Source organism: Arthrobacter sp. UYEF21, assembly GCF_040546085.1.
GTDB lineage: Bacteria > Actinomycetota > Actinomycetes > Actinomycetales > Micrococcaceae > Arthrobacter.
Genome location: NZ_JBEPNF010000012.1, coordinates 1 through 56,057 on the forward strand (window position 1 = coordinate 1; position 56,057 = coordinate 56,057).

Consider the following 56,057-nt stretch of genomic DNA (forward strand, 5'->3'; position numbering starts at 1 on the left):
TTTTTGGCCCCCAGCCCAGGCCCTCTAAAAACACCTTCCGGCGCGCGTCGTGGGTACGCGGGGGGGGTGTGGCCCCTGCTCCGCAATATATCTTGGGGGGTTCCTTCGGGGGGGGGGGGGGGCGGGCCGCCGCCCCCCCCACGCCGTACTAACCTGGCGGGACGCTAGGGTAGCATCCAGCCGAGGATGGATGTGGACTGGAGGTAGGAGAGGGTGCAAAGCACCAGGAACAGCGCCACGCTCCACCCGACTACTTTACGCAGGATCACCGATTCCTTGCCTTCAAGGTTGACCGCAGACGCGGCGATGGCCAGGTTCTGCGGGCTGATCAGCTTACCGACGACGCCCCCGGACGTGTTTCCGGCCACGAGAAGGTTTGGATCGATTCCTGCTTTCAGGCCGGCGGTCTGCTGCAGCTTGGCGAACAGCGCGTTAGCGGAGGTGTCGGAACCGGTGACGGCGGTGCCGATCCAGCCCAGGACGGGTGAGAGGAACGCGAAGAAGGTGCCCGTGCCGGCTAGCCAGGTGCCGATGGAGACCGTCTGCCCGGAAAAGTTCATCACGTAGGCCAGGGCGAGGACGGTAAGGATGGTCAGTCCTGCCCACCGCATCCGGTAGATGGTGCGGCCGATCTCCTTCACCGCGTTACCTACTGTGAGCGGGTAGCTGCCGCTGTCGTTGTACTTCGAATACACGCAGGCGACGATCAGGCCCGTGATCAGCAGCAGGGTGCCGGGGGTGGAGAGCCACTGGAAGGAGTAGACGGTGGAGGAGACAGGCTTGCCTTCGGCGTTGACCAGGGCGTCGCGCAGGATTGGCCAGGGGATCTTGACGTCAGTCGAGGCAAGGAACGCAGGGACATCCACGCCCAGTTTCCACAGCTTGGCAATACCGAACACGACGATCACCAGGAAGTACGGGAACAGGGCGAGCCAGGTGCGGGTCCGGGTCAGACGGTCCGATGCGGTATCGGTGATGGTGACCGTGGTTGCCCCGTGTGAGCCGCCGCCTGCGGTGGCGGCTGCCGCCTTCGCAGCCGACTCGGAGGCGACGCCGAGACGTTCCCGTGCAGCGACGCTGCCCTTGGGCGTCCAGACGTGGAAGAACAGCACTGCTGCGCCGAGGCCGACGAGGGAGGCGACGATGTCGGTGAGCTCGTAGGAGAAGTAGTTCGAGCAGAGGTGCTGTGCGATGGCGAAGGAGAAGCCGATAACGAGCGCGGCGGGCCAGCAGTCTTTCAGGCCTTTGCGGCCGTCGAGGATGAAGAGCAGGATCAGCGGCACGATGGTGGCCAGTAGCGGCGCCTGGCGGCCGACAACAGAAGCAATGTCAGTGGCGTGCAGTCCGGTGAGCCCTGCCGCGGTCGTGATCGGGATGGCCATGGCGCCGAAGGCGACCGGGGCGGTGTTGGCTACCAGCGCGGCCCCCGCGGCGCGCAGCGGCGGCAGGCCGAGTGCGAGCAGCATGGTGGCGGTGATCGCGACGGGTGCGCCGAACCCAGCCAAGGCCTCAAGCAGGCCACCGAAGCAGAAGGCGACGAGGACCGCCTGCAGGCGGATGTCGCCTTTGCCGATCACGTCAAAGACGCGGCGGAGATCTTCGAACCGGCCGCTGAGGACCGTGACCTGATACAGCCACACGGCCATGATGACAATCCACAGCACCGGGAAGGCACCGAAAACCCCGCCCTGGGTTGCGGACAGGAGTGCAAGGCCGGCAGGCATCTGGAAGGCGAGGATTCCGACCAAGAGGGCTACCAGGAGTGCGAAGGCGCCGGCGACATGCGCTCTGGTCTTGACCACGGCGAGGAGGATAAAGAAGGTCAGCAGCGGCAGCAGGGCGACGATGGCCGACCAGGCGACGCTGTTGAGCACCGGGTCGGTGCTGGGGGTGAAGTGTTCCACGGAGTTCCTCCACGGTGAGGGGTGACAGGGAAGTTGTGGTGGGACCTCTGTGGTCGGACCACCAGAGTGTAGCGCAATTTTTCCGGACGTGTGAGCCCCTTCACTTTCGTCCAATGGGTTGTCAGTGGCGGGCGTCACGTGATTTACTATGGTCAGACCACAAACCCCTGAGCCCCGAAAGGCTGCCATGCGAATCGCTTTGTTCGCTACGTGCATCGTGGATGCGATGTACCCCGCCACAGCGCGGGCTACCGTGAAGATCTTGGAGCGGTTGGGACACGAAGTCGCGTTCCCGTCCGGTCAGGCCTGCTGCGGGCAGATGCATGTCAACAGCGGCTACCTCAAGGAAGCCCTTCCCGTTATCGCCAACCACGTCGCCGCTTTTGATACGGAGGACTACGACGTCGCTGTCGCGCCGTCCGGGTCTTGCGTGGCGTCGGTGAAGCACCAGCACCCGATGGTCGCCCGCGCCTGCGGGGACGCGGATCTGGAGGCCCGCGCGACCGCCGTCGGCGCCAAAATCTATGAACTTTCCGAACTGCTCGTGGACGTTCTCAGGGTTACCGACGCCGGCGCCCAGCTCGGCTCCTACTTCCCGCACCGGGTGACCTACCACCCCAGTTGCCACGGCATGCGCCTGCTCAGGCTCGGTGACCGGCAGTCCCGGCTGCTGCGCAGCGTCCAGGGAATTGACATGGCGGAACTGCCGGAAGCGGACCAGTGCTGCGGTTTCGGCGGGACATTCTCGATGAAGAACGCCGATGTCTCGTCCGCCATGCTTGAGGACAAGACAGCCAACATCACGGCAACCGGTGCGAGCCTGTGCGCTGGCGGAGACGCCTCCTGCCTCATGCACATCGGCGGCGGCCTCTCCCGCCAGGGCAGCGACGTCACCACCCTGCACCTGGCGGAAATCCTCGCAAGCACTATGGAAGAACCCGCGTCTGTCACCGGCGAAGTTCTCGTTTCCACCGGAAAGCCAACACGATGAGCACCTTCCTTGGCATGCCATCACTTCCCGTCTATGGCACGGGCAACCTGCACGCCTCCGAGCCATTCCCGAAGGCCGCGCACCGGGAGCTCGGCAACGCCCAACTCCGGGCCAACCTCGGCCATGCCACGCACACCATCCGCGACAAGCGGATCCAGGTGGTCTCGGAACTGCCGGACTGGGAGCAGCTGCGCGACGCCGGGGCCGCCATCAAAGAATCCGTGATGGCCCGGCTGCCCGAACTCCTCGAACAGTTCGAAGCGAATTTCACAGCCCGCGGCGGGGTTATCCACTGGGCCCGCGATGCGGACGAGGCAAACGCCATCGTCGCGGACCTGATCCGGGAAACCGGGGAAACCGAAGCGGTCAAGATCAAGTCCATGGCCACTCAGGAAATCGGGCTCAACGAATACCTCGAAGAGCAGGGCATCGCGGCGTTCGAGACCGACCTGGCCGAGCTGATCGTCCAGCTGGACCACGACAAGCCCAGCCACATCCTCGTCCCCGCCATCCACAAGAACCGCACCCAGGTCAGGGACATCTTCCTGCGCGAAATGGAAGGCGTGGACCCGGACCTGACCAACGAACCGGCACGCCTCGCCGGCGCCGCCCGGGCCCACCTGCGCCGGAAATTCCTCACCGCCAAGGTCGCCGTCTCCGGCGCCAACTTCGCCATCGCCGACTCCGGTACCCTCGCCGTCGTCGAATCCGAAGGTAACGGCCGCATGTGCCTGACCCTGCCCGAGACACTGATCACCGTAATGGGCGTCGAGAAGCTCCTGCCCACCTGGCAGGACCTCGAAGTGTTCATGCAGTTGCTGCCCCGATCCTCCACCGGGGAAAGGATGAACCCTTACACCTCGCTCTGGACCGGCGTCACCGAAGGCGACGGACCCCAGAACGTTCACCTGGTGCTGCTGGACAACGGGCGCAGTGCCGCCCTGGCCGATGAAATGGGACGCTCCGCCCTTCACTGCATCCGGTGCAGCGCCTGCATGAACGTCTGCCCCGTTTATGAGCGCACCGGCGGCCACGCCTACGGCTCCACCTATCCCGGGCCGATCGGGGCGATCCTGTCCCCGCTGATGACAGGCATCCAGGCTGCGGAGAACAACTCTTTGCCCTACGCCTCCTCACTGTGCGGGGCCTGCTACGACGCGTGCCCAGTCAAGATCAACATCCCGGACATCCTGGTGCACCTGCGCAGCGTCGACGTGGACAGCAAACGCGGAAAGAAAAAGCTCCCCAGCCAAATGGACGTCGGCATGAACGCCGCCTCCTGGGCGCTGTCCTCTGGCAAACGCCTCGGCCTGCTCGAAAAAGGACTGCCGCTGGGCCGCCTGGCCGCCGGCCCCGACAAGAAAATCACCAAACTGCCCGGCATCGCCGCCGGCTGGACCCAAAGCCGCGACATCCCGGCGCCGCCCACGCAGTCCTTCCGCGACTGGTGGAAAAAGGACCACCGGGCCCCGGACACCGACGCAGCACCCGCAGCCCACAACCAGGAAGACCAGCCATGAGCGCCCGCGAAGAGATCCTTGAGCGGATCCGCACCGCCCTGAAAGACAACCCCCAGGCCCCGGTGATTCCCCGCGAATACAGGGCCGCATCCCAGCTGGACGAAGCTGAACTGATCGAGCTGCTGGTGGACCGCCTGATCGACTACAAAGCACAGGTCTCCATCGTGGACGCTCAAAACGTGCCGGCACGGATCGCGGAACTCCTCGCAGGGGCCGGCAGTTACGTCGTACCCGCAGGGCTGGACGCCGGCTGGCTCATCGGATTTGAACTCGAACATGACAGCCGGCGCCGCCTGGATTCAGCCACTGGCCCGCTGAGCGTTGCCGAGCTCGACGGTATCGACGCCGTCGTGACAGGCAGCGCCGTCGCGGTCGCAGAGACGGGGACCATCATCTTGGACGCCAGCCCCAACCAGGGCCGCCGTGCGATTACCCTCGTCCCGGACCATCACATCTGCGTCGTGAAAGCCGCCGACATCGCCGGAATCCTGCCCGAGGCGCTGCGCCGGATCGACGGCACCAGCCCGCTGACCATGATCAGCGGTCCCAGTGCCACCAGCGACATAGAACTCGAACGCGTTGAGGGAGTCCACGGCCCCCGCAAACTCGACGTCATCATCGCCCGCTGATCCGTGGTGGATTCCACGGACTCCGGGTCCAGGCCGGTCCAGGGTTTTGTGCCGGAATAGTAGACGGTGACGGACTCCCCGGCAAGTTCCCGCATGAGACCGGCGGCCAGTTGGAACTTGCCGCCGTTCTTGCTGCAGACGAACAGGACACCAGGGATCTTGCTGTTTCCGTTCATGCGCAGGTGCCCTCTTTCTGTTCAGATACCGGCAGTGAGTCAACCCGTTTCGTGATGCGTTCGTGGATCTGGGCGGAACCCGATACAGGGGACCACGACGTCGGCGTCCAGAGTTCGTCCGTCGGCGGCTTTAGCGCTCACTTGACTGTCCAGCGTCTTGAGCGAGGAGATGCCGAAGCCGGTGTGCAATTCGACGGTCCCGGCCTCCACGAGGCGGCGGAGCCGGGATCCGAGCTGGCCGCGGGCAGGCAGGCCGTCGAGGTCGCCGCCCCCAAAGACCTTGTCGGCGGAAGGCCCGCGCACGGCCCAGCGAATGGTGGTTCCGGGCGGTTGATCAGGGTGTTCGCTGCCGAATGCCCGGCTCCGACCACCAGGACGCGGCGGCCCGCGAAGGACGCCCGGTCACGTCCTCTGACGTCCGGCAGGGGCGATGAGATCCGGCCGGCGGCGGCGTCCTCACCGATGGCGGGCAGGCCTGACGTGCCCAGCGGGTTTGCGCGTGGACCAGGTGCCGGACGCGTCCACGACGGCGGCAGCTGTGTGGTCGCGGACCTCACCGCCGTTGTGCTCAACGCGGACGGTGAACGGCGTGTTCTCGCGGTTGCGCGTATGGGTCTTGTCCATGCCGGCGCGGGTCACCGCCAGGACCCGGGCACCGGAATGCAGCCGGGTCCTGATCGCCGGAAGTGCGGCCAGGGGTGCCAGGTAGTTGTCAATGAGTTCCCCGCCGTAGGGCAGTGCCGTCAGGCGCGGCGTCTCCCAGCCGGCAGCCTCCAGCAAACGCGCGGCGGCGGCGTCGTGGTTTAACCGCCACGGTGAGAACAGCCTGATGTGGCGCCACTGCTCAATGGCGGATCCTGCCGTCGGGCCTGCCTCAAAGATCAGCGGCTCGAGGCCGCGTTCGAGCAGGTGCGCCGCGGCGGCCAGTCCGACGGGCCCGGCGCCGACGACTGCGACGGGAAGGTTCCTCGCTGAATCCATGCTGTCCTCTGTTTCATCCATTGGTGCGGCGGTTCGCGTTGGCTTACCTGGCGGCATGAATCAGGGAATCGATCAGACCCTCGATACGGGTCCTGATCTCGTTGCGGATGGGGCGCACTGCGTCCACGCCATGGCCGGCCGGGTCCTCCAGGACCCAGTCCTCGTAGCGTTTGCCGGGGAAATACGGGCACTCGTCGCCGCAGCCCATGGTGATGACGACGTCGGACTCTTTGACTGCCTCGGTGGTGAGGACTTTGGGGATCGCGGCGGACATGTCGATTCCGAGCTCTGCCATGGCCTCGACGGCGGCTGGGTTGACCTTGTCGGCGGGCTGGGAACCGGCGGAGCGGACCTCGATTTCGCCCTGCCCCAGCGTGGTGAGGAAGGCGGCGGCCATCTGGGAGCGTCCAGCGTTGTGGACGCAGACGAACAGGACGGAAGGCTTCTTGGCGGTATCGGTGCTCACGGGTTTTTCCTGGAATCAGTCGGGTGCAGGATCGGTCTTAGCGCGGAATCACGCTGCGCGCATACGGGGGGCAAGGTCACCGATGCGGGCGGCAATGTCGGTAAAGGCGCCCTCAAAGGCTTCCTCCGTATTCAGCCGCAGCGGATCCGGGACGGACCAGTGGATGCCTTTGAGTCCGGGAAGTTCCTCGTGGGCGTTATCGCAGACGGTGACCACAAAGTCCTCAGCGTGCGCCGCCGGGTCCAGCAGGAGCGGGCGGAGTTCAGCGAGGTTGACGCCGTGGCGGCGGGCGACGTCGATCGCCCCCTGGGCGATGCGCTCCGCAGGATGGGTCCCCGCCGATGTCGAGGGGATGCCGCTGGCCTGCATCCAGAGGGCGGCCGCCAGTTGCGACCGCGCACTGTTGCGGGTGCAGACGAACAGCACGCGGCGCGCCGCGTGCTCACGCCCGGGGGCCAGCCCTTCCAGCGCACCGCCGGCGAGCCGGACATAGCTGCGCCGCTTATCGGCCTCGGACCGGTGGCGGATCGCCAACCCCGCCCCTTCCAGCGTCCGCAGATGGTGGGACAGCAGATTCGAGGACATCCCCAGCTCCGCCTGGAGCTCCGTGGGGGAAAGGTCTCCCACGGTCAGCAGGTCCACAATGCGGAGGCGCGCTGGATCCGCCAGGGCTGCATGTTTTGCGACCCGCGCCTGAAAGCGGTCAACTGGCTCAGTTTTCATTGGTTCAATTTTGACTGAGTTAATTTCTTGGGTCAAGCTGGTGCCATGACTTCCCACCACCCGCCGTTGTGGCGCCGCGCCCTCGCCGAACTGCTCGGCACCGGCTTGCTCGTGTCCATCGTCGTCGGCTCCGGAATCGCGGCGGAGCGGCTCTCCCCCGGCGACGTCGGCCTGCAGCTGCTGCAGAACAGCACCGCAACGGTCCTGGGCCTGACCGTGCTGATCCTCGTATTCGGCCCCGTCAGCGGCGCGCACCTCAACCCCGCGGTCTCCCTTGTGGACTGGGTCCTGGGCCGGCACAGCGGGACCGGGCTGACCCTTCCGCAACTGGGCACCTACGTGGTGGCGCAGACCGTGGGTGCGATCAGCGGCAGCCTGCTCGCGAACGCCATGTTTGACGTGGGAACCTCCATCTCGACCAAAGACCGGGCATCCTCGGGGCACCTGCTGGGCGAGGTGGTGGCTACCGCAGGGCTCGTCCTGCTGATATTCGCCCTGGCCGCCACCAAACGGGGCGCCCTCGCCGCACCGGCAGCCGGTGCCTACATCGGAGCCGCATATTGGTTCACTTCGTCGTCGTCGTTCGCAAACCCGGCCGTGACCGTGGGCCGCGCCTTCAGCGACACGGCGGCGGGCATCGCACCCGCTTCGGTTCCCGGGTTCGTCGCAGCGCAGCTGATCGGTGCGGCTGTGGCCCTGGGCCTGCTCCTGGTGCTGTTCCCCTCCGCAGCGCGCACTGCGGACGACGCCGTTCTTCCGCATTCCCTGGAAAGGACCGGCGCCTAAGCTCGTCCCCGGCGTCCGGGACGGCGGCGCCGGAATCCTCACCACTCTGTAACCTCTCATGGCGTCCGGGTGAGGCGGGTAGACTCGTCGGAGGTGAGCCGGGAAGTCTGGTCGGCACGTTATTTGTCGACTCATTGTTTAGGACACCTTTTATGAACAAGAACCCATCCGTTCCGCCGCGCAAATCAGTCCTGGGACGGGGAAGCTATGGCGAAACGCTCCGCATCGGCGAGATCCTGCGGAAGGAAACCGTTGGCGGCATATTGCTGGTGGCCGCGGCCGTCATGGCCCTGATCTGGGCAAATTCCCCGCTTTCCCCCAGCTACTTCGCGTTGCGCGACCTTCGCATCGGCTACGAACCGTGGCACCTGGAACTCAGCCTGGGAGCCTGGGCTGCCGACGGACTGCTGGCGATCTTCTTCTTCCTCGTGGGGCTGGAACTTAAACGTGAGTTCGTAGCCGGAGATCTTCGGCAATTCAGCAAATCCGTGGTGCCCATCGCCGCGGCAGCCGGGGGCGTGGCAGTCCCGGCAGCCATTTATGCGCTCATCAATCTTGCCAGCCCAGAGACCCTGCGGGGCTGGGCCATCCCGACGGCAACCGATATCGCTTTTGCCGTGGCCGTGCTGGCGATCATCGGCTCGCACCTGCCCAGCGCGCTCCGGATCTTCCTGCTGACATTGGCTGTGGTGGATGACCTCCTGGCCATCGGCATCATCGCAGTGTTCTATTCCGGCGACCTGCACGCCGAATTCCTGCTCCTGGCCCTGATTCCGCTCGCTGCGTACACTTTCCTGGCCCAGAAGTACCGCCGCTTCTTCGGCACGAAGGTGGCGGCTGCCTGGGTGATCCTCCTTCCCCTGGGGGTGATCACCTGGGCCCTGGTGCACGCCTCCGGTATCCATGCCACGGTGGCCGGAGTGCTGCTGGGGTTCGCCATCCCGGTGATCAGGTCCAAGGCAAGCGGCGGACCCTCGGCTGGTCCCGGGCTCTCAGAGATTTTCGAACACCGGTTCCGGCCCATTTCCGCCGGCATTGCAGTCCCGGTGTTTGCTTTCTTCTCCGCCGGCGTGGCGGTAGGCGGCTGGGACGGTCTCATCTCGGCCGTGACGGACCCTGTGGCCATCGGTGTGGTTGTGGCGCTGGTGCTCGGTAAACCGGCCGGAATCCTCGGCACCACCTGGCTCCTCACCAAGGCCACCAGAGCATCCCTGGACCGGACATTGAAGTGGCTTGATGTGTTCGGGGTGTCGCTGTTGGCCGGCATCGGCTTCACCGTTTCGCTCCTCGTGGCGGAGCTGAGCTTCGGCCAGGGCAGCGCCCACGAAGACCATGCCAAGGTGGGGATCCTCACCGCGTCGATGCTCGCCGCACTCCTAGCCGCAGCGGTGCTGGGCACCCGCAACCGCCAGTACCGGGCCTTGGAAGCGGAAGAGGCTATCGACACTGACCGGGACGGCATCCCTGACGTTTACCAGCAGACTGGGCGCTAACCCGTCAGAGCCGATCGGTCTTCACCACCGTGAACAGCACCGCCGAGTCCTCCTCCGCCTCGAGGCTGTGCAGCCCGTCGGGAACGATCAGGAGGTCCCCCGTTCTCCCCTGCCACGATTCGCCGCCAGCTTTGAGCCAGACCGAGCCCTTGAGGACATAGAGAGTGGCCTCGCCGGGGTTCTGGTGTTCGCTGAGCTGCGTTCCGGCGCGGAAGGCCATCACGGTCTGCCGCAGTTTCTTTTCGTGTCCGCCGAAGGCTGTGTCCGCGGCCCGCCCGCTGGGCGCCGCCACCGCGGCCGCGATCTGTTGACGGGCCAAGGCATCGATCGATATCTTCTGCATGAGCCAACCGTACCCACGAATCGTCTGCTTAAGCAGAGCCCCGCAGGTCCCGTTTCCAGTAATGGCCGCGAGCGCCGGCGTCGTACGCTGAACCTATGGACTCCGTGGTCCGGGACCTCACGCTCCGCACCGGCATCACCGTGCCGTGCCTCGTCCAGGGCGGCGCCGGATCTCCGCCGGTATTACTGCTGCATGCGTGGGGCGAATCCCGCGGGAGTTTTGACCGCCTTATACCGCAACTGAACGGCTTCACCGTCTACGTCCCCGACCTCCGCGGGCAGGGCGACGCCGCGAAACCCGTGGACGGTTACTCCCTAGCAGAGCAGGCCGACGACGCCGTTGCGATCCTCGACGCTCTCAGCCTGCCGCGCGCTTTGGTGCTTGGCTCCTCCAGCGGCGGTTACGTCGCCCAACAGGTGGCCATCACCTGCCCCGAGCGTGTGGCAGCCCTCGCGCTGGTGGGCAGTCCCTTGAGCCTTCACGGGCGGACCCCCGTTGCCGACGACGTGGACCGCCTGACGGACCCAATCGACGAAGACTGGGTGCGGGATTCCTTGTCCTGGTTCCCCAGCTGCGCTCGGTTCCGGACTGGTTCATCGAGGACAGGGTGCGCGACGGACTGAGGATGCCTGCCCACGCGTGGAAGGGCATCCTCAATGGCCTGAGCGCCGCCACGCCGCCCACGGAAGCCGGGACCATCCAGGCGCCGACGCTCATCTTGTGGGGCGCCGCGGACAACCTGCTGCCCCGCGCGGACCAGGAAACTCTGGCAGCCCGGATACCGGGGGCGGTGTTGAAGGTTTACCCCGATGTGGGGCACATGATTCTGTGGGAATACCCGGACCGGGTGGCGGCGGACGCGGCGGCTTTCTTTGGCAGGCCCGCACCCGCCCCGGCAAGGGCTTAGCGCAGCCCCTGGCCCCTACTGCCCGGGAGCCCGGTACGAAGGCGTCATCTTGGCAGCTTCGTCAATATCTTCCACCGTCATGAGCGGCTTCAGACGCACATCCACGTTGCCCGTCGAATTGATCATCAGTGACAGAGCCGCGGCACCTGGCACGTCCGGCACGTCGAAAACGCCAATGACGTCGGTGTCCCCGAAGGCGTAGTAGAAACACTCGAGCGAACCTCCCACGGATTTGAGGGCATCCACCAGCGCGTCACGCCGCTTGGTGCCGCCTTCGCGCATGAGTCCCGTGATTCCTTCGCCCACGTAATTGGCTTCAAAAAGATACTTGGTCATGGTCTTTTTCCTGTCCCGTGATGCCCAGGACGCGGGCATCCCAGCGTGTGCCTGGTACCCCGTGAGGGAGGGTCCTGGAACCGGTCCCCGAATGGGCCCGTGGGCACAGCGTAGGCCCCATCACCGGCGCTGACAACAGCCGCCCGAAAGTCCCGGCACCTGCCGGGCCGGGTGCCTGGCGCACCCCGCCCGGCAGCGGCTTAGCTGAGGTATCCGTTCGGGTTGAGGACGTACTTGGTGGCCGCCCCGGCGTCGAACTCGGCGTAACCCTTGGGCGCATCCTCCAGTGTGATCGCCTTCGCATTCACGTTCTTGGCGATGCTTACCCTGTCATGCAGGATGGCCATCATCAGTTGCCGGTTGTACTTCATCACCGGACACTGACCGGTGGTGAAACTCAGCGACTTGGCCCACCCGGTGCCCAGGCTCAGGCTCAGCGAACCCTTCTGGGCAGCCTCGTCCACGCCGCCCGGATCGCCCGTAACGTACAACCCGGGAATGCCCAGGGCACCGCCCGCCGCGGTGATTTCCATCAGCGAGTTCAGCACCGTAGCCGGGGCCTCCTTGGCGTCGTGGCCGTGGCCGCGCGCTTCAAATCCCACCGCGTCCACGCCGCAGTCCACCTCCGGCACGCCCAGGATCTGCTCGATCTGTTCCGCGGGTCCACCCTTGCTCAGGTCAATCGTTTCGCAGCCGAAACTACGCGCCTGCTTCAGCCGGTCCTCGTTCATGTCCCCCACAATCACGACGGCGGCACCCAGCAAATGGGCGCTGGTGGCCGCTGCGAGGCCAACAGGTCCGGCACCGGCCACGTACACGGTGGAGCCGACGCCCACCCCGGCCGTCACCGCCCCGTGGAAGCCGGTGGGGAAAATGTCCGAGAGCATGGTCAGGTCCATGATCTTCTCCAGGGCCTGGTCCTTGTCCGGGAACTTCAGCAGGTTCCAGTCCGCGTACGGTACCAGCACGTAGTTTGCCTGGCCGCCCACCCAGCCGCCCATGTCCACGTAGCCGTAGGCGCTGCCGGGCCGGTCCGGATTCACGTTCAGGCAAATGCCGGTCTTGCGTTCCTTGCAGTTCCGGCAGCGGCCGCAGGCGATGTTGAAGGGGACCGAACAAATATCGCCCACTTTGATGAACTCGACGCCGGGTCCCACCTCCACCACCTCGCCGGTGATCTCGTGCCCCAGCACCAGGTTCGGGGGCGCCGTGGTGCGGCCGCGGACCATGTGCTGGTCCGAACCGCAGATGTTGGTGGCCACGGTTTTCAGGATGACCCCGTGCGGCACAGAGCGCCCCACATTGGCGGGGTTCACCCCCGGACCGTCCTTCAGTTCGAAGCTTGGATAGTCGATGTCGATCAGTTCGACCTTGCCCGGTTCCTTGTAGGCAACGGCTTTGTTCCCTGTCATCAGTGCTCTCCTCTTCTCAGCACGGCACAACCCGGTAGGGCCGCCGCGAATCGTGAAGTATTGCGATGGACCCCAAGGTCAGGGACTTGTGCCACGGGCTGAACCATTGCGTGGCTTCCTGGCGTCTGGGGTCTGGCCAGTCTAGGCATGCCAATCGCGAGAGGTCCATAGCCCGCACTCCCTTTCCGCCGCAATTATCAAGACGATGGTTTTCCGCGGCAGGGTCCGGCTGCTACATTCCCATCCCGTTTATCGCCGCCGGTGTGACTGCCATGCCGAGCGCGATAACGGCCAGTGCTACCGAGACGGAGCGGTTGGCCAGCCGTTTCCACGGCAGCATCTTTTCCGCTGCTATGAAGGCCCAGTGAGCCATCGAGCCGAGGCTCATGACGCCCAGCGCAAACAGCGCCGCCATGAGGGCCCCGCAGCATGCCACGCACCAGGCACCGTGCTCAGCGATCATGCGAAGCGCACCGCCGTACCCGGGCCGCATGCGGTGCAGGATGAAGTCCGTGATGGTGAAGAGTCCGAGCGCCCCCGGATCCGTCCAGACGCCCATGTCCATCCCGTTGAGCTGCGTGGACGTGAAGATCCAGCAGGCCGCTGCGAGAGCGAGCAGGACCGCTATCAGACCGGCCTCCCGCGGCTCCACCCGGGAGGCCTGAACCCCGGTCTGCGCGGTCCCTCTCCCGAACAGCTTCCGATGTTCCATTAGGCCCGCCGAGCTGGCCCCGGCCTTCGGGGCGCCCTCGGCCATTTCACTGGCGAATGTGAAGTCCGACGTTTCGCCGTTGACGCCGTCGAACTCGATGCCGAACTGTCCAGCCCCGGGCCCTCACCGATCCGGAACTCGGGGGCAAAACCATACATCGCGTTCTTCACCGTGGTCACGCCGCCGTCTGGCCCTGGCAGGAGCTCAAACGTGAACTGCGCATGGCCGGCCACCGAGCCGGAAGGCCTGTCGCCGTCAGTAAACGTGACACTCGCGCGCTCCAGTCCCAGCCATTCGCCGTACAGCCCGGCAAGGTCGCCGAACGGGCCACCGGCCTGCCCGCGAAGGATCGTTGCCGCGTCGTCGACGACGGCCCCCACCTTCCAGCCGACCGCGGTCAGATGCGTAGGGAACCAGTTAAGGAACGCGAAATCGACGCCGGACAGGTCCGTGTCATCGAGGCTTGCCTTCGCGACGTGGAAGACATTCAGGCCGCGGCACTCGCCGTCTATTCCTGTGCCGTCGGGGTGTCAATATGCCCGGATTCCCGAGGGCTGGCCGCCCCGCCCAGCACCACGTTCACCGGTTCCTCCCCGGCCTGGAGCAGCCCGATCTGCTTCCGGACCAGCCGCGCCATCCGCGGCAGCATGGCCGTGCTCGCGCCGCCCACGTGGGGAGTGATCAGGACGCCCGGCACGGTCCACAGGGGATGGTCCTGCGGCAGCGGCTCCGGGTCGGTCACGTCAAGGGCCGCCCGGAGCCTGCCGGTTGACGTCTCACGCAGCAAGGCATCCGTATCGGCCACAGGCCCGCGCGCCACGTTCACCAGCAGCGCGCCGTCGGGCATTGCCGCCAGAAATCTGCCGTCCACAAGGTGCCGGGTCTGCTCGCCGAGGGGCACACTGACTACCACGACGTCGTGCAGCGGCAACTGCTCGTAAAGGGAGTCAATCCCGTAAATCCTGCCGCGCTCATCCTCTCGCCCGCGGCTGGCCAGCCGGGTCACCTCGGTCTCAAACGGCAGCAGCCGGGCCTCAATCGCCTTTCCCACTCCCCCGTACCCCACCAGAAGAACCCTCCGGTCGGCCAAACTGGGCCGCATCCCGTTGTCCCAGGTGCCCGTCGCCGCATTCCGGGCAAAGTGCGCGATACCCCGCTGGCTGGCGATCATCATGCCCAACGCGAGTTCCGCCGTGGACGTTTCATGGACTCCCGCCGCGTTGGCAAAACGGCACCCCGCGGGCAGAACTGCCGCGACGCCGTCGTACCCGATCGACTGGCTCTGCACCAACCCCACGTCAACGCCGGCGAGCGCCGTAAGCCCGTCCGGCTTGCCCATGTAGGGCGGCACCAGAAGATCGAACCGGTCCGCCGGAGCCGCGCCCGTCAGGTCCCAGAGGAAGAGTTCGACGCCGGCGGGCGGCTCCACCGCGTCCGCCAGTGCCTGGCTGGGCAGGCTTACCCGTAGTTTCCGTGCTGCGGCCATATCAGACATGCAGGTTCCCTCTCTCGACTCTCCTGACAGTTAATCAGGCGCGCCGGACCGTGCGTAATTGCGGCACCCACCCTGCCGTTTCTCACAGAGGGTAGCCCCGTTCGCTGACTCTCCCACGGCGCCAGGGATGTACTTAAATTGGCGCCCGTGCGAGCAGAAACCCAACCGCCAAAGGGCCCCTGCTTCGGTGCGGCGCCCCGACTATGTGGACGTCGAAATGGGACAGGCACGCGAAGTGATGGACCGGGTAACAACGGCCATGAACGGGAAGGGCAGAGAGATGATGGCGGGGTGCTACGCCTATGAGTCCGCGGAAAGTATGAGACCGGCAACGTGGCCATCGATGAAGTGGCTGGCGGGCAACGGCTAGCACTGCCCGCCAGCCGCCGGCCTGGCAGTGCTAGCCGTGCGTAACCGCAGCGCCCAGAAGTCCGAAAAGGGTTCCGGCCGCCACCGCAACGGCCGCGCGCTTCCCCGTGGGATACAGCCAGCGCACGCCGAACAACGCCACCGCAAGGATGAAACCGTTGACCACGCTCAAGGTGATTGCCAGCCATTCGGATCCGGTGGCCACCCCGAAGCCGCCGCCGCTGCAACCGCTGATCCCGCACCAGGCAAAACTCGCCACGAGCCACTGCGGGAGGCCCAGCACTATCGCCAAGGGTACCGTCCAGAGGAGGTTCCGCACGTCCGGGGTAACCCCGCGCAGTTGTACTCCGGTGTGACGCTTCCGTGCGCCGAGCACTACCGACCGAAAGGCCGCGGCGTTCACCACCGACAGGAGGAGGAACCCCAGAAAGTAGAGGGCCACCGTCGGGCTCAACCCGCCAAGGCTGAACTCACCCGGCGACGGTGGCCTCGCTGAACTAAACGTGCCCAGGACGAAATACGCAGCCGAAACGGGCAGAGTCAGCACCACCAGGGCCAGCCTCAGCCCGTCCCTGAAGCCCGCGTCCGGACCCACCTCCAGCGCCCCGGTCAGGAGCACTGCCAGGACAACGGCAGCGGTGACAGACAGATAAACAACGACGGCGGTCCTCGCCCACCGCGGCAAGGACCTCATGGTGCGCCGCTGTTCTCGAAGCTGACCGGTAGCAGGATGGCAGGGCCCTCACCTTGGACGGCACCGGCGATGGTTGAGCCGTCATGGAGAACGGCCTGCGCAGTCTCAGCCATGGGCATTGCCTCCTAAGACTTCAGTCCTGTGGCATAGGCGGCCTGCCCCACGTGCTGGAGGCAGTCGGCGATGGTGCTGACCAGCCGCACGCCGAGGGTGACGGGCGGGTCCCACCGCTTGTCAACCACCCGGTCCAAATCCTCGTCGCTGAGGGTGCTGATGAACCCCACGGTCTGCCGGTGGACGGCCTCGTAATACGCAAGCAACAGCTCCGCCGGCACCCGCACCGAGCCGACTTGTTCGGTCGAATTGCCATAGCCGGTATCGCGGCCGCGCAGCGGCAGGTCAAAACGGGCCACAAAGTCCTGCGAAATCCAGACCTGCTCCAGGCCAGCGGCAGAAGATACCTGGGCGTCCTCCACCCTGCCCAGATGCCAGATCAGCCACGCAACCGAATTTCCGGTGCCAGCTGGCCGGCGGACGAGGGCCCCGTCGTCGAGCCCTTCAAGCGTGGCCTCCACTCTGTCCCGGATCCGGCCGAAGGCGTCCAGCAGCAGTCCGTTGGAATTCATGAAGTCCCCCTTTTGTGCCAAGTTCCATTGAGCCCATGCTTGCACGCGCGCCCGCCCTGCGGATAGCGGCTGTTCGCCCTGGCCGCGGAACTGGGCTATGACGATTCGGCCGGACGCCTGATGACGGCGATCTCGGCCGTGGCCAGCGAACGGTCGGGCAAGATCCTGCCCGTCAACGTCACCGGCGCCATCGGTGCCTTGTCCGGGACGATGGGTATTCCCTGGAAGGTGGCGCGCGGCCTGGGCGTCATGGCCCGCGCTGCTGGTTTGGTGGGCCACCTGCTGGAAAAGTCCGATCGCAGGCACCATCTGGAGCGAAACCGAGGCAGAGGCCGTCAAACCCTAGAAACTACGCGGAAGCGCCCAGGTCCGGGTAGGGGCCTGGGCACCTCCGCTCCTGTTTTGGTGCTGCGTGAACCGGGCAAACCGCTAGGCGCGCTGGGAGAGGTTGAGGATGTTCCCTTCGCTGTCCAGGAACCAGGCGGACTTGCCCCAATCATTGGTGGAAACGCCGTTCTCCGTCTTCAACCCGGGCATGTCGTAGTCTTCGAAGGTCACGCCGCGGCCCCGCAGATCCTCCATCTCGGCTTCGAGGTTGTCCGTTTCCCAGCCCATCTGGGTGTTCTTAGCCGAGCCGGCATTATCTGTCTGGTAGAGCAGGAAGCTGGTTCCGTTGCCGCACCGGTACATCAGGCTACCTTCTTCCATGGCATCGGATGATTCGAGTCCCAGCTTGTCGCGGTAGAAATCCTTCGCCCTGTTGATGTCCTTCGCGGGCAGGACAGCCATGATCGTTGAATCCTTGAGCATGATGATTTCCTTTGTGCCTTGTTTCTTTTTGAAGGCGGTGCTCTCCCCCGGGTTCAGTCCCGGAACGTCCATGTCCGGGGCCGCGTGGCCGTCCGTTGCGCCAAGTGCCGGGGCGGCCACCTGGGACTCTGCAACGCCCCGCCAGCCATCTTCGGCGCGAGGGTCCCCGAAGCTTATGTGGCCATTATGGAGCTGAACAGGGGAGTACGGATATAGGGGATTTCAACGGCAGTGCCCCCGGTGCAGGACACGGTGGAGGCCAGCGGCCGCAGCGGACGATTCGACGACCCTGTGGGGCGTGGCTGGACCGTCAGCAGCGACGCACCGGCAACCGAATGTGACGTCGTGGACATAGCCGGGACGTTCACAAAGTGGCTCGATGTTCCAAGCGCTCCACTGGGCACATGTGGAATTCTGGGGACTCACGCCTGCCCCGTACCCCATCCCGCACGACGGGCCCGTCGGAAAAATGCTCGAGGCCGCCGGCCGCTCCTCCGTCCGCGCCTCCCACCTGCACTTCATGGCCACTGCACCCGGCCTCCGGACCATCGTGACGCACCCCGACCCCCGACGGCCGCGACCTCGGCCACACCGCTCGGGCCCGTACCCGCTTCGACATCGTCCTTGCCCCCGCCGAGATCGGAACAGGCACACTAATCCGAGGTTGCCCGTCACTTTTGGTCCCCAAACCCGTGGCGAAACCTGATAGGGCAAATGTGGGGTGGCATGGCGGGATAATGGAGTCATGACCAATCCGGATGCGGACCCCTGGGAGGAGTTCGACAGTCTCACGCCCGCAGCCCCCGACCGGGTGCAGGGCTACCCTGGCGGCGAACCCGTTGGCTTTGGCTTCCGCACGGGCGTGCGCAGCGCGAAAGTGGCTCTTGGGTTCGCTTTGTACGCGCTGGGCCTCGGAACCACACTGGTTGTCACCGGCGCGGTGGTCTTCATCGCCCAGGGCCAATGGCTGTTACTGGGCCTGATGCTCCTGATTGAAGCCGCCTTTGTTTACGCCTTCGTCCGGCTGGCACGGCTGGCACGGAATCGGCGTTCTGCGGGTTAGGCGCGTGGCCTGCCGGTCACCACGGGTTGGCGCCCGACGTCGGCCGTTGCCTTGGGGCACGAGCCTTGCCATACTTCGTGGATGTCTGTTCCCCTCGCCGCGTTCGCCGAGAACGCCATCCGTCAGCCTCACCGCGCCCAGTTCGAGGCGTTCCTCGATGACCATCGAAACATGCTCAATGGCTGCCTGAACGGGCTGACTGAGGAGCAGGCGCGCCGGTCCCTGGTGGCATCGCGGACCACGCTGCTCGGCCTGGTGAAACACGCGATCCTGGTTGAGAAGGTCTGGTTCGACGAAGCCATCACCTGCCGGTCCCGTGCCGAGATCGGCATAGCGGCCACGCCCGACGAGTCGTTCATCCTCACAGACGCGGACACGATCGCCAGTGTCCAGCGGGCCCACCAGGAAGCCTGCGAGGCAGCGCGCCGGGCAACGTCGTCGTTGGCCCTCGACGACGAGCTTCTTGGGAACCGCCGCGGCCCGCTGACCCTGCACTGGGTTTACCTGCATGTGCTGCGCGAGCTCGCCCAGCACTGCGGGCATGCGGACATTCTGCGCGAGCAGATCCTCGACAACTAGACCGGAAAATCGGTCTCCCCGAGGCGCAGGGCTATTTCGCCGTCGCGGCAGCAGACAGGGCGGCCAGGCCGCGCTCGAAGTCGGTTCCGCTGCCGGCCGTGGGTTGCCGCTCCACGAGTAGCGCGCGCCTACGCCGTCATCGTTGCGCACGCTATCTGGGCTGTTCGCGCCACAGCAGCGTCACCGCGAAGGCCACGGCGCTGAGCGCCAGCATCGTGACGGTCATCAGCCCCCAGCTCGCCTGGTCCACGCCGCCGGCGGCGAACACGCCGATCAGGACGGTGGCCGTGATGGCGCCCAGATAACGGCACGTCTGGAAGATTCCGGCAGCAACGCCGCGTTCCTGCGGCCGGGTGGAGACGAACATGCCCTGGTTCGAGGCGATGCTCACCGCCCCGAACGGAACACCCATGAGGGCAGTCAGAACCAGGACCAGCGGTATGGCCAGTGAGTGGGTGAGGAGCCACATGAGGGCGGCCACCGCAGCAAGAAGTACGACGCCGGCAATCAGCACCCGCCGGACGCCGAATCTTCCCATCGCCCGGACTGCCCCCGGGGTAGCCAGGACGGATGTGGCGGCCAGCGGCAGCATCAGCAGCCCTACCAGGCCGGGCTCGTAGCCGCCCGACTCCTGCAGCAGTTGGGGCAGGCCGAAGAACGCAAAATAGTAGACGCTGTTGAACACCGCGAAGCCCACGTACACCAGCATCAGTGGCCGGTTCCTGCCGAGGAGCCTCAGGTCCAGGAACGGCGGGCTGAAATGAAGTTCACGCCAGGCAAACATAGCCGCCGTTACGGTTCCGGCGCCCAGCAGCAGCCACCGGTACCCCGGCGCCACGTCGAGCAGCGCCATCATCACGAGCAGCAGGCAGCTGACGAAGCCCAGGATTCCCGGGATATCCGAATCCCGCACCAGCGCAGCGAAGCTTCCACGTTCCCTCGCCTCGTCCGCGGGGGCCGCCCGCTGTACGATCAGCAGCGCCGCCAACGCCAACGGAACGTTGATGAGGAACAGCGCCTGCCAGCCGACGAAGCCCACCAGCAGGCCACCAATGACCGGCCCGACGGCGGCCGCGGACGTGTTGGCCATCTGGATGTGCCCCAAGGGACGGGACGATCCGAGGGCGGCCGGTTGGGCGTTGCCGGGTTGATGGACCAGGACGCCGACCATCACCACCGCACTGGGGTAAGCCGCGGCGGTGCCCAACGCCATCACGGCCCGGGCCACACACAGCAAAGCGAAGTTCGGCGAAAAGGGAGCCAGGGCACAGGTTACGGCCACGAGTGCCATGCCGAGCATAAACATCCGGCGCGGTCCGAACCTGTCCGCTAGCTTGCCCATCAGCGGCTGGCCGGCAGCAGAGCTGAGGTAGAAAGAAGTAATCACCCACGTGACCGTTGCGACGTCGAGCCCGAAATCCGCGCGCAGCACCACCAGTGCCACGGCGATCATGGACGAATTCAACGGGTTCAGCGCCGTGCCCAGGCTAAGGCCTGCGACAGCCAGCCGCATCCGGGGTTGGTTGCTCACGGAAACAGTCTGCTCTATCGGCCGCTGGAAGCGCGATTTGATGACCGGCCCCGGCCGGTCTCAGCCGGGAAGGAGGTCAGGCCCGGACTGCCAGCGCTTCGTCCAGGATCCGCAGATGCGCGGGCGTGTTGGCCACGGCATTCCCTCATATTCCGGGTTCCTGGTGATGTAGCTCTTGATGAACGGGCAGACCGGTACGATCCGCAGGCCCGCAGCAAGCGTCTCATCCAGCGCCACTTTGGCCAGCCTGCCTGCCAACCCTGCCCCGCGTATTCCACGTTGATCACCGTGTGATAGAAGATCCGCTCCACCGAGCCATGGCCGTGGTACGCCTTGTACCAGGCCTTCCCTATCACTTTTCCGGCATCCAGAACCTCGAACCGGTGGCGGTCCGGATTGTGGCTGAAAGTGATGGTCGCTCAAGGGGATTCACCTTCGTTGCAGGCTTTCCCAACCCTGGCGCTCCTGCGCAAACCTGTTGTGACACCCGACACAACGTGCCTATAGTGGCCTACGGTGCACCATGCGGCTTGCGGAACCGGCAGGCCTTCGAGCCAGTTCCGCTGCAAAGGAGATCCGCATGGAAGACCGGACGCTTGGACCATTAACCGTTTCCGCCCTGGGCCTGGGCTGCATGGGCATGAGCGAGTTCTACGGGACGGGCGACGAGCAGGAATCGATCGCCACCATCCACGCATTCCTCGACGCCGGCGGAAGTCTTCTGGACACCGCGGACATGTACGGGCCCTTCACGAATGAAAAGCTGGTGGGCGGTGCGATCTCAGGGCGGCGCGCCGACGTCGTACTGGCCACGAAGTTCGGCAACGAACGCCGTGAGGACGGCTCCTGGGTGGGCATCAACGGCCATCCGGATTACGTCCGCGCCGCCTGCGATGCCAGCCTCCAGCGCCTGGGCTTGGACCACATCGACCTCTACTACCAGCACCGCGTGGATAAAACCATCCCCATCGAGGACACCGTGGGGGCCATGGCCGGGCTGGTCGAGGCAGGGAAGGTCCGCCACCTCGGCCTGTCCGAGGCGTCGGCGGAGACCATCCGACGTGCCCACGCCGTGCATCCGATTACCGCGCTGCAGACCGAGTACTCGCTGTGGGAACGCGAACCCGAGACCAAAGTCTTTCCGGTGCTCGAGGAACTGGGGATCGGTTTTGTGCCCTACAGCCCGCTGGGCCGCGGCTTCCTGACCGGCCAGATCCGCTCTGCTGATGACTTCGCAGCCGACGACTTCCGCCGGCACTCGCCCCGGTTCCAAGGCGAAAACCTCGCCCGCAACCTGAAGCTCGTGGACCGGGTGAAGGAACTGGCCGGCCAGAAGCAATGCACCCCCGCCCAGCTCGCCCTCGGCTGGCTACTGGCCCAGGGCCCGCACATCGTCCCGATTCCCGGCACCAAAAAGCGCGAACGGCTCGCCGAGAACCTGGGTGCGGTGGGCGTCGAACTCACCGCGGAGGACCTCCGGCAGCTGGATGAACTGGCGCCTGCCGGGGCTACCGCAGGGGCCCGCTACCCCAACATGTCCACCATTGATACCTGAGAACCGCCTGCTTCCACAAGCCCGTTCCGCGAACCCGCCCCACAAAGGAGACATCATGGCCCCGAACGACGACGAAGCCCAGATTTTGGACCAGTGGACCCATAAGCTGACCCAGGCCCTGCAGATCCTGGACCTAAAGCTGGACCAGGAGCTGATCCTTGAGCTGGCCCGGAAATCCGCAGATTCTGTGACGCACGCAGCTGCCCCGATCACCGCCTTCTTGGTGGGCTACGCCGCCGCGCTCGAGGCCGGCACGGGAAGCGCGGGTTCCAAGGCAGCCTCGACGGCCTCCATCACCAAAGCCGCCGACGTCGCGTTCAGGCTCTGTGCGGACGCCCGCCAGCAGGCGAGCCCCCACCCGGAGCCGGGCGCGGAAGGCTGGACGCACAGCGCCCAATAGCCAGCCGGCGGCCAGCAGTCAGCCGGCGGCCACCTCCGCCGGCGCGTGTGCCTTGGCCGGCTCGAGCCGGACGATCACTGCCTTGGACACGGGTGTCTGGCTGCCTTCAGCCACGCTGTCCAACGGAACAAGAACGTTAGCCTCGGGATAATACGCGGCCGCACAGCCCGCCGCGGTGGGGTAAGAAACCACCCGGTAGTTGTGCAGCACACGTTCCACGTTGTCCTGGTACACACCGTGAATGTCCACGTGCTGCCCGTCGCTGAGGCCAAGGCCGGCCAGGTCCTCGGGGCTTACAAACACCACTTCGCGGCCCTTCTTGATACCGCGGTAGCGGTCGTCATTGCCGTAGATGGTGGTGTTGAACTGGTCGTGGGAACGCATGCTTTGCAGGATCAGCGTGCCCGCCGGCCGGTCGACGTGTTCAAGCTGGTTGACCGTGAGCATCGCTTTACCCATGGGGGTGTCGAACGTGCGCGAGTCCCGGGGGCCGTTCGGCAGCACGAAGCCGCCCTCCTGCCGAATTTTCCCGTTGTAGTCCTCACAGCCGGGGACCACCCGGGAGATGTGGTCGCGGATGAGGTCGTAGTTTTTCTCAAACCCGGCCCAGTCAGCATTGACCCGGTCACCCACCACCTTCTGGGCAAGCCTGCTGAGGATGGCCACCTCGGATAGCAGCCCGGGTGCCACCGGGGGGACGGCGCCGTGTGAGCCGTGGACTGCGCACACGGTGTCCTCCACCGAAACAAACTGCGGCCCGGACTCCTGCAGGTCAATCTCGGTGCGGCCCATGGTGGGCAGAATCAGTGCTTCAGCACCTGTCACGGTGTGCGAGCGGTTGAGCTTGGTGGAAATCTGGACTGACATTTCCGTGTTTTCCATCGCCGAGATGGCGGCCTGGGTATCCGAAATGGCTCCCACGAAGTTGCCGCCCATCCCGACGAAAACCTTGATCCCGCCGTCGCGCATTTGCCTGATGGTTTCCACGGAGTCCACACCGTGTTCCCGGGGCGGATCGAAGCTGAACTCCTTGCCCAGTGCGTCCAGGAACGACGGCGGCATCTGCTCCCAGATGCCCATGGTCCGGTCACCCTGGACGTTGCTGTGCCCGCGGATGGGTGAGGCTCCGGCGCCCGGCTTGCCAATGTTGCCGCGGAGCAGCAGGAGGTTGATGATCTCCTTGATGGTGGCCACGCCCTTCTTGTGCTGGGTGATGCCCATGGCCCAGGTGATGATCACCTTCTCGGCCTTCAGGTAGCGGTCCGCCAGTTCATCGATTTCCTCAGTCCGCAGCCCGGTAGCCTCAAGGACGGCTGCCTCGTCCAGTTCGGCGAGGTGGGCCTTCAACTCCTCCAGCCCGTGGCAGTGCTCCGCCAGGAAGGCATGGTCCAGCACCGTGCCGGGATTTTTGGCTTCGGCGTCGAGCACGCGCTTGCAGACGGCTTGGAGGAGTGCCATGTCGCCGCCAAGCCGGATCTGCAGGAACTGGTCCGCAATCTGGGTTCCGTGGCCGATGATGCCCTTGACCTTCTGCGGATTCTTGTAGCGGCGCAGGCCGGCCTCCGGCAGCGGGTTAACGGCCACAATCTGCCCCCCGGCCTCCTTGGTCTCTTCCAGGGCAGTCAGCATCCGCGGGTGGTTCGTGCCCGGGTTCTGACCCATAATGATGATCAGGTCCGCCTTGGCATAGTCATCGGCGGAGACTGTGGCCTTGCCGATACCGATGGTCTGGCCCATAGCCCAGCCCGACGATTCGTGGCACATGTTGGAGCAGTCCGGCAGGTTATTGGTGCCGTACGCCCGGACGAACAGTTGGTACAGGAAAGCGGCCTCGTTGGAGGTCCGGCCGCTGGTGTAGAAGGTGGCCTGGTCCGGGCTGGGCAGAGATATCAGTTTGTCCCCGAGGATGGTGAACGCACGGTCCCAGCTGACCGGCCGGTAGTGGTCCTCACCCGCTGCCTTGTAAACCGGTGTGGTGAGGCGCCCCTGCATCCCCAGCCAGTACTCGGAGCGTTCCCGGAGTTCGCTGACAGGGTGTTCGGCCCAGAATTCGGGGCCGACCAGCACGGGCGTGGCCTCCCAGGTGACCGCCTTGGCACCGTTTTCGCAGAATTCAAAGGTCTTGCGATGGCCGGGATCCGGCCAGGCGCAGCTCATGCAGTCAAAGCCGTCCTTCTGGTTCAGCGCCAGCAGCGTCTTCGCGGCCCGGCCCACCCCCATGTGTGTCAGGGCGGGCTCCATCGAGTGGAAGACGCCGGGGACGCCGGCGGCCCACGTCTTCGGGTGGCCACTGACTTCGATGTCAGCCTCGTTGACCTCTTCGACCTTCGGATTTTTGCGCGCCACGCTGCACTCTCCTTCTTCAGACTCAAACCGCAAACACGAAAATATTCAGAATGGTACGGGTCTCTTCCACACTTGTTCAGGGCGTCCCGGAAGTCAAGGAAAAGCGGCCCGTCAGCGAGCACGGAGGGGTGTGCTCTCTCGGACCGCGGACGACGGCGGATGCCACCTCGCGTAGGCTGGTCACCACGGCTGAAGCAAGCGGCCGCAGGACCCACCATCCGGAGCCGCCTTCATGCCCGAGCACCCTGCGCTGAGCGCACTTGCCTCCTCTTTGTTCTCCCTCCCGCAACTCCGCGACGGCCAACTCGCCGGCATGGCCGCCCTGGTCGACAGCCGTGACGTCCTGGCCGTGATGCCCACCGGCCACGGTAAGTCCGCCATCTACCAGGTAGCCGCCACGCATCTCTACCGCGAGGCGGGACACCCCGCCGTCGTGGTTTCACCCTTGATCGCCCTCCAGGAGGACCAAATCGGCGGGCTCATCGAGGCACTCGGTGCGGACGCCGCCGTCGCCATCAATTCCTCCCACACCGACGCGGAACTGGACGAAGCCTGGCGGAAGGTGGAGTCAGGCCGGGCCACGTTCGTTTTCCTGGCGCCCGAGCAGCTGGCCAAAAAGGAAACTGTGGAGCGGATCGCCGCTATACGCCCGGCACTGTTTGTGGTGGATGAGGCACACTGTGTGTCGTCCTGGGGACACGATTTCCGCCCCGATTACCTAAACTTGGGCACAGTCAGGAAGCACCTGGGCAACCCGCCCGTGGCCGCGCTGACGGCCACGGCCTCCCCTCCGGTCAGAGAGGAGATTGCGGAACGGCTGGGGATGAAGGATCCGCTGATCCTGGTTCGCGGCTTCGACCGGCCCAACATCATGCTGGACGTGGTCAGGCACCACGTGGAGAAGGATAAACGCCGTGCGGTAGTGGAACAGATCGCCGCATTGGTCCACGGAAACGGTTCTAATGCCGGCACGCGGCAGCAGGGCCTGCTTTACGCGGCCACGCGCAAGGACACCGAGAAATACGCCGCCAAGCTGGCCGGAGAGGGACTTCGCGCCGAGGCCTACCACGCAGGCCGCTCCACACCGGACCGCGAGCGGATCCTCGAACTGTTCATGGCGGACCAACTGGACGTGGTGGTGGCCACCACGGCCTTCGGGATGGGGATCGACAAGCCCAACGTCCGGACCCCGAGGCCCTGCTGGCCGTGCTTAAGGCCCTCCGCTCGGCGGACGAGCCCGTCTTCGCGTCGTCACTTGCCGAGCTCACCGGCTTCAAGTCTCGTCGCATGATGGGTCTCCTGAACCAGCTGCAGGAGGCCGGTGCCGTGGCCTCCGGCAAGCGGGGCGTCCGGCTCACCTCCAAACCCAGGCCGGCCGCACTGGTGCAACGCGCCGTCGAACTGGCAGAAGCGCGGCAGCGCGTGGACGAATCCCGGCTCCACATGATGCGCGGCTTCGCCGAAACGGACGGCTGCCGGCGCCAGTTCCTGCTTGGTTACTTCGGCGAGGACCTCCCGGAGCCGTGCGGCAACTGCGATTCCTGCATCGAGCGCACGCAGCATGGCGCTGCCCAGCCGCAGGCCCGGAATCACGACGGCGGCGCTGCCGGCGACGTTCCGTTCCCGCTCCAGTCGCCGGTGACCCACAAGAAGTGGGGTGCCGGGTTGGTGATGCATTACGAGGATGACGTGATCACCGTCCTGTTTGAGCGGGAAGGCTACAAAACGCTCTCGCGGGAGGCTGTCATGAAGCGAAAACTGTTGAAGCCCGCTTAGGTAGGCTGGAGGAAGACTCCGACGAAAGTGCGCCGACGTGCAAGTTTCTTCCCTTGCCTGGATCCTGACCATCGCGGGAATTGCTGGCCTTCTGGCCTTCGATTTCTTTTTCCATGTGCGGAAGGCGCACACGCCCTCGCTGAAGGAATCGGCCATCTGGTCCTCCATCTACGTAGGCATCGCCCTACTCTTCGGCCTCGGTGTGCTGATATTTGGCGGCACCACCATGGGCACCGAATACTTCGCGGGCTATGTCACGGAGAAGGCCCTGTCCGTGGACAACCTCTTCGTGTTCCTTATCATCATGGCCAGCTTCAAGGTGCCCCGGGCTGACCAGCAAAAGGTGCTCCTGTTCGGCATCGTCTTCTCGCTGATCGCCCGCACCGCCTTCATCTTCCTCGGCGCAGCCCTGATCAACAGCTTCGCGTGGGTGTTCTACATCTTCGGGCTCATCCTGCTGATCACGGCCGGAAACCTGCTCAAACCCGATGGCCACGACGACGACGACGCCGAAGGCTTGGTGGTCCGGCTCGCCAAGAAATTCCTCCCGGCGTCGGAACACTATGACGGCGACAAAATGTTCACCATGGAAAACGGCAAGCGCGTCCTCACGCCGATGCTCCTGGTGATGGTGGCCATCGGCGGCACCGATATCCTCTTTGCCCTCGACTCCATCCCGGCCATCTTCGGCCTGACCCAGAACGTGTTCATCGTCTTCACCGCCACGGCGTTCTCGCTCATGGGCCTGCGCCAACTGTTCTTCCTGATCGACGGCCTACTGGACCGCCTGATCTTCCTGTCCTACGGGCTCGCGGCCATCCTGGGTTTCATCGGCGTGAAACTCATCCTGCACGCCCTGCACGAAAACACCCTGCCGTTCATCAACGACGGCGAACACGTCAATGTGGTGGAAGTCAGTACGGGTGTTTCCCTGACCGTGATCCTGGGCGTCCTGGTAGTCACCATCCTGGCGTCCCTCTTCAGCCCCAAAGGCAAAGCCAAGAACGCGGTGTCCGGCGCCAAGCGGCACGCCACCGAGTACCTGGACCTCACCTACGAAACAGACATGGCGGAGCGGGACAAAATCTTCGCCAAGATGGTCCGCGAGGAGAACCAGATCCGGAGCCTGCCGGAGAAGTACAAGCGGCTGGTCCGCAACGAAACCGAGTTCATGGATCTGCTCCGCAACGCCCACGCCGAGCACGACAAAGCCCAGGTGCGGGCCGCGGAAAGCTAAAGCAACGCGGGGTTCACTTCAGGCGCTCCCGGAGGCCCCGGATGGGCCTAGGGTGACCCCCGATGGGCCTAGGGTGACCCCGCGTTGTCAGTCCCTGTTGATAGATTCAACGCATGGCCAGGGGAACCTCCTCCGGCCAGGGAAATCAATGGGGAGGCCCCGTGTTTCTGCTCGATCCTGCCATTGCCAGTCCAGCAGGCGGGCCCAAGGACCTGGTGTTTTCCGCCAGCGATCTTGTGGCCGCCAGCGAGTGCGAATACCGCACGCTCCGTGTCCTGGACGAGAAACTGGGCCGCTCCCCCAAAGCCCAATTTCCCGACGACGAGATGCAGCGCCGCGCGGGCACGCTCGGCGACAAGCATGAGGAAAAGGTCCTGGCCGGCCTGATCACCAAATACGGCATCTGGGATGCGGGCCGGGGCACCGGGGTGTACTCGATCGAGCGCGGCAACACCGTCCGTGCGGATCTTGAGTCCAAACAGGCCGAAACGGAGCTTGCGCTCCGCGCCGGGGCCGACGTCGTCTTCCAGGCCACCTTCTTCGACGGCGAGTTCCTGGGCTACGCAGACTTCATCGTCAAGGAGGGCGCCGGCACCGGCGCCGGCTTAGGCGCCCCGGGCCGCTACGAAGTATGGGACACCAAACTGGCCCGACACGCCAAAGCAGGCGCCCTTCTTCAGCTCGCTGCCTACGGCGACCAGCTCATCGGCATGGGACTGGACCCCTCACCACGGGTCACCCTCGTTCTGGGCGCCGTGGAGGACGGCGATTACGTGCGCAGCCACCACTCCCTGCCCGACCTGCTGCCGGTCTTCCGCGAGCGCCGTGACCGCTTTCGTGCCCTGACCGCCGGCTACCGGGAACGCGGCTCGGCGGTCCAGTGGCAGGAGGCCGGGGTCACCTACTGCGGCCGGTGCAACTACTGTGCCGAGCAGGTTCAGGCCCACCGCGACCTCCTCATGGTGGGTGGCATGACCACCCCCCGGCGGAAAAAGCTCATCGCCGACGGCGTCACCACCATCGACGCGCTGGCCGATCTCCCCGCGGGCAGGGCCTCGGGCTCTGTGGTCAGGCTGCGCGACCAGGCCCGGATGCAGCTGGGCCGGGACGTGCCGGACGGTTCCCGCACGTTCACCACGGACGGCCAAGACCACACTGTCACGTTCAAGGTGCTGCCGGAGAATGCCTTGGGCAGCATTCCGGCGCCCAGCCCGGGCGACATCTTCTTCGACTTCGAAGGGGACCCGCTCTGGCAGGACCCGGCCACCAGCCAGTGGGGCCTGGAGTATCTGTTCGGCGTGATCGAGGCGCCGGTCGACTCAGCTGCCGGGGCAGTGGACCACGCCGGCAAACCCGTATTCCGACCCTTCTGGGCACACTCCCGCTCCGGGGAACGGCAGGCTTTCCTGGACTTCCTGGCCTACGTGGAAGAACGCCGCGCACGGTACCCGGACCTGCACGTCTACCACTACGCCGCCTACGAGAAATCGGCGCTCCGGAACCTGTCCGCGCGGCACCTGGCGGGCGAGGACATCGTGGACAACTGGCTCCGCGAAGGAGTGCTCGTGGATCTCTACGCCACGGCCCGGCATTCGCTGCGGATCTCCGAGCCGTCGTACTCCATCAAGAAACTCGAGCCGCTGTACATGGGCGACAACCTGCGCTCCGGCGACGTGAAGGACGCCGGCGCCTCGGTGGTGGCCTACGCGGCCTATTGCGCAGCCCGGGACGACGGCCACTCCGCCGAAGCCGCCAGGATCCTCGCCTCGATCTCCGACTACAACGAGTACGACTGCCTCTCGACCGTCCGCCTCCGCGACTGGCTGCTGGGACTGCGGGGCTCCAGGTCCGCTCCCACCGAAGGCGCGGCCTCGGGTCCCGGGTCCGGCGGAACGCACGACGACGGCGGGCGGCCGGCGATGCGGCCCGCGATTCCCGAAGCCGAACCCACGCCGGAGGGGCTTCGGCTCCAGGAGTACCTGGCGAGCCTCCCGGATACGCGGCCGTGGACCAACGACGAGCGGGCCATTGCGATGGTGGCAGCGGCAACGGGATACCACCGGCGTGAACGGAAGCAGTTCTGGTGGGAACACTTCGACCGCACCGAGTCCGAGATCGACCTCTGGTCCGAGCGCCGCAACGTGTTTGTGGTGGACACCGCCGAAGTGGTCTCGGACTGGGCGCTGGCCAGGCCCACCGTCCGGATGCGCACCCGCACGCTCCGGCTGACCGGAACCATGAGCGAGGGATCGGACTTCAAACCCGGCAGCACGTGGTGCCGGGTTTATGACTCGCCGGTCCCGGACGGCCTCGAGGATTCCGGCAACCCCACGGGCCGCGGCTTCACGTTTGGCACGCTGGTGACGGCGGTGGAGGACCACGCACGGCTCCCGGGGCAGAGCATCATCACCATCGAGGAGAAGGAAACCGGCAAGGTCCCCGCCTACCCGCACATTCCGGTGGCCCTCACCGAGGACCAGCCTGTCCGCACCGCGAGCATCGAAGCCGCCCTGACCGAGCTGGCCCAAAGCGTGGGTGCCGCTGTCCCGGAACTTCCGGAACATCCCGGCGTTGACATCCTCCGCAAACTGCCGCCGCGCTTCCGCACCCTGGCGGCACCCGCCGCCGTCGGGACGGACGGCACGGGGGCTGCCGATTATGTCACGGCCATCACCGCCTCACTGCTGGACCTCGACCGTTCCTACCTTGCCGTGCAGGGCCCACCCGGGACGGGCAAAACATACGTCGGCTCCCATGTCATTGCGCGGCTGGTGGCTCAGGGCTGGAAGATCGGCGTGGTGGGGCAATCCCATGCGGTGGTGGAAAACATGCTGTGCACCGCCATCGAATCGGCGAGGGTAGATCCTTCCCGGGTGGCCAAAAAGATCGTCGGAGACCACGTGGTGCCGTGGCACCAAAAGAAGGACGACGACGTCGCCACCCTCCTCGCTGCTCCCGGCGGGGCGCTGGTGGGCGGCACCGCCTGGACCATGACCGGCAAGTCCGTGCCCGCAGGATCTCTGGACCTGCTGGTCATTGACGAGGCCGGGCAGTTCTCGCTGGCCAACACCCTGGCCGTGGCCCGTGCCGCCAAGCGCGTCCTGCTCCTGGGCGACCCGCAGCAGTTGCCGCAGGTCACCCAGGGCTCGCATCCGGAACCTGTGGACGAATCGGCCCTCGGCTGGCTCGCCGCCGGCCATGCCACGCTGCCCGAAAACCTCGGCTACTTCCTGGCCGACAGCTGGCGCATGCATCCCGAGTTGTGCCGTGCCGTGTCCGTCCTCAGCTACGACGGCAAGCTCGAACCGGCGCCGGCCGCGTCCTTGCGCAGCCTGGCCGAGGTGCCCGCCGGCGTCGAAACAGTGTTCGTGACGCACAGCGGGAACACCACGTCCTCCCCTGAAGAAGCAGCCGAAGTGGTCAGGCAGGCGCAGCGCCACATGGGGTTGAAGTGGATCCCCGGCGGCGACATGCCCGTCCGGCCCCTGACCTCGGAGGACATCCTGGTGGTGGCCGCCTATAATGCCCAGGTCCAATTGATCCGGCACGCCCTGCAACTGGCTGGCCTGTCTGGGGTCCGGGTGGGAACCGTGGACAAGTTCCAGGGCCAGGAAGCGCCGGTTGTTGTGGTGTCCATGGCCTGCTCGGCGGTGGCCGAAGCTCCCCGCGGCGCGGAGTTCCTGTTAAACCGCAACCGGATCAACGTGGCCGTTTCCCGCGGTCAATGGCGTGCCGTCATAGTCCGCTCGCCGGAGCTCACCCACTACATGCCGTCCAAACCGGCGGCGCTGGAGGAGCTTGGCGCCTTCATCGGCCTCAGCCGCGCCAGGAAGCAAGCAAGGTAAGTTCAGGGGGTGACATCCCAAAGCAACAAGCTGCCCGTGGGCGCGCTGATCGTCCTCGCTGCCATCGGCTTCACCGCCATCACCACCGAACTCCTGCCCTCCGGCCTGCTGCCCCAGATCAGCGCGGACTTCAAAGTGTCGGAAGCCACGGCCGGCTACCTGACGGCAGGCTACGCGGCCATCATCGTTGTTACTGTCATCCCCTTATCCATGGCGTTGGCCCGGATCCCACGGCACTTCCTGCTCGTCGCACTGATCCTGACTTTCGCGGCGAGCAACGCGCTGGTGGCTGTGGTCGCCGACTTCGGTGCCGCCATGGGAGCACGCGTGGTGGGCGGCATAGCCCACGGCCTGCTGTGGTCCGCGATGGCCCCCTTTGTGGCCCGAATTGTCCCCGCCCATAAGGTAGGAAAGGCCCTGGCGATCGTCTTCAGCGGCAACAGCCTCGGCCTGGCCATTGGCGCCCCTGTGGGCACCGCGCTTGGCAACCTCCTCGGCTGGCGCTCGGCCTTCCTGGTGCTGGCCGCCTCCGGCGTGCTGCTGGCCCTCCTTGCCGTCTGGCAGCTTCCCCCTGTGCGCCGCATCCCCGACGCTCCACACCCGTCGCTCCGGAAAGCGATCGCCCAGCCGGGCGTCAAGGTCGTGGCTGTTGGCTGGCCACTGATGCTGATGGCGCATTTCGCCCTGTTCACCTACATTGCCCCGTTCCTGCGCGAGATCCGGCTCCCCGACTTCAGCATCCCGCTCTCAATCAGCGTCCTGGGCGTCGCCGGCCTGGTGGGCATCTGGATCGCCGGCATCACCGTGGATTCAAAGCCGCGGCGCTGGCACCTCATCACTGTCGCCGGCGTGGTGGTTTCCCTGCTGCTGCTTCCCCTGGTGGGTACCGCCCTGCCCGGGCTCGCACTCGGAAGCATGGCCGGCGCCGACCTTGCACTGCCGGCCGCCATGATCCTGATGTTCGTGTGGGGCACCGGCATCGGCGCCATGGGAATCTACAACCAGTCCGCCATCCTTCGGGCGGGCGGTGAGTACCGTGACGCCGCGAACGGCCTGACCGTCCTGACCATCCAGGTGGGCATCACCATCGGAGCGATGTTCGGCGCCGCCGCCCTCACGGTGGCCGGGCCTGTCATGATCCCCGTCGCCGCCGCAATTCCTGCCGCCGTCGCGCTGGTGCTGATCCTCGCAGGGCGCCGCCACGGCTACCCGCCGGGCGCCAAGGAGCGTGTCAGCGGGCCCTGAAGTCGTGGAACAACCCCTCGGCCACGGAGATGGCTTCTTCAACGCGTTCTACCCGGCCGGGCGTCTTGTCCGACCGCAGCCAGGCCAGGAGCTGATGCACCTGTTCGTCCGGTCCTTCGGCAACCACGGACACTGAGCCGTCGTCGAGGTTCTTGACTACGCCTTTGAGCGCCAGCTCGTCCGCCTTGCCCATCGTCCAGAAACGGAATCCGACCCCCTGCACCACGCCGAAGACGCGGGCAGAGAGCCGGATATGGCCCGGTTGGGGGCTGCCAGTGGTCATGGCACTCAGGCCTGCTTGACCAGCGCAGCTTCGACGTTGATCTTGACCTTGTCGCTGACCAGCAGTCCGCCGGCTTCCAGCGCCGCATTCCAGGTGAGGCCGAATTCCTTGCGGCTGATTTCGGTCTCTGCGGAGAAGCCGGCGCGGGTGGCCCCGAACGGGTCCACGGCAACACCGGTGAATTCAACCTCCAGCTCCACCGGCTTGGTGACGCCGCGGATAGTGAGATCGCCTGTGAGCGTGTAATCCTCGCCGTCGCCCTCCACTGACGTGGCCCGGAACGTCATCTCCGGGAACTCCTCCACGTCGAAGAAGTCCGGGCCCCTGACGTGCCCGTCACGGTTGGCGTCGCCCGACTCGAAGCTGGCAGTCTTGACGGTCGCGTGCAGCGACGCATCTGCGAGAGACTCGCCCACCCGGGCCTCGGCCAATGCGTCCGTGAAGCGGCCACGAACCTTGCTGATGCCTGCGTGCCGGACCGTAAATCCGATCTCGCTATGGGACATGTCGAGGTTCCAGACACCTGATGTAAGGCCTGAGGGAAGGGTCACTTTTGTATCTCCTTTGCAGTGGAAAACAATGTGGGAACCGGCCAGTGCAGCCGGTTCCCACATTGGTTCACTCAGGAGACTTTGTCCAGAGAATACGCACGACTACCGACGGCGCATTTAACCCCGGGTGAATTAACACGCAGGTCAGTTGATGGTGATGTCCCGCGTGCGGTGGTCGTAGCGGATGGTGACGGTGCCGCCCTCATGGTGCAGTTCATGGTTGGGGCCATCGAACGTGCCGTACGCCCCGTAGTTCTCAGACCACGAGCGGTTAAGCGCAATTTTGAAGGTGTAGAAGCCGGCAGGCAGTTCGGTGCTCTTAGTCCACACCTGGAAGCTGAAGTCGAAGTCCATCTGCGACTCGTCGTACTGCGGCGCCCAGTTCTCCGGTGCACCCAGGAAGGTGTTGAAGTCGCCGGCCACAGCCACCGCTTCGGGCTGCGGGAAGGTTTCCTCGTCCGGCCCCTCCAGCGGCTCCGCCACAACCGGCTCAGCCTTAGTCTTAGCCTTCGGGGTGGCCTTGCGCGAACGGACGGCCTTCACCACCGGCCCCACGGCCTCCTCGATCAGCTTGGCGGCCTTGCCCACTGCTTCGGCAGCCTTCTTGGCGGGCGCCTCCTTCTCGGGGGACCCAGCGGCCACCGTCTTGGTGCCCGGGGTCTTACTGGCGGCAGCTACCTTGGCAGGAGCCTTTTTCACTGCGGGAGCAGCAGGAAGCGGGGTTTCGGCCGGGACAGGAGTGCCGGCGTCGAGCGCTGCCGCGAAAGAATCCGCATCCGGAAAGGCGACCGTGGCACGCATGCCGTCATCGGTGATCGTCCAGCCGGAACGGCCCTTGACCAGCCAGCCAGCCTTGACCAGCTTGGCCGTGGCGGAGGTGAGGGTCTTGTGGCCGCGGGGAATGCCGCCGCTGAGCAGCGTCGCCTCGTGATCGCTGAACGGCACGCGGGCGGTGGCTTCCGCCAGGACCTCGCCGGCGTTGCGGGCCTCCTCCGTCCACGCGCCCTCTGTCAGGACATCCAATACGGTCTTGAGTCGAAGGTAGGTGTTTTCTGCGATGGACGTGGCCATGATTCCCCTTAGTGAAGCGATCTGTCTCTAGGCATCTTGCCAAGACGGTATTAAATCGCACGACTTGAAATGGTTAACTCTGCGTGTCGTGACCGACTATGACGTCGATTACAGCGGAACCGAGGCAAGAGTCTCGGCTAGTGGGCTGTTTTCTCAACCCGGAAACGCTTTTCGGGGAACCGCCGCTCACTTCCCACGACACGCACGCGTCCCAGTTTAGCGACCCCTTCGGGCCGGAGCTACACCCGGTTCAGCTCGTCCAGCAGCTCGGCTTTCCGCTCTTCAGAGGCGAACGATGAGTGAATGGAGTTGGCCGCGAGCCGGGACCGGTCAAACTCGGACAGCTCAAAAGCTGCCTGCAGCTGTGCGAAGTTGTCATCCACGTAGCCGCCGAAGTAGGCAGGATCGTCCGAATTGACGGAAACGTTGAGCCCGGCGGCAAGCATCGCAGGCAACGGGTGGTCAGCCAAGGTGTCCACGGCCCGGAGCCGGACGTTTGAAAGCGGACAAACCGTCAACGGAATCCGCTCGTCCACCAGGCGTTCCACCAGGTCGGGGTCATCCATGCAGCGGATGCCATGGTCAATCCGCTCCACGCCCAGGACGTCCAGCGCTTCGATGATGTACGACGCCGGTCCCTCCTCGCCCGCGTGCGCGGTGAGCCGCAGGCCCGCTTCGCGGGCTTTCGCGAACAGCCGCTCAAATTTGGCTGGCGGGTTACCCACTTCGGCCGAGTCCAGGCCGATGGCTGCGATGGGCGCGTTCATGACCAACAGGCCGTCCAGGACCTCCAGCGCCGATTCCTCGGAAAGGTCGCGGAGGAACGCGGCGATCAGCAGGGTGGAAATTCCGTAGTCCCCCACCGACGTCGCCAAGGCCGAGGCCACACCGTTAACGCAGGTTTCCAGGCTGACGCCGCGGGAGATGTGGGCCTGCGGGTCCATCATGATCTCGGCATGCCGGACGCCTGCAACGGCCGCGCGGGCCAGGTAGGCGCGGGTCATGTCGGCGAAGTCCTGCTCAGTCCGCAGCACCGCCATGTTGGCGTAGTACAGGTTCAGGAACGACTGCAGGTCGCTGAATTCGTACAGCGCCCGTAACTCTTCAAGGCCCGAATAGGGAAGTGCCATGCCGTTTCGCTCCGCCAGCTCAAAGATCAGCTCGGGCTGCAACGTGCCCTCAATGTGTAGGTGCAGTTCCGCGAGAGGCAGAAATTGCGGTGCTTCTTCGGTCTCGGGCAGCTCCGATTCCGGCATCTGGTCGACGGCAGCATCCGGGTAATTATCCATCGGCTCAGGATATCGCCCACCGGCCGCTTCACGGCTAGAGTCGAACCAATGCGGAACCCTCAGCAGGCTGACGAACCTATCCTCCATACTTCCGGCCACCTCTCCGACGGCTTCGTCCGGGTCCGGGGAGCCCGCGAGAATAACCTGAGGAACGTGGATGTGGATGTGCCCCGCGACTCCATCGTGGCTTTCACAGGTGTCTCCGGCTCAGGAAAGTCGTCCCTGGCATTCGGCACCATCTACGCCGAAGCCCAGCGCCGGTACTTCGAATCCGTGGCCCCCTACGCACGCCGCCTCATCCAGCAAGGCCATAATCCCAAGGTGGAGACGATCTCCGGACTGCCTCCCGCCGTCGCGCTTCAACAGCGCCGCGGCGCACCGAGCAGCCGTTCCACCGTAGGCACAGTGACTACGCTGTCCAATTCGCTCCGCATGCTGTTTTCAAGGGCGGGAACGTATCCGCACGGTGCGGCCCCACTGGATTCCGACGCTTTTTCTCCAAATACTGCGGCGGGCGCCTGCCCGGAATGCCACGGGCTCGGAGTGGCACACACGGTCAGCGAGACGTCCCTGGTGCCGGACCCCGGCCTGACCATCCGGGAGGGTGCCATCGCCGCGTGGCCGGGTGCCTGGCAGGGCAAGAACCTCCGCGACATCCTCAGCCACCTCGGCTACGACGTGGACGTCCCGTGGCGGAAGCTGCCCAAGAAGCAGCGCGACTGGATCCTGTTCACAGAGGAGCAGCCCGTCGTCGAAGTCACGCCCGAACGGGACCGGGTGGCCAAGCCGTACAAGGGCCGCTTCTGGAGCGCCAAAAGCTACGTCCTGCACACCCTGGCCGACTCCCAGAGCGCCGCCATGCGTGAGCGCGTCCTGGCGTTCATGGAATCCGGCCCGTGCGCCCGCTGCACAGGAACCGGGCTCCGGCCTGAGGCCCTCGCAGTGAGCTTCGCCGGCAAAAGCATCGCCGAACTCAACGCCGCGCCCATGGTGGAACTGGCCGAGATCATCCGTCCCACTGCCGGTCTCAAGGATGCCGGAACCGCGTCCCGGCGGCAGTCCTCCGGGGAGGACAACGAGGTTGCCGTCGCCATCAGCGCCGACCTCCTGCAGCGCATCACGGTGCTCCTGGACCTCGGCCTCGGATACCTCGCCCTGGGCCGATCCACCCCCACCCTCTCCCCCGGCGAAATGCAGCGGCTGAGGATCGCCACCCAACTCCGGTCCGGACTGTTCGGAGTTATCTACGTGCTTGACGAGCCGTCCGCTGGCCTTCACCCGGCCGACGCCGAGCCGCTCCTGGCTGTCCTTGACCAGCTCAAGGCCTCCGGCAACTCCGTCTTCGTGGTGGAGCACAACATGGACGTGGTCCGCCGGGCCGACTGGCTGGTGGACGTGGGCCCCCGCGCCGGCGAAGGCGGCGGCGAGGTTCTCTACAGCGGGCCCGTCGCCGGGCTTGCCGCCATTGAGGAGTCGGTCACCCGCCCGTTCCTGTTCGACGGCGGCGCGTCTGCGGGCTGCGCGTCCGCGGGCGACGCGTTCGACGGGACGCCCGGTGGGGCGTCCGGTGGGGCGTCCAACGGCGGGTTGCCGGCCCCGCGCGGGCGCGGCCGTGAACCCGATGGCTGGCTGGAACTGACTGGAATCAGCCTGCACAACCTTAAGGACCTTGATGCCCGGTTCCCCTTGGGCGTCCTGACGGCAGTCACGGGCGTTTCCGGCTCCGGCAAGTCAACCCTAGTGAGCCATGTCCTCGGCGACGTGGCGGGCTCCAGCCTGAGGAACCATCCCGCGCCGGAACCGGCCCAAACGGACCGGGCAGACTCCTCACCAGCGCTGACGGTGGGGCCGGTCAACGGCATGGACCGGATCGACAGGCTGGTCACTGTGGATCAGAAGCCCATCGGCCGGACACCACGCTCTAACCTGGCCACCTACACCGGCCTCTTTGACGCTGTACGCAAGGAGTTCGCCGGCACCGACCAGGCCCGGGAACGTGGATTCGGCGCGGGGAGATTCTCCTTCAACGTGGCCGGTGGCCGCTGCGAGACCTGCCAGGGCGAGGGCTTCGTCGCCGTTGAACTGCTCTTCCTTCCCGGCAGCTACGGTCCCTGTCCTGAGTGCGACGGTTCACGCTACAACCCAGAGACCCTTGAGGTGACTTACCGCGGCAAAAACGTGGCCGATGTACTGCGCCTGACCGTTGACGCCGCCGCCGGGTTCCTGGCTGACATTCCCGCCGCTGCCCGCAGCCTGAAGAGCCTCCGCGATGTGGGCCTGGGCTACCTCCGCCTCGGCCAGCCTGCCACCGAACTGTCCGGCGGCGAGGCCCAGCGCATCAAGCTCGCCACCGAACTCCAACGCGCCCGCCGAGGCCACACGCTCTATCTTCTGGACGAACCAACCACCGGGCTGCATCCCGCCGACGTCCAACTGCTGATGGCACAGCTCCACGGCCTGGTGGACAGCGGCAACACCGTGGTGGTGGTCGAACACGAGATGGACGTTGTGGCGGGCGCGGACTGGGTCATCGACCTTGGCCCCTCGGGTGGGGATGCGGGCGGACGGATTGTTGCTGCCGGAACCGCCGCCGCCGTCGCAGGTTCTTCCCACGGCCGCACCGCGCCTTACTTGGCGGCGGTACTCCGCCAGCGAGCCACCAGCTGATCTCCAGAATTCATCTCAGTTTGATAACGGCCCCGTGATGTCCTAGCGTGAAATGCAAGCCCGCCAAGCGGGCGAATGAATGCCCGGTGCTGCCTCCACCAGAACTGCCCGGCCGGCAGACACCGAAAATGACCTCGATTCGTCAGGGGCGGGCAGCGGCGCGATAACCTCCTGGGACGGACCGAGCGCAGGCGGCCTTCAGGAGCATCACATGAAAAACACCACAATCCGTCGTGCGCTGCCCAGCTGGGTTTGAGCGGCGGGGGTGGTGCGACGGCGGTTGCCCCGCAGAGCGTCCCGGTCCAGAATGTCCCAGCACAGAGCGTCCCAGTCCAGAACGTGCCGGTCCACCAGCCGCCGGCCACCCAGGGCGATATGCAGGGACCAGCCGATGATGTCGCAGCGCCGCCAGCTGCTGCGGAAATCCCCCAGCATGCTGCACCACCGGCGCTGAGCGGCGAAACCTACACCCTGGATCCGGGCGATACCCTCAGCATCGTGGCGGATAAGCTCGGCGTCGAAGGCGGCTGGGAGAAACCGGCCGACGCCAACCTGGACTCCATTGCCGATCCGGACCTTGTGTTCGCCGGGCAGGTCATCCAGCTCCCCGCCTAAGCCTGCCGTCGTCCCCGGGGCCTTCCGTTTCCCTTCCCCGGGACAACAGACGAAAGAAAAAACGACGCCGGAGCTCCCCACCCAAGGGAGTTCCGGCGTCGTACGTTCTGAGGTTGTTCTCAGCTGCTTCTTAAGCGGCCGCCGGAATTTCCCGGACGATGCGCACCTTCCAGGCAGCGGCGTCGCTGGTGTCCAGCAGCGCCACCGTACCGTGGGCGACGTTCAGCGCCACGCGCTTGGCCGCGAGCAGTTCCAGGTAGAGGTGTTCGTTCATGCGGCTGGGTGTGTCGATCATGTATTTCACGGCGTCGCGGACCTTGCGGTAATTGCTGCTGCGTTCGCGGTGCAGGTGAAGCTGCAGCATCTGGCGATGGCGCACCTTGGGTTCGTGCTTGTTGAGCCAGGAAACCGCCAGGTGGACAGAGACTACCAGTGCCAGCGAAACCGCATAGATCCACCAGCCGCTACTCAGCAGGAACAGGGGCAGGTTGCCGATGGCAACCAGCGCAATCACCACACGGAGCGCAACGATCCGGCGAAGGGTCAGCGCGACGGATGCCATGGCGGCAAGAAAGCCGTGCTGCTCCTTCCGCGCTTCGGCCGGGTCAAGGGTAAATTCGTCAAGGACCAGGATGCCCTTGGCCTCCGGGCTGAGCAGCTGCCCGAACTTGGGTGTGAAAGGCTGCGCGCTGCCGGGGGTCGTAACAGAAGAATTGGTCATGAGGGGGCTCCAGGCTAGCGGGGTGTTTCGGTGATCATAGTGGGTAGCGGCACCCTTTGTATGTATCGGTCCACTATGTGAACACCGCGCGCGTTCGCAGGAGCCTGCCCATGTGGCGGCGGGCACAGCAATTGGCACATCCGCCGCGTGCCGTCAGACTGAAGGGATGCAAACCTTCCTTCCGTATCCCGATTTCCGGCAGAGCGCCGCAGCACTGGACACTGCCAGGCTTGGCAAGCAGCGTGTCGAGGCGCTGCAGACCCTCCGGGCTCTGGTGATTCCCGAGTACGGCTGGCAGACCCACCCTGCCGTCCGCATGTGGATGGGCCACGTGCCGGCGCTGACCCTGTATGGCCTGGCGATGGTGGACGAGTGGACCTCCCGCGGCCACGCAGACAACACCCGCGCCAACATCACCGAGTTCGCGCCCCAGGCAGCGCACCCGGACTACGCTGCCAGGATTCCCATGCCGGAGTGGCTGGGGAACCCTGACTTCCACCTGAGCCACCGCGCGAAGCTGGTCCACAAAGAACCGAAATTCTACAAGGCGGTGTTCCCGGACGCCGACCTGGACCTGGACTATATCTGGCCAGAGCCCAAGCATGAGTTCCATCCGGCAGAACCGGAGGACGACTTCCTGTGGATCCTCCGCGACCCGCACCCCGGGATCGATCCGCAGACACTGGACACTGTGGCGCTGCCGCCGGTCCGCCGTGCCAATCCTGCTGCTGACGCGCCCGACGCCGATGGCTACTCCCCCGTGTACATCGACGACGGGTCACGCCGCCCCTCCAAGCAGCCGCGCAAACTGCCTCCCAAGCTTGTGAAGAAGCCCACGCGAAAGCGCCAGGCCCAGGAGGAAGCGTTCGCCACGCTGCCCGGCAAGACCACCGTTGCCGTTTCGTTCGAGGATGGCCGCAAGTTCGCCGTGGGGCAGGTCCTCGGCCGGCCCATCACGCTCGACGATGGCCGCTTTGGCCGCAACTTCAGTGTCACCGAGGTGATCGACCGGTCCGCGTTCGATTACCCGGCGCTCCTGCAGGATCCCCGCGTGTTCTTCCCGGTGCCGGCTCCCTGATAAGCCACATTTGGCGGCGATCCCCTGAAGCCGCTGGAAACTCGACGGCTGGGAACTGCACGGCGACGCAAAATTATCGCTTACAGTAATCCTCAAGTGCGGGCAGCCCGCACCATCAGCATGGGGGCTAATTATGGGGGCAGGCGACCGAGCCGCGGAACAGGCGCGGATGGCGGCTGAACGGGCGGCCAAACTCCGCCGGCAGCTCGATTACGCAGAAAAGGCTGAACGGGCGTGGGCGGCGGGTGCCGCTGGCGAAGCCCGTGTTGCCGGAATGCTGGAGTCGCTTCAGTCCGAGGGCTGGATGGCCCTCCACGACGTGCATTGGCCCGGACGGCCCAAAGCCAACCTTGACCACGTCCTGATAGGCCCGGGTGGCGTCATCGTGATCGATGCCAAGAACTGGTCAGGCGACGTTCATCTCCGTAACGGCGTCCTGCGGCAGAACGGTTACTCGCGCGAGCGGGAGGTGGCGGGAGTGCTGGAGCAAGGCGCAGCGGTAGCGGCCCTTCTGGAACCGCAGCACCGCCGCCACGTACGCGCGTGGCTATGCATGGTTGGTCAACCTGGCCTCCAAGGGTCCACTTCCAGCGGTGCGAGGCTCCAAGGCATAGACACCGTCCGCGAAGCCATCAGTGCTGTCCCCGCTGTGCTGGATGCGGACACAGTCGGAGCCATCCACCATCACCTGACAAATTTGCTCGCAGGAACCTCGAGTCCGCCGCTGCTAACCACCGGGAACGTACCGGCCGGGCCATCGGATTTTACTCATGCTCCAGGCCCAGCCACATCCTTGGCACGCTGGCGCACCGTCCGTGACCCTGCCCATGACCCGCACACGGTTCTGCGGTCAGCAGCCCGGCCAAGGGCAGCACGCAGGACACCGAAGAAGGGTCAAAGCTGTCTGGGGGCGCTCTTCCGGCTGGCACTCATCGTTTTGGCCCTTGTTGTGCTCACGAACGTGCTTTCGCAACTTTCGGCCCAGCCGCAGCCGGTTCCCCTTCCCACTCCCGCGGTGGTTTCCAAGCTTCCTGTGCCCTGACCTCTGCCGCGAATTCGGGTGGTGACGGCGGGGATGGCAGACTGTGTGCCATGACCATTCTCCTGGCCGGCTGCGGCGATCTCGGAACGGAAGCCGGCCTGCGGTTCGCCGCGGCGGGGCATCGAGTGGTCGGGTGGCGCCGCTCGCCGGATAAGCTGCCAGCGGAGATCGAAGGTGTCGCGGCCGACCTAAGTTCTCTGGATCTGCCGCCCATGCCCGGGGACATCACCGCCGTCGTCGTAGCCGTTGCTGCCGACTCACTTACAGAAGCGGCCTACCGGTCCGCCTACGTGGACGGACTCTCGCACGTTTTGGATGCGCTGGAGCGGGACGGCGTAACGCCCCAGCGCGTGCTTTTCGTTTCGTCCACTGCGGTCTACGGGGATGCCGGCGGCGGCTGGGTTGATGAAAGCACGACGGCGGCACCTGGGGGATTCTCTGGGCGAATACTGTGTGCGGCGGAGGAACTGCTGGACTCGCGGTTGCGCGACTCAGGCACCGCGCCGGTTGTGCTGCGGCTCGGCGGGATCTACGGGCCCGGACGCACGCGGCTCATTGACCAGGTCCGCAGCGGCAATGCCCTCGTCCCCGATCCGCCGCGCTTCACCAACCGTATCCACCGCGACGACGCTGCCGCAGCGATCGTCCACCTGGCCACGATGGAAGACATTCCTGCGCCCGTATATATAGGCGTAGACAACGAACCTGTCGAACTCGGTGAGGTGCTCGGGTTCCTCGCGTCCGAAATGGGATGTGCCAAACCTCCCGTTGGTCCGACAGGCGAAGCCCGCGGCGGGAACAAGCGGTGCAGTAATGCCTTGCTCCGCAGCACAGGCTTCGACTTCGCATACCCGTCTTTCCGCGAAGGTTACCGAGAGGTCCTGGCTGGAACCGGAGTGCGTCACGCCTAAACTGCTACACGCAAGCTAAACTGCCTGACGCATACTGCTGTAACCGAGGAGCACGATGGATTTTCAGCACATCATTGAAGCCGTGGGAAGGTACATGGACTTCGCCGGGGTGGCCGTGATGGTCATCGGTGCAGCTGTATCGATTCCCATGGCTTTCCGTGGTTACCAGCCCCGAAAGCTGCCCGCCGGGGCTGAAAAACTGACGGTCTACCGCGCCTACCGGCAACTGTTGGGACGATCCATACTGCTGGGCCTTGAGCTCCTAGTGGCTGCTGACATCATTCGTACCGTGGCCGTAACCCCAACCTTCGAGAGCGTCGGAGTGCTGGCGATCATCGTTCTCATCCGTACGTTCCTGAGCTTCTCGCTGGAGCTTGAAATCACTGGCCGCTGGCCGTGGCAGAAGGAAAGTGCCCAGCCCCCGCGTGTAGAGGCCTAAGCTGCCCTTCTTTTGTCAGCCTCGCCCTGATGGGCATGACGGACGAGCCCGCCGTGCTGGACCGGAAGGGCCGATCCCGCCGTCCATGGCCCGGCAGCTGATCGCCGACTCCTTCCCCCGCGTCCTGACCGATCCGCGCGACGGGGCACCGTTGGAGATCGGCCGGACCAGCTACTCGCCTGGGAACCGCGGAAACACTGGCGTGGCCCATCCCGGCCAGCCCTGCTGCAAACATCACCGGATTCGGTACACCACCGGATGATCGCCCACTTCCGCCAGCAAAGACGACCACAGGTCAGGATCTTGGTCTGCCACTTCCCCGGGGTCCTCTTCCGGACTGGTAGCAAAGTCTGCTTGAGTAAACAGCAGGCTCCGGTTCGGGACCATCGGGAACCGGAGTTCCGTATCAAGCAGGAGCAGAAGGGAATGTGGGATGAATACCCCGTTGAGCGCGCCCGATCTCTGGCCACAACCGCCAGAATTGCCCGGTCCCATTATCATGGACCAACGTTGGACTGATGCCTTGTTCCTGCACTGGCGTCTGCCCGTTTCGACGGCGGCAGCATTCATGCCACCCGGTGTTATGCCCGATGAATACGACGGTTCGGCCTGGGTGGGCCTGATAGGTTTCCGCATGAGGAAGGCAGGACCCGGCAGTGGTTCCCCAGTACCCTACTTTGGGGATTTCAACGAGATCAATGTCCGTCTCTACTCCCGCGAACCGGATGGCACTCGGGGTGTGGTCTTCCTGAGCCTGGATGCGAACCGCCTGGCCGTGGTTCTGGCAGCGAGGGTAGGCGGAATCCCCTACGTCTGGTCGCGTGCGGGTTTCAGCCAATCGCGAGCGGACGGGTCCACGGGCTACTCCGTCCGGCGGTTCGGGCAGGGGGCGCGTAGCGACTTCGCAGCAGTGCCGGAGCCGCACCAGGCGGCCAGCGATCCACTGTCAGTTCACCTGACCGCGAGGTTCGGCCTCCACACCAGATTCCGCGGCCGCACACTGTACATTCCGAACACTCACGCGCCCTGGCCCCTGCACCCGGGAAAGGTGACCCTGCTCGACGACGGACTCATCAGCAGCGCGGGAATCCATGTGGCCGGACCGCCCGAATCCGTCCTGTTTTCTCCCGGAGTCCGGACCCAGTTCGGCCGGCCCCGGGTGATAGGAACGTAGCGCCCGGACCTGTTCCGAGAGAGCAGTACCACCGCCGCCCGAACTATTTGCCCAGACCAGCCTTCCGCAGCGCCTCGGCCATAGCCGTACTTACCGGCCCCGGCTCCGGCGTCGACTTTGAAATTGGTGTATCCGGGTTCCCACCCGACTGCCTCGCCGCACCCTTGCCACGTTCGTGGCGTGTGCGTTCCCGACCGCCACGTTCCAGAGAGTTGCCTACCGGCCGCCCACCGGCCGGCGCACCCCTGTCCGGCCCCACAGCCGCTGCACGTGTCCGGGGAGGTGACAGTTCGTCGTCGAGCCGCAACGTCAGTGAAATCCGTTTGCGTTCCGGGTCGGCTTCCAGCACCTTCACCCGCACCACCTGCCCTGACTTCACTACTTCGCGCGGGTCGGAGACGAACCGGTTCGCCAAGGCAGACACGTGAACGAGGCCATCCTGATGCACCCCCACGTCCACAAAGGCGCCGAACGCGGCCACGTTGGTCACCGTCCCTTCGAGCACCATGCCGGGCTCCAGGTCGGAGATCTTCTCGATGCCCTCGGAAAAGGTCGCCGCGGCAAATGCGGGGCGCGGGTCCCGGCCGGGCTTGTCCAGCTCCGCCAGGATGTCCTGCACCGTGGGCAGGCCAAACGTCCCATCCACAAAGGCGCGTGGGTCCAGCGACGACGCCGGCGCAGCCCCGGCCGCCCCCAGGATCTTGCGGGCAACGGCGTACGACTCAGGGTGCACGCTCGAAGCGTCCAATGGCTCCGCTCCCCCGGTGATCCGCAGGAAGCCCGCGCACTGCTCAAAGGCCTTGGCTCCGAGCCGGGGCACTTTCTTCAGTTCACTGCGTTTGGCGAACGGTCCGTGCTCGTTCCGGTAGGCCACAATGTTTTCGCTCAGCGAAGGCCCGACACCGGCCACGCGGCTCAGCAGCGCGGGGGACGCCGTGTTCACGTCCACGCCCACCGCGTTGACACAGTCCTCCACCACCGCGTCCAGGCTGCGATCCAGCTTCGATGCGGTGACGTCGTGCTGGTACTGCCCCACCCCGATGGATTTGGGGTCGATTTTCACCAATTCGGCGAGCGGATCCTGCAAGCGCCGGGCGATGGACACCGCACCGCGCAGGGAAACGTCCATGCCGGGCAGCTCGGCCGCGGCCAGCGCCGACGCCGAATACACCGACGCCCCGGCCTCGGAGACCACAAGTTTCTGCGGTTTCTTCTCAGCAGCCGGCAGCATCTTAATCAGTTCCGCGGCGAGCTTGTCCGTCTCGCGGGACGCCGTGCCGTTGCCGATGGCCACCAGCTCAACGTTGTGCTTCCGGGCGAGACCGACCAGAGTTGCCAGTGCCTCATCCCATTTCCGGGCCGGCGCGTGCGGGTACACGGTGTCCGTGGCCACTACCTTGCCCGTGCCGTCCACAACGGCCACCTTCACGCCGGTCCGCAGCCCCGGGTCCAAGCCAAGAGTCGCGCGGTTGCCGGCGGGTGCGGCCAGCAGAACGTCCCGCAGGTTGGCTGCGAAAACCCGCACAGCCTCATCCTCGGCGGCGGTGAACATCCGGCTGCGAAGGTCGGCGGTCAGCCGGGCAAGCACCCGCGAGCGCCAGGCAAGCTGCGCGGTCTGCATCAGCCAGGCATCTGCGGGACGGCCGCGGTCGGCCACCCCGAGGCATCTGGCCACCGCAGCCTCGAAACGCGATTGCGCAGCGGCGAGGGCGTCGTCGTTAGTAGGATCGCCCTCCGCGAGATCCAGTTCCAGAACGCCGTCCTTCTCACCACGCAGCAGTGCGAGCACGCGGTGAGACGGCATTCCCGACGGCACCTGCGCGAACTCAAAGTAATCGGCGAACTTCTGCCCGTCAGCCTGCTTGCCCTTCTTTACGCGCGACACCATTCGCCCCTGGGTCCAGAGCCGCTCCCGCAGGTTGGCGGCAAGGTCCGGATCCTGGGCCACCCGCTCCACGAGGATGGACCTCGCGCCGGCGAGCGCGGCCGCGGCGTCGTCAATGGAATGCTCGGCGTTCAGGAACTTGGCTGCCTCGCGCTCTGGATCCAGATCGGGCCGCTTCAGCAGCGACGCAGCGAGCGGCTCCAAGCCAGCTTCGCGTGCGATCTGTGCCTTGGTGCGCCGCTTGGACTTGAACGGAAGGTAGATGTCCTCGAGCCGGGACTTCGTGTCCGCGGCCAGGATCGATGTCTGCAACTCGGCGGACAGCTGGCCTAGCGCGGCGATCGCCTCCAGGACAGTACGACGGCGGTCCTCGAGTTCGCGGAGGTAGCGCAGACGCTCGTCGAGTTCCCGGAGCTGGGTGTCATCCAACGTCCCGGTGGCTTCCTTGCGATACCGGGCGACGAACGGGACGGTGGACCCGCCGTCGAGCAATTCCACGGCGGCTTTGACCTGCCAGGTCTTCACGCCGAGCTCAGCGGCGATCTGGGCGTGGATGGCGCTGTCCGGAGTTTCCGCGGACGTGGGTTTGGACGGGGCGTGCGGGAGTTGGGTCACCAGAACATTTTGCCTTACCGGCCTGACCGTCTCCAGCGGTGCCGCTCAGACAGACTCGACTGACCGGCTATTCCGCTCCGGCCTGTGAAGTGCTGTAGTTGATATGCCGTCACCGTTAATTACTCTCGAGGAAGAGGACACCATGCGGGAACTGCTCATCGTTTTTCAGGACGGATTCGACGAGGCCAACATCACCGTCATGGTCAACGGCAAAGAAGTCCGCCGCGACGAGGGCGTCACTACCAACCCTCTCCTGGGGGAAGCGTTCGAAACGTCCATCGAGTTGCCCGCAAAAGGGGCGCAGGTGGGGGTGGAAGTGACTAACCGTGGCCTCAAAGCCATCACCAAAGTCAGCGGAAAGCCCAAGAGCCTGCTTGTTTCCATCCAGGACGACCAGCTCGTCATGCGCGAAGGAACGGGCCGCGAAGCGTTTCTGTAGACCCCTAGCAATAGTCCATTCGCTGGAGTATCCTAGCGTTACCGCTCGGCTTTCACGAGCCCGAGCGGGCCAACTTTTGCAAAAAGAGCCAAACAGCCGTCGGATGGCTTTGGTTCAAGCTGCCGGGACAGCACACCGAGCAGCCAACGACGGCGGCACCCAAAGCCGGGTGCCGCCGTCGTCGTTTTATTCGGGTTTGGGACCGCTACTGGCCGCTGTGCACCGGATAATCCGTGTAGCCAGCAGAGCTGTCTGCGTAGAACGTGGAGGGGTCCGGTTCATTGAGGGGAAGGTTTTCCTTCCAGCGTCGCGCGAGGTCCGGGTTGGCAATGGCGGGCCGTCCCACCACCACGGCGTCGGCGTGGCCGTTGGCCACCAGACTCGCCGCTTCCTCCCGGGTGGTCACGGTGCCGAAGCCCGAGTTCACCAGGAAGGCGCCGTTGAAGCGCGCCCTGAGGTCCTGGACCAATTCACTGGTCGGCTCGTGGTGGAGGACGCTGAGGTACGCGAGGTTTAGCGGGGCAATGCTATCCACCAGCACCTCATAGGTGGCGCGGACATCGGCCGCGTCTACTTCGGCGATGCCCTGCACGTTGTGCTGGGGCGAGATGCGGATGCCGACGCGGCTGGCGCCCAGCGCGGAAACCACGGCGTTGACCGTTTCGATCACAAAACGGGCCCGGTTCTCCGGCGAACCGCCGTAGCTGTCGTCACGCAGGTTGGAGTTGGGCGCCAGGAATTCGTGCAGCAGGTACCCGTTCGCCGAGTGCAATTCCACGCCGTCGAAGCCTGCTTCGATCGCGTTGAGCGCACCGGTGACGATCTCCTGCATCACGACGGGCAGTTCGTCGCTGGTCAGTGCGTGAGGCATGGGGTACGGCTTCTTACCGGACGGGGTTCGGACTTCGCCGTCAATGGCGACCGCGCTCGGAGCAACAAGGGTATGGCCGCCGGTGATGTCCTCATGGGACACCCGTCCGCCGTGCATGACCTGTGCAAACATCCGGCCGCCCTCGGCGTGGACGGCATCGGTGACCTTCTTCCAGCCCGCGATCTGCTGTTCCGTGACCAGTCCGGGCTGGCCAGGGTAGGAGCGTCCGGCGGGGCTCGGGTAAGTGCCTTCGCTGACGATCAGGCCCAGGGTAGCGCGCTGGCGGTAGTGCTCCTCGAGTAGCGGTCCAGGCACACCCTCCTCGCCCGCACGCAGGCGGGTCAGCGGCGCCATGACCAGGCGGTTGGACAGTTCAAGCTCGCCGAGAGCCAAGGGGGAAAACAGCATGGGCAGTTCCTTTCGCAGGGGAATTGGTACTGCTGGGCCCAACTTGTGAGCGTCCGCATCTATTCCGGGCGAGAGCGCCGTCACTTCAGCGTTGGACCTGTGGGGCTACTTGTCCGATGCCACACCTGGACAACCCTGGCCCTGCGGGTTCTGGTTGCAGTCGTCGGCGTAATTCCGGGTGATGGAGCGCCAGACGCTGATGGTCTGCGGCGGCGTGCTGAACTGTCCTTGGCCGGGGATAGGCAACGGGGGTCCGTCGTTCACGGAGTAGGTGCCCTGGAATGAAGTCGTGAGAACTACTTGGAAGTCGCCCGTTTCCGCATAGACGTGGCTGGTCCGAGTTTTCACACCCCAGCGGTCCTGCGGCAAGGGCCCACCCATGGAAGGCTGCGGGCCGAACACGGTGCCGTCACCGTAGTTCCAGGTGTACTGGACCGGGGTGGCCACGACGTGCACCTTCTGCCCGAACATCGTTACGTCAAATTGCTGCTCCGCGGCGTCTGCATAGAAGTTCGTTTCGGCGCCGCGGAGTGTATGCGGGCTGGGCTGGGCGACGACTGTTCCGGCGTCGATCGGGAGGCTCTCGAACTGCTTTTGGATATCTGCAGCTATTCGCGGCAGAAGGTCTTCCGGTTGAGGGTCGTAAAGGCAGGTAGGTCCTGAATGGATGGCCCATACAGCGCCAGGAACACCTCTTGGCATGGAATACCAGATAACGGGAATGCCTTCTTGGCCGCCCGGCCCGTTCCGGCATTCAATTTGATAACCTAAGCACACTGAGTCGAAGTCGCCGTCGCCAAGGTGACACTGAAGCTCGTACTTATAGTTGTTGGGGTCGGTAGATACTGTCCCGGCCAGCTGTTTTGTGAAGTCGCCGCTTACGGCGTCAGGACGCCACCCTATAATTTCCGCGCTATCCGCAGTCCACCGACCCTTCAGAGGCGGTACACCATTTGCGGGCGGTTCAGAAGAGGGTAGGCGGCCTGCTACAGCCCAGCCCGACGGAGCGGTAGAGACAAGTATTCCGCATATGGCGACGACGAGGGCCAGCCGACGAAGCGATGGAGCCACCGTTCAGCCCACGATCGGCTCGATGGTGTTCACGAACCATGATCCATTCTTGAAGACCACCAGCATGAGGCTTCCGGAGTCAGTCGTTTTCGGCTCTGTACTGTCCAGCGAGCCATCGGCGTCGTAGTACGACATGGCTTCCTGCGATACCTGCACCGCGACTTGGTAGTTGCCATCAGCGGCAACCCGGAAAGTTGTGGAAACGGCAGGTACACGTACTCGGCCTCCCTCCAACCACCGACCCTCGCTGTGCCACCCGCGTTGGACCTCCTTCGCACGTTCACACATGGTGCAATCGGTACTCGTGATGGCCGAAATTTGGTTTGTATCGCCGGTTTCATAGCCATAAGTCAACAGCTCAAACCAATACCGGGCGAACGCCTCCAGCCCTTCCTTCGTCTCCGTCTTCGCGACGTCCGGAAGTACCGGCACAGGCACGTTCTGGGCGCGGCCGCTGGCCGAGGCGGGCACGTAAGCCGGAGCTTCGGTCGGAGTCGGCGTAGGACCGGCAGTTGCCGTCTGGGTTGCGGACGGCGACTCGGTTACCGTTCCGCCGGGCTCGCCCCCGGTATTGCAGCCGGAAAGCGCCAGGGCAGCCGCCGCAACAGTGGCGGCCAGTACCAAGCGCAACCGCCGGGCCATAAGAGAGTTGTGCGATGTCATGGGCAGCTAATCCCCCGATAGTTTCAAGACGCTTCGCTCCGAACAATGACTTAAGGGTAACCCAGGACACATCGGAGCGATCAAAGTTATCCACAGCCTCCCCGCCAACGGTTCCACCACTCCGCGGGAGCTATACGAAGTCACAGACAACCTGGCTGCACTAAAGGCCTTGGGCAGCGAATGTGACAAAGCAATTACGCACGCGGTCAACAAACAGTCCCTGTCGCCCTTGTAGAAACCCCACAATTTCCCTTGCTTCCAGCCGAACTAGCCTCAGCGGGATCGTCGCCGCCGTCCGCGGCCCCGACATCAAACTGATGAACCAGATCAAATTCGCGATCGACCGCATCAGCGAAGCCGTGGACATCAACATCGCCTGCTCCCTGGGCATGCTCACCCAACGCCAGGTCGACCTGCTCGCTGAGTGTGGCGTGCACCGCTACAACCACAACCTCGAAACCGCCCGCAGCTACTTCCCCGACGTCGTCACCACCCTCAGCTACGAGGAACGCCTGGAGACCTGCAACATGGTCAAGGGCGCCGGCATGGAACTGTGCTGCGGCGCGCTGATCGGCATGGGCGAGACCCTCGAACAACGCGCCGAACTCGCCGCCCTCGAACCCCAAGAAGTCCCGCTAAATTTCCTCAACCCCAGGCCCGGCACCCCGCTGGAGAACCAGGCCCTGATGGACGGCAAGGACGCCCTCCGCGCCATCGCCGCCTTCCGCCTGGCCATGCCGCGGACCGTGCTCCGCTACGCCGGCGGCCGCGAACTGACGCTCGGCAACGCCGTCATCGTCGGCAACTACCTCACCACCCTCGGCCGCCCCGCCAACTCAGGCCTCAACCTCCTCGTGGGACTCAACATGCCCATCAAGGAACCCCAGAAGTCACTATGAGCCCGGTCCCAATGCCCTCAACCACCGGCGCATCCACGCAGGATTCGGGAAGCTCAATCAACAGTGACTATTGCGGGCACTGCGGCGGGGCGTCCGACGGCGGTGCACCACCGCCGTCGGACCCGCACCGGCAGTGCGAGGTGCTGCTGCAGCTGGAACCCCCGCGCTACTGCGCCACGTGCCGGCGCCGTATGAAAGTCCAGGTGACCCCGCTGGGTTGGTCGGCGGACTGCTCACGTCAAGGACGGCTGGAAATGCCCTGCAACGAATTCCTCCCCAAACCTAGAATTCTTCTACCGAACGTCGAACAATGGTTCGTATGATGTTCCCCCATGCAGACGGCAACCCGGTCCTGGAACTCGACGACAAGGAATCCTGGCAACTTCTGGATGCAACCAAGCATGGCCGGATAGTAGTCTCCGTCGCCGGCGAACCGGACATTTTCCCCGTGAATTACGTGACGTCAGGCCGGAAGGTCTACCTCAGGACGGCGCCCGGAAACAAGCTCGCCCAGCTCACCATCAACTCCAAGGTGCTCTTTGAAACGGACGGCATCCTGTCTGATGAGGCCTGGTCCGTTGTGCTCCGGGGAACTGCGCGGGTCCTGACCCACTCGGCGGAACTTGACGCCGTTAACGCGCTGGAGCTCAAGACCTGGGTCCCCACACTCAAGGACTTCTACGTGGAGATCGTGCCCACGTCGGTCAGCGGCCGCCACTTCCAGTTCGGAGAACAGCCGGAGCTCGAACTTTAGGAGCTCCTTAGACTGGAACCATGGCGGACAGGCTGACGCCCGAGCAGCGGAGCTGGAACATGTCCCGCATCCGGGGCAAGAACACCAAGCCGGAATTACTGGTGCGCCGCCTTCTGCATGCCAAGGGCTTCCGCTACCGCCTGCACGGCAAAGCCGGCAAAGTCCGCCTGCCTGGAAACCCGGACCTGGTCTTCGCGGGGCGGCGCAAGGTCATCTTCGTCAACGGCTGCTTCTGGCATTTGCACGACTGCCGGGTGGGCCAGCACGCCCCCAAAGCGAACGCCGCTTTCTGGGAAGCCAAACGCGCGCGGACCCGGGATCGGGACGCCCAGCAGCGCCGCCAGTTGGAGGCTGCCGGCTGGCAGGTCCTGACCGTGTGGGAGTGCGGCCTGAAGGACGGTTCTGCCCTCGAAGCCCAGCTTGTGGAGTTTCTCGGCGCCTAGGAAGCGCTTGCCCGAAGTTGAGCCAATCTTGAGCGTTTGCCCGCGCCCGAATTGATCGGCACCAGCGAAGATGACTGCTACAGCAAAACCCGCAGTCTCCCCAAAAAACCCCCAATCTTGGCTCCGAACTGCCACAGGACAAGGGAAGAGATCTACTCTGAAGATGACGACGGACCCACGCTGCCGCCCCAGTTTTCTGGAGTGGCAGGACCAAAACGGAAAGGACAGAAATGGCTCCCTCCGACGATGCTGGGCGGCCCTTGGTGGATCCTTCCGTCCTTGACCGGCTCCGTAACGAACTGGATGAGGACGAAGGCTACTGCACCGTTTTCGTGGGCAACTTCATCGATTACTTACCGGTCCGGATCGGCAAGCTTCGCCTTGCCTTGACCACCGGAGACCTCCCGGGCGCCGTGGACGCCATCCTCAGCCTCAAGACGTCGAGCCAAATGGTCGGCGCCGAGCGGCTGGCGGGGCTGGCAATAGACCTCGAACGTTGCATCCGCGAGGACGCGCCCCGCGAGGAGCCCTCGGTTGCGCTGCCCCGGCTGGCCGCCGACTACCTCCGGCCCATCAACCTGTGCTGCCGCCAGACGCTTAACCGTTTGGAGGCTCAGCGCTCCGCGGGCGCCAGCCGGTAGCCGACGCCCCGTACGGTCTGCAGCCAGCGGGGACGCTGCGGTGAATCACCGAGCTTCTTACGGAGATTTCCCATGTGGACTTCCACCGAACGTTCATCTGCCTCGCTGATGTAACTGCCGACGTCGTAATCCTCCTCCCGGAGGCGACGCACCAGATCCGATTTGGTCCGGACAGTCCGTCCCGCCTCGAGCAGGGCGTAGAGCAGCTCAAACTCTGTGCGGGTCAGGTTGAGTTCTTGGCCGTCCACACTGACCGACCGCGACGAGTACGTCAGATCCAGGCCGTTGTGGCTGTAGCGGCCATTTCCCGTCCCGGCGTCGGCTGGCTGATCGGCTTCGGGCGCGTTTGCCCCAGGGTCCGGGAGTGAACGGGGCCGGCGCATCATCGCCGCGATCCGAGCACGGAGCTCCCGTGGGCGGAACGGCTTGGTGAGGTAGTCATCAGCCCCGGACTCAAGACCGATCAAGGTGTCCAGTTCTTCCGCCCGTGCCGTAAGCATCACGATGTAGGCGTCAGAGAATTCCCGGATCTGGCGGGAGACCTCAAAACCGTCAATATCCGGCAGCCCCAGATCTAGCGTGATGACATCAGGATTGAGCGTTTTTGCCGCCAAAACTCCTTCAACGCCGCTAGCGGCGACGCTTACTTCAAACCCAGCCTGGGTCAGGACCGCGCGGACCAGCTCACGGATATCCTGGTCATCCTCGATGACCAGGCCCACTCGTGCTTCACTCATACAAGCCCCCTCAGCCAGCTTGACAACGTGAGAAGTATAGCTCGGTGCCGATACTCTGTTGGTATGCGTCTCACAACCCTGACACTCCTGGCCGTCGTACATGAGTGAGCCAAAGGCGTGGGCATCGGGCCGCCACCGGTTATTTCGACGGCAGTTCGACGAATACCGGCTGACCGACAGGGTAGTTCTGAGCCAGGCGCCGCTGTTCATCACCACGCTACTTACAGCGTTCCTGATGTGGGCGTTTTTCCCAGGGACAATGGACAATCCGCTCTTTGTGGCCTTCCTGGCCTCTCAAATGGCCATCATGGCACTGTGCTATCTGGTGCCATGGGACCGGCTGCCCTACACCAGCTTCCTGGCCATCCCGCTGCTGGACTTTGCTTCCATCGCGGTGGGCCGGGAGGGCGGGCAGGAGAGCCTGACCGGACTCAGCCTGTTGGCGGTCTTTCCGGTCATCTGGCTCTGCGCCTCAGGCTACTACCCAAGGCTCTCGCTATGGTTGTCTTTCCTCGGGCCGCTGGCAATCATCTGGGTCCCCCTGTTCATCGACGGAAACGTGTCCGGTCCCAGTCTGGCCAAATCTCTGCTTATCCCCGTGATGATGCTCGGAATCGGAGTATCGGTCAGCGTTCTCACCCTCAGCATGATGCGCCAGCAGCGGACCCTGGAGGAGAAGGATGAGCAACTGCAGGCCAGCCTGCTCTGCGCCCAGCGGCAGGAGGCACTTCTCAACTCCGTCCTGGACACCGTTCACCTGGGCGTCCTGGCCGTGGACGCGGCCGGCCACGACATCCTGATGAACCGTAAACAGCGGGCCAACCATGAACTGGCCCGCCCCAAGGACATCGATGATCCGAACGAGTCGCAACTGCTGGTCTTCGCCGCTGACCGCACCACCCTGGTCCCTGTGCAGGATCGGCCGGTGCGCAGGGCTGTGCTCGGTGAAACTTTCACGGACTACCTGGTCTGGCTGGGCGCCGGAAAAGAACAGCGGGCCATCACCACCAGCGCCCGCGCCATGACGGACTCGGACGGACAGTTCGCGGGATCCGTCATTGTCTTCGGCGACGTGACGGACCTCGTGAATGCCCTGGCCGCCAAGGACGAATTCGTCTCCAGTGTTTCCCACGAGTTCCGGACACCCCTGACATCCATCCTGGGCTATGTGGAAATCCTGCTGGAGGACGACCCCAGGGAGGACCAGCTCGAACCGCTGAATATCATCCGACGCAATTCAGAACGGCTCCTCACCCTCGTTTCCGACCTGCTCGCAACCAGGAACGGCCAGCTGATCGTCACGCCGCACGCCGTGGACGTGGCCGAACTGGTGCGCGCCAGTGTCTCGGCCGCGATACCCAAGGCCGACGCCGCCCGCGTGGTGCTCAAAGCCGACGCACCGTTCCGGCTGGACGCCCATGTGGACGGCCCCCGAATCTCGCAGGTGCTGGACAACCTCGTGTCGAACGCCATCAAATACTCGCCCGACGGCGGCAGTGTGGTGGTGACCCTGGCGCAGGAAAACGGCCATTTGGCTTGCCGCGTCAGCGACACCGGCATGGGCATGAGCAGTGAGGACCAGGCCGAAGTGTTCGCCAAGTTCTTCCGGACCAGCAGCGTGCGCCGGACTGCCATCCCCGGGGTGGGGCTGGGGCTGTCAATCAGCAAAGCCATTGTGGACGCCCACGGCGGCACCATCCAGGTGGACAGCGAGCTGGGGCACGGCACCACGTTTACGTTCCGGGTGCCTGTGTAGGTTCTCGACAGGCTCGATCACCGGGGGTCTAGTCTCCCGGGCGGCCCGTCCGGACTAATTCTCCCCAAGACTGCCGCGCCAGCT

Annotated in this window: 54 protein-coding genes and 5 pseudogenes (1 of these 59 running past the window's edge); 30 read left to right on the top strand and 29 right to left on the bottom strand. The window is 65.1% G+C overall.

The features are described 5' to 3' along the window. Positions 1–164: 164 nt before the first annotated feature. Positions 165–1,904, bottom strand: coding sequence for an L-lactate permease (locus ABIB27_RS12875; protein WP_354253976.1), 1,740 nt, complete (start codon positions 1,902–1,904; stop codon positions 165–167). 187 nt (positions 1,905–2,091) lie between these two features. Here ABIB27_RS12875 and ABIB27_RS12880 point away from each other — a divergent pair, with 187 nt between their 5' ends. Genes ABIB27_RS12880 through ABIB27_RS12890 form a run of 3 tightly spaced genes read left to right on the top strand, consistent with a single transcriptional unit; the run spans position 2,092 to position 5,044 of the window. Next, positions 2,092–2,895 (top strand): (Fe-S)-binding protein, encoded by an 804-nt coding sequence (locus tag ABIB27_RS12880; protein WP_354216116.1) that lies wholly within the window; start codon positions 2,092–2,094, stop codon positions 2,893–2,895. Continuing rightward, on the top strand, positions 2,892–4,415 hold the full coding sequence (locus ABIB27_RS12885; RefSeq protein WP_354253978.1) for a LutB/LldF family L-lactate oxidation iron-sulfur protein: 1,524 nt from the start codon (positions 2,892–2,894) through the stop codon (positions 4,413–4,415). The genes ABIB27_RS12880 and ABIB27_RS12885 overlap by 4 nt, the downstream gene beginning before the upstream one ends. Beyond that, on the top strand, positions 4,412–5,044 hold the full coding sequence (locus ABIB27_RS12890; RefSeq protein ID WP_354216118.1) for a LutC/YkgG family protein: 633 nt from the start codon (positions 4,412–4,414) through the stop codon (positions 5,042–5,044). Before ABIB27_RS12885 ends, ABIB27_RS12890 begins: the two co-directional genes overlap by 4 nt. A 242-nt stretch (positions 5,045–5,286) precedes the next feature. Here the strand turns inward: ABIB27_RS12890 and ABIB27_RS12895 are convergent. The 3 genes and pseudogenes from ABIB27_RS12895 to ABIB27_RS12905 all read right to left on the bottom strand — a co-directional run. Next, positions 5,287–6,201 (bottom strand): annotated as a pseudogene (locus ABIB27_RS12895) (FAD-dependent oxidoreductase); the annotation flags it as partial. Between the two features lie 43 nt (positions 6,202–6,244). Beyond that, positions 6,245–6,667, bottom strand: a complete 423-nt coding sequence (locus ABIB27_RS12900; protein ID WP_354216119.1) for an arsenate reductase ArsC — start codon at positions 6,665–6,667, stop codon at positions 6,245–6,247. Positions 6,668–6,715: 48 nt separating this feature from the next. Then, on the bottom strand, positions 6,716–7,390 hold the full coding sequence (locus ABIB27_RS12905) for an arsenate reductase/protein-tyrosine-phosphatase family protein (RefSeq protein WP_354216120.1): 675 nt from the start codon (positions 7,388–7,390) through the stop codon (positions 6,716–6,718). A 45-nt stretch (positions 7,391–7,435) separates the two neighbouring features. Between ABIB27_RS12905 and ABIB27_RS12910 the strand changes: the two genes are divergently transcribed. Further along, positions 7,436–8,176 (top strand): aquaporin, encoded by a 741-nt coding sequence (locus ABIB27_RS12910; protein ID WP_354253980.1) that lies wholly within the window; start codon positions 7,436–7,438, stop codon positions 8,174–8,176. Between the two features lie 152 nt (positions 8,177–8,328). Continuing rightward, entirely contained in the window at positions 8,329–9,669 is a 1,341-nt protein-coding gene (gene nhaA / locus ABIB27_RS12915) for a Na+/H+ antiporter NhaA (RefSeq protein WP_354216122.1), read from the top strand. A gap of 4 nt (positions 9,670–9,673) precedes the next feature. Here the strand turns inward: nhaA and ABIB27_RS12920 are convergent, their stop codons facing one another. Next, positions 9,674–10,012: a cupin domain-containing protein gene (locus ABIB27_RS12920; RefSeq protein ID WP_354216123.1), complete on the bottom strand. Its 339-nt coding sequence runs from the start codon at positions 10,010–10,012 to the stop codon at positions 9,674–9,676. 95 nt (positions 10,013–10,107) lie between these two features. Between ABIB27_RS12920 and ABIB27_RS12925 the strand changes: the two genes are divergently transcribed. Together ABIB27_RS12925 and ABIB27_RS12930 are read left to right on the top strand one after the other, a co-directional pair. Then, positions 10,108–10,635 (top strand): alpha/beta fold hydrolase, encoded by a 528-nt coding sequence (locus ABIB27_RS12925; RefSeq protein ID WP_354253982.1) that lies wholly within the window; start codon positions 10,108–10,110, stop codon positions 10,633–10,635. Positions 10,636–10,637: 2 nt separating this feature from the next. After that, entirely contained in the window at positions 10,638–10,919 is a 282-nt protein-coding gene (locus ABIB27_RS12930; RefSeq protein WP_354253984.1) for an alpha/beta fold hydrolase, read from the top strand. 15 nt (positions 10,920–10,934) lie between these two features. On the opposite strand, the gene ABIB27_RS12935 is transcribed toward ABIB27_RS12930, so the two are convergent. The 9 genes from ABIB27_RS12935 to ABIB27_RS12975 all read right to left on the bottom strand — a co-directional run bounded on the left by ABIB27_RS12935 (position 10,935) and on the right by ABIB27_RS12975 (position 17,373). Next, positions 10,935–11,255 carry a GYD domain-containing protein gene (locus ABIB27_RS12935; RefSeq protein WP_354216125.1) on the bottom strand — a complete coding sequence of 107 codons (321 nt, stop codon included), beginning with the start codon at positions 11,253–11,255 and terminating at the stop codon, positions 10,935–10,937. Positions 11,256–11,455: 200 nt separating this feature from the next. Continuing rightward, positions 11,456–12,667 carry a formaldehyde dehydrogenase, glutathione-independent gene (fdhA, locus tag ABIB27_RS12940; protein WP_354216126.1) on the bottom strand — a complete coding sequence of 404 codons (1,212 nt, stop codon included), beginning with the start codon at positions 12,665–12,667 and terminating at the stop codon, positions 11,456–11,458. A gap of 232 nt (positions 12,668–12,899) precedes the next feature. Continuing rightward, on the bottom strand, positions 12,900–13,319 hold the full coding sequence (locus tag ABIB27_RS12945) for a copper chaperone (protein WP_354253986.1): 420 nt from the start codon (positions 13,317–13,319) through the stop codon (positions 12,900–12,902). A 59-nt stretch (positions 13,320–13,378) separates the two neighbouring features. Continuing rightward, positions 13,379–13,891, bottom strand: coding sequence for a DUF1326 domain-containing protein (locus ABIB27_RS12950; RefSeq protein WP_354254045.1), 513 nt, complete (start codon positions 13,889–13,891; stop codon positions 13,379–13,381). After that, the gene (locus ABIB27_RS12955; protein WP_354253987.1) at positions 13,888–14,874 is read right to left on the bottom strand and encodes a 2-hydroxyacid dehydrogenase; all 987 of its coding nucleotides are present in this window, start codon (positions 14,872–14,874) and stop codon (positions 13,888–13,890) included. The genes ABIB27_RS12950 and ABIB27_RS12955 overlap by 4 nt, the downstream gene beginning before the upstream one ends. 400 nt (positions 14,875–15,274) lie before the next feature. Further along, positions 15,275–15,937, bottom strand: a complete 663-nt coding sequence (locus ABIB27_RS12960; RefSeq protein WP_354216129.1) for a hypothetical protein — start codon at positions 15,935–15,937, stop codon at positions 15,275–15,277. Positions 15,938–16,062: 125 nt separating this feature from the next. Then, positions 16,063–16,563, bottom strand: coding sequence for a mycothiol transferase (locus ABIB27_RS12965; RefSeq protein ID WP_354253989.1), 501 nt, complete (start codon positions 16,561–16,563; stop codon positions 16,063–16,065). Between the two features lie 95 nt (positions 16,564–16,658). Continuing rightward, on the bottom strand, positions 16,659–16,814 hold the full coding sequence (locus ABIB27_RS12970; RefSeq protein WP_354253991.1) for a hypothetical protein: 156 nt from the start codon (positions 16,812–16,814) through the stop codon (positions 16,659–16,661). A gap of 178 nt (positions 16,815–16,992) precedes the next feature. Beyond that, positions 16,993–17,373, bottom strand: a complete 381-nt coding sequence (locus ABIB27_RS12975) for a VOC family protein (protein WP_354216240.1) — start codon at positions 17,371–17,373, stop codon at positions 16,993–16,995. 412 nt (positions 17,374–17,785) lie between these two features. On the opposite strand from ABIB27_RS12975, the pseudogene ABIB27_RS12980 reads away from it, so the two are divergent. The 3 genes and pseudogenes from ABIB27_RS12980 to ABIB27_RS12990 all read left to right on the top strand — a co-directional run. Beyond that, a pseudogene (locus ABIB27_RS12980) lies at positions 17,786–18,122 on the top strand (dioxygenase family protein); the annotation flags it as partial. After that, positions 18,119–18,436: a hypothetical protein gene (locus ABIB27_RS12985; RefSeq protein ID WP_354216132.1), complete on the top strand. Its 318-nt coding sequence runs from the start codon at positions 18,119–18,121 to the stop codon at positions 18,434–18,436. The pseudogene ABIB27_RS12980 and the gene ABIB27_RS12985, both read left to right, overlap by 4 nt. An 81-nt stretch (positions 18,437–18,517) precedes the next feature. Next, a complete protein-coding gene (locus tag ABIB27_RS12990; RefSeq protein ID WP_354253993.1) occupies positions 18,518–19,015 on the top strand; it encodes a DinB family protein in 498 nt (165 codons plus the stop codon). Between the two features lie 151 nt (positions 19,016–19,166). Here the strand turns inward: ABIB27_RS12990 and ABIB27_RS12995 are convergent, their stop codons facing one another. Continuing rightward, on the bottom strand, positions 19,167–20,546 hold the full coding sequence (locus ABIB27_RS12995) for an MFS transporter (RefSeq protein WP_354253994.1): 1,380 nt from the start codon (positions 20,544–20,546) through the stop codon (positions 19,167–19,169). A 60-nt stretch (positions 20,547–20,606) separates the two neighbouring features. Continuing rightward, the gene (locus ABIB27_RS13000) at positions 20,607–20,783 is read right to left on the bottom strand and encodes an N-acetyltransferase (protein ID WP_354253996.1); all 177 of its coding nucleotides are present in this window, start codon (positions 20,781–20,783) and stop codon (positions 20,607–20,609) included. A 343-nt stretch (positions 20,784–21,126) separates the two neighbouring features. Between ABIB27_RS13000 and ABIB27_RS13005 the strand changes: the two genes are divergently transcribed. Beyond that, positions 21,127–22,101, top strand: coding sequence for an aldo/keto reductase (locus ABIB27_RS13005; RefSeq protein ID WP_354253998.1), 975 nt, complete (start codon positions 21,127–21,129; stop codon positions 22,099–22,101). A 55-nt stretch (positions 22,102–22,156) separates the two neighbouring features. Then, positions 22,157–22,501, top strand: a complete 345-nt coding sequence (locus ABIB27_RS13010; RefSeq protein ID WP_354216137.1) for a DUF6457 domain-containing protein — start codon at positions 22,157–22,159, stop codon at positions 22,499–22,501. 18 nt (positions 22,502–22,519) lie between these two features. Here ABIB27_RS13010 and ABIB27_RS13015 read toward each other — a convergent pair whose 3' ends face one another. Continuing rightward, complete coding sequence (locus ABIB27_RS13015) at positions 22,520–24,847, bottom strand: FdhF/YdeP family oxidoreductase (protein ID WP_354216138.1); 2,328 nt, start codon at positions 24,845–24,847, stop codon at positions 22,520–22,522. A 232-nt stretch (positions 24,848–25,079) separates the two neighbouring features. On the opposite strand from ABIB27_RS13015, the pseudogene ABIB27_RS13020 reads away from it, so the two are divergent. The 4 genes and pseudogenes from ABIB27_RS13020 to ABIB27_RS13035 all read left to right on the top strand — a co-directional run bounded on the left by ABIB27_RS13020 (position 25,080) and on the right by ABIB27_RS13035 (position 32,950). Beyond that, a pseudogene (locus tag ABIB27_RS13020) lies at positions 25,080–26,623 on the top strand (RecQ family ATP-dependent DNA helicase). A 37-nt stretch (positions 26,624–26,660) separates the two neighbouring features. Next, positions 26,661–27,860: a TerC family protein gene (locus ABIB27_RS13025; protein WP_354216139.1), complete on the top strand. Its 1,200-nt coding sequence runs from the start codon at positions 26,661–26,663 to the stop codon at positions 27,858–27,860. 161 nt (positions 27,861–28,021) lie between these two features. Then, positions 28,022–31,705 (top strand): TM0106 family RecB-like putative nuclease, encoded by a 3,684-nt coding sequence (locus ABIB27_RS13030; RefSeq protein WP_354216241.1) that lies wholly within the window; start codon positions 28,022–28,024, stop codon positions 31,703–31,705. Positions 31,706–31,714: 9 nt separating this feature from the next. Beyond that, positions 31,715–32,950 carry an MFS transporter gene (locus tag ABIB27_RS13035; RefSeq protein WP_354216140.1) on the top strand — a complete coding sequence of 412 codons (1,236 nt, stop codon included), beginning with the start codon at positions 31,715–31,717 and terminating at the stop codon, positions 32,948–32,950. Here ABIB27_RS13035 and ABIB27_RS13040 read toward each other — a convergent pair. From ABIB27_RS13040 to ABIB27_RS13055, 4 genes are all read right to left on the bottom strand, one after another. Then, on the bottom strand, positions 32,937–33,233 hold the full coding sequence (locus ABIB27_RS13040; RefSeq protein WP_354216141.1) for an acylphosphatase: 297 nt from the start codon (positions 33,231–33,233) through the stop codon (positions 32,937–32,939). The two genes, ABIB27_RS13035 and ABIB27_RS13040, sit on opposite strands and share 14 nt — an antisense overlap. 5 nt (positions 33,234–33,238) lie before the next feature. After that, positions 33,239–33,784, bottom strand: a complete 546-nt coding sequence (locus ABIB27_RS13045) for a YceI family protein (RefSeq protein WP_354216142.1) — start codon at positions 33,782–33,784, stop codon at positions 33,239–33,241. A gap of 144 nt (positions 33,785–33,928) precedes the next feature. After that, positions 33,929–34,855 carry a pullulanase X25 domain-containing protein gene (locus ABIB27_RS13050; protein ID WP_354254000.1) on the bottom strand — a complete coding sequence of 309 codons (927 nt, stop codon included), beginning with the start codon at positions 34,853–34,855 and terminating at the stop codon, positions 33,929–33,931. 239 nt (positions 34,856–35,094) lie between these two features. Next, positions 35,095–36,111: an adenosine deaminase gene (locus ABIB27_RS13055; protein ID WP_354216242.1), complete on the bottom strand. Its 1,017-nt coding sequence runs from the start codon at positions 36,109–36,111 to the stop codon at positions 35,095–35,097. Between the two features lie 81 nt (positions 36,112–36,192). Here ABIB27_RS13055 and ABIB27_RS13060 point away from each other — a divergent pair, with 81 nt between their 5' ends. Next, positions 36,193–38,811 (top strand): excinuclease ABC subunit UvrA, encoded by a 2,619-nt coding sequence (locus ABIB27_RS13060; RefSeq protein ID WP_354216146.1) that lies wholly within the window; start codon positions 36,193–36,195, stop codon positions 38,809–38,811. 207 nt (positions 38,812–39,018) lie between these two features. Here the strand turns inward: ABIB27_RS13060 and ABIB27_RS13065 are convergent, their stop codons facing one another. Next, positions 39,019–39,246 (bottom strand): hypothetical protein, encoded by a 228-nt coding sequence (locus tag ABIB27_RS13065; protein ID WP_354216250.1) that lies wholly within the window; start codon positions 39,244–39,246, stop codon positions 39,019–39,021. A 310-nt stretch (positions 39,247–39,556) separates the two neighbouring features. Further along, positions 39,557–40,147, bottom strand: coding sequence for a hypothetical protein (locus ABIB27_RS13075; RefSeq protein ID WP_354216147.1), 591 nt, complete (start codon positions 40,145–40,147; stop codon positions 39,557–39,559). A gap of 166 nt (positions 40,148–40,313) precedes the next feature. On the opposite strand from ABIB27_RS13075, the gene ABIB27_RS13080 reads away from it, so the two are divergent. The 6 genes and pseudogenes from ABIB27_RS13080 to ABIB27_RS13105 all read left to right on the top strand — a co-directional run bounded on the left by ABIB27_RS13080 (position 40,314) and on the right by ABIB27_RS13105 (position 44,791). Then, a complete protein-coding gene (locus tag ABIB27_RS13080; RefSeq protein ID WP_354216148.1) occupies positions 40,314–41,225 on the top strand; it encodes an MSMEG_6728 family protein in 912 nt (303 codons plus the stop codon). A 133-nt stretch (positions 41,226–41,358) separates the two neighbouring features. After that, positions 41,359–42,267, top strand: coding sequence for a nuclease-related domain-containing protein (locus ABIB27_RS13085; protein ID WP_354216149.1), 909 nt, complete (start codon positions 41,359–41,361; stop codon positions 42,265–42,267). A gap of 50 nt (positions 42,268–42,317) precedes the next feature. Beyond that, positions 42,318–43,178 (top strand): SDR family oxidoreductase, encoded by an 861-nt coding sequence (locus ABIB27_RS13090; RefSeq protein WP_354216150.1) that lies wholly within the window; start codon positions 42,318–42,320, stop codon positions 43,176–43,178. Between the two features lie 55 nt (positions 43,179–43,233). Beyond that, positions 43,234–43,617, top strand: a complete 384-nt coding sequence (locus ABIB27_RS13095) for a DUF1622 domain-containing protein (RefSeq protein ID WP_354216151.1) — start codon at positions 43,234–43,236, stop codon at positions 43,615–43,617. 23 nt (positions 43,618–43,640) lie between these two features. Beyond that, positions 43,641–43,876, top strand: a pseudogene (locus tag ABIB27_RS13100) (HNH endonuclease signature motif containing protein); the annotation flags it as partial. Positions 43,877–44,116: 240 nt separating this feature from the next. Then, positions 44,117–44,791, top strand: a complete 675-nt coding sequence (locus tag ABIB27_RS13105) for a YqjF family protein (RefSeq protein WP_354216152.1) — start codon at positions 44,117–44,119, stop codon at positions 44,789–44,791. A gap of 43 nt (positions 44,792–44,834) precedes the next feature. Here ABIB27_RS13105 and ABIB27_RS13110 read toward each other — a convergent pair whose 3' ends face one another. After that, entirely contained in the window at positions 44,835–47,291 is a 2,457-nt protein-coding gene (locus ABIB27_RS13110) for a Tex family protein (RefSeq protein WP_354216153.1), read from the bottom strand. 142 nt (positions 47,292–47,433) lie between these two features. Between ABIB27_RS13110 and ABIB27_RS13115 the strand changes: the two genes are divergently transcribed. Then, complete coding sequence (locus ABIB27_RS13115) at positions 47,434–47,730, top strand: hypothetical protein (protein WP_354216244.1); 297 nt, start codon at positions 47,434–47,436, stop codon at positions 47,728–47,730. Positions 47,731–47,935: 205 nt separating this feature from the next. Here ABIB27_RS13115 and ABIB27_RS13120 read toward each other — a convergent pair whose 3' ends face one another. From ABIB27_RS13120 to ABIB27_RS13130, 3 genes are all read right to left on the bottom strand, one after another. Then, the gene (locus ABIB27_RS13120) at positions 47,936–49,009 is read right to left on the bottom strand and encodes an alkene reductase (protein WP_354254002.1); all 1,074 of its coding nucleotides are present in this window, start codon (positions 49,007–49,009) and stop codon (positions 47,936–47,938) included. Positions 49,010–49,114: 105 nt separating this feature from the next. Beyond that, on the bottom strand, positions 49,115–49,711 hold the full coding sequence (locus ABIB27_RS13125; RefSeq protein ID WP_354254004.1) for a PKD domain-containing protein: 597 nt from the start codon (positions 49,709–49,711) through the stop codon (positions 49,115–49,117). Between the two features lie 372 nt (positions 49,712–50,083). After that, on the bottom strand, positions 50,084–50,722 hold the full coding sequence (locus tag ABIB27_RS13130) for a DUF6318 family protein (protein ID WP_354254006.1): 639 nt from the start codon (positions 50,720–50,722) through the stop codon (positions 50,084–50,086). Positions 50,723–51,024: 302 nt separating this feature from the next. On the opposite strand from ABIB27_RS13130, the pseudogene ABIB27_RS13135 reads away from it, so the two are divergent. The 5 genes and pseudogenes from ABIB27_RS13135 to ABIB27_RS13150 form a co-directional block, all read left to right on the top strand. After that, positions 51,025–51,642, top strand: a pseudogene (locus ABIB27_RS13135) (radical SAM protein); the annotation flags it as partial. Between the two features lie 11 nt (positions 51,643–51,653). Continuing rightward, on the top strand, positions 51,654–51,965 hold the full coding sequence (gene bsaP / locus ABIB27_RS19465; RefSeq protein ID WP_502909211.1) for a biotin synthase auxiliary protein BsaP: 312 nt from the start codon (positions 51,654–51,656) through the stop codon (positions 51,963–51,965). After that, the gene (locus tag ABIB27_RS13140; protein ID WP_354254008.1) at positions 51,962–52,396 is read left to right on the top strand and encodes a pyridoxamine 5'-phosphate oxidase family protein; all 435 of its coding nucleotides are present in this window, start codon (positions 51,962–51,964) and stop codon (positions 52,394–52,396) included. The genes bsaP and ABIB27_RS13140 overlap by 4 nt, the downstream gene beginning before the upstream one ends. A 20-nt stretch (positions 52,397–52,416) precedes the next feature. Then, entirely contained in the window at positions 52,417–52,839 is a 423-nt protein-coding gene (locus ABIB27_RS13145) for a very short patch repair endonuclease (RefSeq protein ID WP_354216158.1), read from the top strand. A gap of 230 nt (positions 52,840–53,069) precedes the next feature. After that, on the top strand, positions 53,070–53,480 hold the full coding sequence (locus ABIB27_RS13150; RefSeq protein ID WP_354216159.1) for an Hpt domain-containing protein: 411 nt from the start codon (positions 53,070–53,072) through the stop codon (positions 53,478–53,480). On the opposite strand, the gene ABIB27_RS13155 is transcribed toward ABIB27_RS13150, so the two are convergent. Beyond that, a complete protein-coding gene (locus ABIB27_RS13155) occupies positions 53,453–54,217 on the bottom strand; it encodes a response regulator transcription factor (protein WP_354216160.1) in 765 nt (254 codons plus the stop codon). The two genes, ABIB27_RS13150 and ABIB27_RS13155, sit on opposite strands and share 28 nt — an antisense overlap. 100 nt (positions 54,218–54,317) lie before the next feature. Here ABIB27_RS13155 and ABIB27_RS13160 point away from each other — a divergent pair, with 100 nt between their 5' ends. After that, positions 54,318–55,973, top strand: a complete 1,656-nt coding sequence (locus ABIB27_RS13160; RefSeq protein ID WP_354216161.1) for a sensor histidine kinase — start codon at positions 54,318–54,320, stop codon at positions 55,971–55,973. Positions 55,974–56,001: 28 nt separating this feature from the next. On the opposite strand, the gene ABIB27_RS13165 is transcribed toward ABIB27_RS13160, so the two are convergent. Next, positions 56,002–56,057: the 3' end of a 5-methylcytosine restriction system specificity protein McrC gene (locus ABIB27_RS13165; RefSeq protein ID WP_354254010.1), read on the bottom strand. Its footprint extends 1,207 nt past the window's final position; only the last 56 of its 1,263 coding nucleotides appear in the window; its start codon lies off the right edge, out of view; it ends in the stop codon at positions 56,002–56,004.

Bases quoted from the DNA above. Each gene is read 5' to 3' on its own strand.
- ABIB27_RS12880 (WP_354216116.1), top strand. From the start codon at position 2,092: ATGCGAATCGCTTTGTTCGCTACGTGCATCGTGGATGCGATGTACCCC.
- ABIB27_RS12885 (WP_354253978.1), top strand. From the start codon at position 2,892: ATGAGCACCTTCCTTGGCATGCCATCACTTCCCGTCTATGGCACGGGC.
- ABIB27_RS12890 (WP_354216118.1), top strand. From the start codon at position 4,412: ATGAGCGCCCGCGAAGAGATCCTTGAGCGGATCCGCACCGCCCTGAAA.
- ABIB27_RS12905 (WP_354216120.1), bottom strand. From the start codon at position 7,390: ATGAAAACTGAGCCAGTTGACCGCTTTCAGGCGCGGGTCGCAAAACAT.
- ABIB27_RS12910 (WP_354253980.1), top strand. From the start codon at position 7,436: ATGACTTCCCACCACCCGCCGTTGTGGCGCCGCGCCCTCGCCGAACTG.
- nhaA (WP_354216122.1), top strand. From the start codon at position 8,329: ATGAACAAGAACCCATCCGTTCCGCCGCGCAAATCAGTCCTGGGACGG.
- ABIB27_RS12920 (WP_354216123.1), bottom strand. From the start codon at position 10,012: ATGCAGAAGATATCGATCGATGCCTTGGCCCGTCAACAGATCGCGGCC.
- ABIB27_RS12925 (WP_354253982.1), top strand. From the start codon at position 10,108: ATGGACTCCGTGGTCCGGGACCTCACGCTCCGCACCGGCATCACCGTG.
- ABIB27_RS12930 (WP_354253984.1), top strand. From the start codon at position 10,638: ATGCCTGCCCACGCGTGGAAGGGCATCCTCAATGGCCTGAGCGCCGCC.
- ABIB27_RS12935 (WP_354216125.1), bottom strand. From the start codon at position 11,255: ATGACCAAGTATCTTTTTGAAGCCAATTACGTGGGCGAAGGAATCACG.
- fdhA (WP_354216126.1), bottom strand. From the start codon at position 12,667: ATGACAGGGAACAAAGCCGTTGCCTACAAGGAACCGGGCAAGGTCGAA.
- ABIB27_RS12955 (WP_354253987.1), bottom strand. From the start codon at position 14,874: ATGTCTGATATGGCCGCAGCACGGAAACTACGGGTAAGCCTGCCCAGC.
- ABIB27_RS12960 (WP_354216129.1), bottom strand. From the start codon at position 15,937: ATGAGGTCCTTGCCGCGGTGGGCGAGGACCGCCGTCGTTGTTTATCTG.
- ABIB27_RS12965 (WP_354253989.1), bottom strand. From the start codon at position 16,563: ATGAATTCCAACGGACTGCTGCTGGACGCCTTCGGCCGGATCCGGGAC.
- ABIB27_RS12970 (WP_354253991.1), bottom strand. From the start codon at position 16,814: ATGACGCCCAGGCCGCGCGCCACCTTCCAGGGAATACCCATCGTCCCG.
- ABIB27_RS12975 (WP_354216240.1), bottom strand. From the start codon at position 17,373: ATGCTCAAGGATTCAACGATCATGGCTGTCCTGCCCGCGAAGGACATC.
- ABIB27_RS12985 (WP_354216132.1), top strand. From the start codon at position 18,119: ATGACCAATCCGGATGCGGACCCCTGGGAGGAGTTCGACAGTCTCACG.
- ABIB27_RS12990 (WP_354253993.1), top strand. From the start codon at position 18,518: ATGTCTGTTCCCCTCGCCGCGTTCGCCGAGAACGCCATCCGTCAGCCT.
- ABIB27_RS13005 (WP_354253998.1), top strand. From the start codon at position 21,127: ATGGAAGACCGGACGCTTGGACCATTAACCGTTTCCGCCCTGGGCCTG.
- ABIB27_RS13010 (WP_354216137.1), top strand. From the start codon at position 22,157: ATGGCCCCGAACGACGACGAAGCCCAGATTTTGGACCAGTGGACCCAT.
- ABIB27_RS13040 (WP_354216141.1), bottom strand. From the start codon at position 33,233: ATGACCACTGGCAGCCCCCAACCGGGCCATATCCGGCTCTCTGCCCGC.
- ABIB27_RS13050 (WP_354254000.1), bottom strand. From the start codon at position 34,855: ATGGCCACGTCCATCGCAGAAAACACCTACCTTCGACTCAAGACCGTA.
- ABIB27_RS13055 (WP_354216242.1), bottom strand. From the start codon at position 36,111: ATGCCGGAATCGGAGCTGCCCGAGACCGAAGAAGCACCGCAATTTCTG.
- ABIB27_RS13060 (WP_354216146.1), top strand. From the start codon at position 36,193: ATGCGGAACCCTCAGCAGGCTGACGAACCTATCCTCCATACTTCCGGC.
- ABIB27_RS13065 (WP_354216250.1), bottom strand. From the start codon at position 39,246: ATGCTGGGGGATTTCCGCAGCAGCTGGCGGCGCTGCGACATCATCGGC.
- ABIB27_RS13075 (WP_354216147.1), bottom strand. From the start codon at position 40,147: ATGACCAATTCTTCTGTTACGACCCCCGGCAGCGCGCAGCCTTTCACA.
- ABIB27_RS13080 (WP_354216148.1), top strand. From the start codon at position 40,314: ATGCAAACCTTCCTTCCGTATCCCGATTTCCGGCAGAGCGCCGCAGCA.
- ABIB27_RS13085 (WP_354216149.1), top strand. From the start codon at position 41,359: ATGGGGGCAGGCGACCGAGCCGCGGAACAGGCGCGGATGGCGGCTGAA.
- ABIB27_RS13090 (WP_354216150.1), top strand. From the start codon at position 42,318: ATGACCATTCTCCTGGCCGGCTGCGGCGATCTCGGAACGGAAGCCGGC.
- ABIB27_RS13095 (WP_354216151.1), top strand. From the start codon at position 43,234: ATGGATTTTCAGCACATCATTGAAGCCGTGGGAAGGTACATGGACTTC.
- ABIB27_RS13105 (WP_354216152.1), top strand. From the start codon at position 44,117: ATGGACCAACGTTGGACTGATGCCTTGTTCCTGCACTGGCGTCTGCCC.
- ABIB27_RS13115 (WP_354216244.1), top strand. From the start codon at position 47,434: ATGCGGGAACTGCTCATCGTTTTTCAGGACGGATTCGACGAGGCCAAC.
- ABIB27_RS13120 (WP_354254002.1), bottom strand. From the start codon at position 49,009: ATGCTGTTTTCCCCCTTGGCTCTCGGCGAGCTTGAACTGTCCAACCGC.
- ABIB27_RS13125 (WP_354254004.1), bottom strand. From the start codon at position 49,711: ATGCCAAGAGGTGTTCCTGGCGCTGTATGGGCCATCCATTCAGGACCT.
- ABIB27_RS13130 (WP_354254006.1), bottom strand. From the start codon at position 50,722: ATGGCCCGGCGGTTGCGCTTGGTACTGGCCGCCACTGTTGCGGCGGCT.
- bsaP (WP_502909211.1), top strand. From the start codon at position 51,654: ATGCCCTCAACCACCGGCGCATCCACGCAGGATTCGGGAAGCTCAATC.
- ABIB27_RS13140 (WP_354254008.1), top strand. From the start codon at position 51,962: ATGATGTTCCCCCATGCAGACGGCAACCCGGTCCTGGAACTCGACGAC.
- ABIB27_RS13145 (WP_354216158.1), top strand. From the start codon at position 52,417: ATGGCGGACAGGCTGACGCCCGAGCAGCGGAGCTGGAACATGTCCCGC.
- ABIB27_RS13150 (WP_354216159.1), top strand. From the start codon at position 53,070: ATGGCTCCCTCCGACGATGCTGGGCGGCCCTTGGTGGATCCTTCCGTC.
- ABIB27_RS13155 (WP_354216160.1), bottom strand. From the start codon at position 54,217: ATGAGTGAAGCACGAGTGGGCCTGGTCATCGAGGATGACCAGGATATC.
- ABIB27_RS13160 (WP_354216161.1), top strand. From the start codon at position 54,318: ATGAGTGAGCCAAAGGCGTGGGCATCGGGCCGCCACCGGTTATTTCGA.